General features: G+C 71.3%; 33 protein-coding genes and 1 other RNA gene (1 of these 34 cut by a window edge). 18 read left to right on the forward strand and 16 right to left on the reverse strand.

Annotation, left to right across the window (positions count from 1 at the left end; translation table 11 throughout):
• From ACZ7L1_RS10290 to ACZ7L1_RS10305, 4 genes are all read left to right on the forward strand, one after another.
• On the forward strand, positions 1–686 hold the 3' portion of the coding sequence (locus tag ACZ7L1_RS10290) for a carbohydrate ABC transporter permease (RefSeq protein WP_471435855.1). Its footprint begins 172 nt before the window's first position; the window shows 686 of its 858 coding nt (coding positions 173–858); its start codon lies off the left edge, out of view; its stop codon occupies positions 684–686.
• A 9-nt stretch (positions 687–695) separates the two neighbouring features.
• Positions 696–2,987, forward strand: coding sequence for an alpha-xylosidase (gene yicI / locus ACZ7L1_RS10295; protein ID WP_471435856.1), 2,292 nt, complete (start codon positions 696–698; stop codon positions 2,985–2,987).
• A 31-nt stretch (positions 2,988–3,018) separates the two neighbouring features.
• Entirely contained in the window at positions 3,019–4,029 is a 1,011-nt protein-coding gene (locus ACZ7L1_RS10300) for a LacI family DNA-binding transcriptional regulator (protein WP_471435858.1), read from the forward strand.
• 98 nt (positions 4,030–4,127) lie between these two features.
• Complete coding sequence (locus tag ACZ7L1_RS10305) at positions 4,128–7,028, forward strand: glycoside hydrolase family 3 protein (protein WP_471435859.1); 2,901 nt, start codon at positions 4,128–4,130, stop codon at positions 7,026–7,028.
• Positions 7,029–7,078: 50 nt separating this feature from the next.
• Here the strand turns inward: ACZ7L1_RS10305 and ACZ7L1_RS10310 are convergent, their stop codons facing one another.
• The 8 genes from ACZ7L1_RS10310 to ftsE form a co-directional block, all read right to left on the reverse strand.
• Positions 7,079–7,399: a GatB/YqeY domain-containing protein gene (locus tag ACZ7L1_RS10310; protein WP_471435921.1), complete on the reverse strand. Its 321-nt coding sequence runs from the start codon at positions 7,397–7,399 to the stop codon at positions 7,079–7,081.
• Positions 7,400–7,723: 324 nt separating this feature from the next.
• On the reverse strand, positions 7,724–8,704 hold the full coding sequence (locus ACZ7L1_RS10315) for an extracellular catalytic domain type 1 short-chain-length polyhydroxyalkanoate depolymerase (protein WP_471435861.1): 981 nt from the start codon (positions 8,702–8,704) through the stop codon (positions 7,724–7,726).
• Positions 8,705–8,881: 177 nt separating this feature from the next.
• Positions 8,882–10,114: a DUF6215 domain-containing protein gene (locus ACZ7L1_RS10320; RefSeq protein WP_471435862.1), complete on the reverse strand. Its 1,233-nt coding sequence runs from the start codon at positions 10,112–10,114 to the stop codon at positions 8,882–8,884.
• Positions 10,115–10,659: 545 nt separating this feature from the next.
• Positions 10,660–11,061, reverse strand: a transfer-messenger RNA (tmRNA) gene (gene ssrA / locus ACZ7L1_RS10325).
• Between the two features lie 201 nt (positions 11,062–11,262).
• On the reverse strand, positions 11,263–11,742 hold the full coding sequence (gene smpB / locus ACZ7L1_RS10330; RefSeq protein WP_471435863.1) for an SsrA-binding protein SmpB: 480 nt from the start codon (positions 11,740–11,742) through the stop codon (positions 11,263–11,265).
• A gap of 69 nt (positions 11,743–11,811) precedes the next feature.
• On the reverse strand, positions 11,812–12,972 hold the full coding sequence (locus ACZ7L1_RS10335; RefSeq protein ID WP_471435864.1) for a S41 family peptidase: 1,161 nt from the start codon (positions 12,970–12,972) through the stop codon (positions 11,812–11,814).
• 67 nt (positions 12,973–13,039) lie between these two features.
• Positions 13,040–13,957 carry a permease-like cell division protein FtsX gene (ftsX, locus tag ACZ7L1_RS10340; protein WP_471435865.1) on the reverse strand — a complete coding sequence of 306 codons (918 nt, stop codon included), beginning with the start codon at positions 13,955–13,957 and terminating at the stop codon, positions 13,040–13,042.
• 28 nt (positions 13,958–13,985) lie between these two features.
• On the reverse strand, positions 13,986–14,675 hold the full coding sequence (gene ftsE, locus ACZ7L1_RS10345; RefSeq protein WP_103841080.1) for a cell division ATP-binding protein FtsE: 690 nt from the start codon (positions 14,673–14,675) through the stop codon (positions 13,986–13,988).
• Between the two features lie 264 nt (positions 14,676–14,939).
• Between ftsE and ACZ7L1_RS10350 the strand changes: the two genes are divergently transcribed.
• Entirely contained in the window at positions 14,940–15,131 is a 192-nt protein-coding gene (locus tag ACZ7L1_RS10350; protein ID WP_471435866.1) for a hypothetical protein, read from the forward strand.
• 102 nt (positions 15,132–15,233) lie between these two features.
• Here the strand turns inward: ACZ7L1_RS10350 and ACZ7L1_RS10355 are convergent, their stop codons facing one another.
• From ACZ7L1_RS10355 to ACZ7L1_RS10370, 4 genes are all read right to left on the reverse strand, one after another.
• Positions 15,234–15,881, reverse strand: coding sequence for a hypothetical protein (locus ACZ7L1_RS10355; protein ID WP_471435867.1), 648 nt, complete (start codon positions 15,879–15,881; stop codon positions 15,234–15,236).
• Positions 15,882–16,227: 346 nt separating this feature from the next.
• On the reverse strand, positions 16,228–17,334 hold the full coding sequence (prfB, locus tag ACZ7L1_RS10360) for a peptide chain release factor 2 (protein ID WP_471435868.1): 1,107 nt from the start codon (positions 17,332–17,334) through the stop codon (positions 16,228–16,230).
• Positions 17,335–17,586: 252 nt separating this feature from the next.
• The gene (locus tag ACZ7L1_RS10365; protein WP_471435870.1) at positions 17,587–18,816 is read right to left on the reverse strand and encodes a serine/threonine-protein kinase; all 1,230 of its coding nucleotides are present in this window, start codon (positions 18,814–18,816) and stop codon (positions 17,587–17,589) included.
• A 160-nt stretch (positions 18,817–18,976) separates the two neighbouring features.
• Positions 18,977–20,647 carry a serine/threonine-protein kinase gene (locus ACZ7L1_RS10370; protein WP_471435872.1) on the reverse strand — a complete coding sequence of 557 codons (1,671 nt, stop codon included), beginning with the start codon at positions 20,645–20,647 and terminating at the stop codon, positions 18,977–18,979.
• Between the two features lie 557 nt (positions 20,648–21,204).
• Here ACZ7L1_RS10370 and ACZ7L1_RS10375 point away from each other — a divergent pair.
• From ACZ7L1_RS10375 to ACZ7L1_RS10405, 7 genes are all read left to right on the forward strand, one after another.
• Entirely contained in the window at positions 21,205–24,474 is a 3,270-nt protein-coding gene (locus tag ACZ7L1_RS10375; protein WP_471435923.1) for an FHA domain-containing protein, read from the forward strand.
• Positions 24,475–24,661: 187 nt separating this feature from the next.
• Complete coding sequence (locus tag ACZ7L1_RS10380) at positions 24,662–26,053, forward strand: ABC transporter substrate-binding protein (RefSeq protein ID WP_471435873.1); 1,392 nt, start codon at positions 24,662–24,664, stop codon at positions 26,051–26,053.
• A 7-nt stretch (positions 26,054–26,060) separates the two neighbouring features.
• Positions 26,061–27,404, forward strand: a complete 1,344-nt coding sequence (locus tag ACZ7L1_RS10385) for a carbohydrate ABC transporter permease (RefSeq protein WP_471435875.1) — start codon at positions 26,061–26,063, stop codon at positions 27,402–27,404.
• Positions 27,401–28,309 carry a carbohydrate ABC transporter permease gene (locus tag ACZ7L1_RS10390; RefSeq protein ID WP_471435876.1) on the forward strand — a complete coding sequence of 303 codons (909 nt, stop codon included), beginning with the start codon at positions 27,401–27,403 and terminating at the stop codon, positions 28,307–28,309. The genes ACZ7L1_RS10385 and ACZ7L1_RS10390 overlap by 4 nt, the downstream gene beginning before the upstream one ends.
• Positions 28,310–28,477: 168 nt before the next feature.
• Positions 28,478–30,733: a bifunctional glycosyltransferase/CDP-glycerol:glycerophosphate glycerophosphotransferase gene (locus tag ACZ7L1_RS10395; protein WP_471435878.1), complete on the forward strand. Its 2,256-nt coding sequence runs from the start codon at positions 28,478–28,480 to the stop codon at positions 30,731–30,733.
• A gap of 226 nt (positions 30,734–30,959) precedes the next feature.
• Positions 30,960–33,152: a bifunctional glycosyltransferase family 2 protein/CDP-glycerol:glycerophosphate glycerophosphotransferase gene (locus tag ACZ7L1_RS10400; protein WP_471435879.1), complete on the forward strand. Its 2,193-nt coding sequence runs from the start codon at positions 30,960–30,962 to the stop codon at positions 33,150–33,152.
• Between the two features lie 5 nt (positions 33,153–33,157).
• Positions 33,158–35,365: a bifunctional glycosyltransferase/CDP-glycerol:glycerophosphate glycerophosphotransferase gene (locus ACZ7L1_RS10405; RefSeq protein ID WP_471435881.1), complete on the forward strand. Its 2,208-nt coding sequence runs from the start codon at positions 33,158–33,160 to the stop codon at positions 35,363–35,365.
• Positions 35,366–35,437: 72 nt separating this feature from the next.
• On the opposite strand, the gene ACZ7L1_RS10410 is transcribed toward ACZ7L1_RS10405, so the two are convergent.
• Positions 35,438–35,851: an organic hydroperoxide resistance protein gene (locus ACZ7L1_RS10410; protein ID WP_471435883.1), complete on the reverse strand. Its 414-nt coding sequence runs from the start codon at positions 35,849–35,851 to the stop codon at positions 35,438–35,440.
• A 130-nt stretch (positions 35,852–35,981) separates the two neighbouring features.
• On the opposite strand from ACZ7L1_RS10410, the gene ACZ7L1_RS10415 reads away from it, so the two are divergent.
• Positions 35,982–36,482 (forward strand): MarR family winged helix-turn-helix transcriptional regulator, encoded by a 501-nt coding sequence (locus ACZ7L1_RS10415; protein WP_471435884.1) that lies wholly within the window; start codon positions 35,982–35,984, stop codon positions 36,480–36,482.
• Positions 36,483–36,548: 66 nt separating this feature from the next.
• Here the strand turns inward: ACZ7L1_RS10415 and ACZ7L1_RS10420 are convergent, their stop codons facing one another.
• Entirely contained in the window at positions 36,549–38,060 is a 1,512-nt protein-coding gene (locus tag ACZ7L1_RS10420; RefSeq protein WP_471435885.1) for a glycosyltransferase family 39 protein, read from the reverse strand.
• Positions 38,061–38,304: 244 nt separating this feature from the next.
• Between ACZ7L1_RS10420 and ACZ7L1_RS10425 the strand changes: the two genes are divergently transcribed.
• The 3 genes from ACZ7L1_RS10425 (at position 38,305) to galE (ending at position 42,219) form a co-directional block, all read left to right on the forward strand.
• The gene (locus tag ACZ7L1_RS10425; protein WP_471435924.1) at positions 38,305–39,498 is read left to right on the forward strand and encodes a glycosyltransferase 87 family protein; all 1,194 of its coding nucleotides are present in this window, start codon (positions 38,305–38,307) and stop codon (positions 39,496–39,498) included.
• A gap of 53 nt (positions 39,499–39,551) precedes the next feature.
• On the forward strand, positions 39,552–41,156 hold the full coding sequence (locus ACZ7L1_RS10430; RefSeq protein WP_471435926.1) for a glycosyltransferase family 2 protein: 1,605 nt from the start codon (positions 39,552–39,554) through the stop codon (positions 41,154–41,156).
• Positions 41,157–41,238: 82 nt separating this feature from the next.
• The gene (gene galE, locus ACZ7L1_RS10435) at positions 41,239–42,219 is read left to right on the forward strand and encodes a UDP-glucose 4-epimerase GalE (RefSeq protein WP_471435887.1); all 981 of its coding nucleotides are present in this window, start codon (positions 41,239–41,241) and stop codon (positions 42,217–42,219) included.
• Between the two features lie 303 nt (positions 42,220–42,522).
• On the opposite strand, the gene ACZ7L1_RS10440 is transcribed toward galE, so the two are convergent.
• Together ACZ7L1_RS10440 and ACZ7L1_RS10445 are read right to left on the reverse strand one after the other, a co-directional pair.
• Positions 42,523–45,318: an N-acetylmuramoyl-L-alanine amidase gene (locus ACZ7L1_RS10440; RefSeq protein WP_471435889.1), complete on the reverse strand. Its 2,796-nt coding sequence runs from the start codon at positions 45,316–45,318 to the stop codon at positions 42,523–42,525.
• A gap of 281 nt (positions 45,319–45,599) precedes the next feature.
• Positions 45,600–46,226 (reverse strand): TetR/AcrR family transcriptional regulator, encoded by a 627-nt coding sequence (locus ACZ7L1_RS10445; RefSeq protein WP_471435891.1) that lies wholly within the window; start codon positions 46,224–46,226, stop codon positions 45,600–45,602.
• A 255-nt stretch (positions 46,227–46,481) separates the two neighbouring features.
• Here ACZ7L1_RS10445 and ACZ7L1_RS10450 point away from each other — a divergent pair, with 255 nt between their 5' ends.
• Complete coding sequence (locus ACZ7L1_RS10450; protein ID WP_471435893.1) at positions 46,482–47,396, forward strand: ABC transporter permease; 915 nt, start codon at positions 46,482–46,484, stop codon at positions 47,394–47,396.
• Complete coding sequence (locus ACZ7L1_RS10455) at positions 47,389–48,246, forward strand: ABC transporter ATP-binding protein (RefSeq protein WP_471435895.1); 858 nt, start codon at positions 47,389–47,391, stop codon at positions 48,244–48,246. Before ACZ7L1_RS10450 ends, ACZ7L1_RS10455 begins: the two co-directional genes overlap by 8 nt.
• The last annotated feature ends 83 nt before the right edge of the window (positions 48,247–48,329 follow it).

A 48,329-nucleotide genomic window follows, 5' to 3' on the forward strand; every position in this document is an offset into this window, starting at 1 on the left:
TGCCGAAGGGCCTGTACCTGGACGGTCTGAAGGACTTCTGGCAGCGCGTCGACTACGGCCACAAGCTCCTCAACTCCGTCCTCATCAGCGGCTCGGTGGCCGTCCTTGCGGCGGTGCTGTCCGTGCTGAACGCGTACGCGATCGGCATCGGCCGCATCAAGGGGCGCACCTGGGTGCTGGCCTTCTTCGTGCTCGCCAACGTGCTGCCGCAGGAGGCGCTGGTCTACCCGCTCTACTACCTCAGCAAGCAGGCCGGCCTCTACGACACCCGGCTGAGCGTGATCATCGTCTTCACGGTGATCCAGGCCGCCTTCGGCACCTATCTGCTCTCCTCGGTCCTCGGGCAGTTCCCGCGCGAGATCATCGAGGCCGCCCGGATCGACGGGGCGAACAAGTGGCAGGTGCTGTGGCGGATCGTGGTCCCGGTCAGCCGGCCCACGATCGGGGTGCTGCTCGTCTTCTTCTTCATCTGGACGTGGAACGAGTTCCTGCTGCCCCTGGTCATGCTGATCTCCAACGACAACCAGACGGTGTCGGTGGCGCTCGGCGTCCTGCAGGGTCAGCGTCTCATGGACGCCACGATGACGAATGCCGCCGCTCTGCTGGGCGTGCTGCCCGCCATCGTCTTCTTCCTCGTCTTCCAGCGGACTCTCACCCGCGGCATCGCCGTGGGTGCCGTCAAGTAGGGGGCACGCTTGAAGTTCACCGACGGCTACTGGCTGCTGCGCGAAGGCGTCACCGCGGCCCACCCGGTGCAGGTCCTGGACGTGACCACGCCTGAGGGGGCCCTGGAGATCCATGCGCCGACCCAGCCCATCCGCCACCGCGGCGACCTGCTGAAGGGACCGGTCGTGACGATCAGCGCGCACGCGCCGATGCCGGACGTCATCGGCCTGACCTTCACGCACTTCGAGGGTGAGCAGCCCCGAGGGCCGAGGTTCGAGATCCAGCGGGACGACGTCCGGGGGTCTGGGGGATGTCCCCCAGAGAAACACAGCACTCCGCACGCCGAGTACGACGAGGAGACCGCCACCCTCACCGCGGGCGCCCTGTCCGTACGCGTCGCCCGCACCGGCCCCTGGCACGTCGACTTCCTCGCCCACGGCCGCACCCTCACCACCAGCGGCCCCAAGAACATGGGCATCATGCGCGACGCCTCCGGCGCCCACTACCTGCGCGAACAGCTGAGCCTCGGGGTCGGCACGTCGGTCTACGGCCTCGGTGAACGCTTCGGGCCGCTGGTGAAGAACGGCCAGGTCGTCGACATCTGGAACGCGGACGGCGGCACGGCCACCGAACAGGCCTACAAGAACGTCCCGTTCTTCCTGACCGACGCGGGCTACGGCGTGTTCGTCGACCACCCGGGCAAGGTGTCCTTCGAGGTCGGCTCGGAGGCGGTGTCGCGGGTCCAGTTCAGCGTGGAGAGCCAGCAGTTGACGTACTACGTCATCTACGGGCCCACCCCGAAGGACGTCCTGCGCAAGTACACCGCCCTCACCGGCCGCCCGGCCCTGCCGCCGGCCTGGTCGTTCGGCCTGTGGCTGTCGACCTCCTTCACCACCTCCTACGACGAGGCCACCGTCACCTCCTTCATCGACGGCATGAAGCAACGTGAACTGCCGCTTTCGGTCTTCCACTTCGACTGCTTCTGGATGCGCGAGTTCAACTGGTGCGACTTCCAGTGGGACCCGCGGGTCTTCCCCGACCCGGAGGGCATGCTGTCCCGCCTGAAGGAGCGCGGGCTGCGGGTGTGCGTGTGGATCAATCCCTACATCGCGCAGCGCTCGCCGCTGTTCGCCGAGGGCAAGGCCCTGGGCCATCTGCTGAAGAAGCCGGACGGCAGCGTGTGGCAGTGGGACCTGTGGCAGCCGGGCATGGCCCTGGTCGACTTCACCAGCCCGGACGCCCGTGACTGGTACGCCGCCAAGCTGGAGGCGCTGCTCGCCCAGGGCGTCGACTGCTTCAAGACCGACTTCGGGGAGCGCATCCCGGTCGACGTGGCCTATGCGGACGGCTCGGACCCGGAGCGGATGCACAACTACTACGCATACCTGTACAACCGCACCGTCTTCGAGGTGTTGCGCAAGCACCGCGGTGAACAGGAGGCCGTGGTCTTCGCCCGCTCGGCGACCGCGGGCAGCCAGAAGTTCCCCGTGCACTGGGGCGGCGACTGCGAGGCCACGTACGAGTCGATGGCCGAGTCGCTGCGCGGCGGGCTCAGCCTCGGTCTGTCGGGCTTCGGGTTCTGGAGCCATGACATCGGCGGCTTCGAGGGCACGCCGACCCCGGCGCTGTTCAAGCGGTGGCTGGCCTTCGGGCTGCTGTCCTCGCACAGCCGGCTGCACGGCAGTTCCTCCTACCGGGTGCCGTGGCTGTTCGACGAGGAGTCCGTGGACGTGCTGCGGCACTTCACCCGGCTCAAGCTGCGCCTGATGCCGTATCTGTACGAGGCCGCGCGCACCGCTCAGACCGAGGGCGTGCCGATGATGCGGGCGATGGTGCTGGAGTTCCCGGACGACCCCGGCTGCGCGCACCTGGAGCGGCAGTACATGCTCGGCCCGGACCTGCTGGTCGCGCCGGTCTTCAACGACGAGGGGGATGTCTCCTACTACGTGCCCGAGGGCACGTGGACCGACTACCTGACCGGGCGGACGGTGACCGGACCGCGCTGGGTGCGGGAGCGGCACGGGTTCTCCAGCGTTCCGCTGCTCGTCAGGCCGGGTGCGGTGATCCCGGTCGGCGCGGTGGACGACCGCCCCGACTATCCGTACGCCGACGGGGTCACCCTGCGCGCGTTCGGGCTGGAGCAGGGCGCGCAGGTGACGGTGCCGGTCGGGGACGTGACCTTCACCGTCGTCCGGGAGGGGAAGACGCTGCGCGCCTCCTGCAGTGATCCCCGGGCGCCCTGGGCCCTGGCGAGCGGGGAGCGGACCGCCCGTGCGGCGGCGGGCACCGGGTTCCTCTCGCTGGAGCTGGAGTCGGAGTGATGGTTCCTCCCCCCACAGGAGCTGGACTGACATGGTGAAGATCACGGACGTGGCCCGGCACGCGGGGGTCTCCCCCAGCACCGTCTCCTACGCCCTCAGCGGCAAGCGCCCCATCTCCGAGGAGACCCGGCTGCGCATCGAGGAGGCCATCCGCGAGCTGGGCTACCGCCCGCACGCCGGCGCCCGCGCGCTGGCCAGCAGCCGGTCCAACGTACTGGCGCTGGTGATGCCGCTGCGCTCCGGGATCAACGTCCCGGTGGTGATGCAGTTCGCGGTGTCGGTGGTGACGGCCGCGCGCCGGCACGACCACGACGTGCTGCTGCTCACCCAGGAGGAGGGCGAGGAGGGGCTGCGGCGCGTGGCGGACACCGCGCTGGTGGACGCGCTGATCGTGATGGACGTCCAGTTGCACGATCCGCGGCTGCCACTGCTGCGGGCCCTGGACCGGCCGTCCGTGCTGATCGGCTTCCCTGCCTCCGCGCAGGGGCTGACCTGCATCGACCTCGACTTCATGGCGGCGGGCGAACTGTGCGTGGAGCACCTGGCGGGGCTCGGGCACCGGGTGGTCGCCCTGGTCGGGTCGCCGCCGGAGGTGTACGTGCGGGGCACCGGGTTCGCACAGCGGGTGGTACAGGGGTTCACTGCGGCGGCCGACCGGCACCGGCTGGTGTCGTCGGTGCAGCCCTGCGAGGCCGCGCCGGCCGCCGCGCGCGGGGTCGCCGAGCGGCTGCTGCGCGAACAGCCCGCGCTGACGGGGGTGGTCGTGCACAACGAGGCGGTGCTCGAGCCGCTGATCGACGCCTTCGAGTCGCTCGGCCTGCGCGTACCCGGCGATCTGTCCGTCACCGCGATCTGCCCGGAGGAGCAGGCCGCCGGCGCCCGGGTGCCCATCACGTCCGTCGCCGTCCCGTCCGCCGAGGTGGGTGAGCGGGCGGTGGAGCTGCTGATGAAGAAGCTGGGCGGGTCGGCCGTTCCGGAGGCCACCCTGCTCCTCCCGCACCTCACGCTCCGCACGAGCACCGCACCGCGCTCCACGTCCTGAAGTCCGGAAGGCGCGAAGACGCGAAGCCCCGAAGCCTCGCAGCCCCGAAATTGACCGGATTCATCCCGTTGCAAGGCCCTGACCGAAGGAGCCGTGGCATGAAAGGCACGCGAGGAAGACGCAGAACGACCCTGGCCGTGGCGCTCGCCCTGATCGCGGGGCTCGGCGCCACCGTCCCCGCCCAGGCCGACGACCCCGCCCACTCCTTCCGCAACCCGAACCTCCCCGTCGAGAAGCGCGTGGACGACCTCCTCTCCCGCCTGACCCTCGACGAGAAGGTCTCCCTCCTCCACCAGTACGAACCCGCCATCCCCCGCCTCGGCATCCAGTCCTTCCGCACCGGCACCGAGGCCCTCCACGGCGTGGCCTGGCTCGGGAAGACCACGGTCTTCCCCCAGGCGATCGGGCTCGCCTCCACCTGGGACCCCTCGCTGATCCGCCAGGTCGGCTCGGCGGTCGGCGACGAGGCGCGCGGCTTCCAGCAGCAGCGCCCGGCCGGCTGGGGCCTCAACCTGTGGGCGCCCGTGGCCAACCTGCTGCGGGACCCGCGCTGGGGCCGCAACGAGGAGGGCTACTCCGAGGACCCGTACCTCACCGGCTCGATCTCCACGGCCTACGGCACGGGCCTGACGGGCGGCGACCCGGACCACCTGAAGACTGCACCCACGATCAAGCATTTCCTCGCCAACAACAACGAGGAGCACCGCGACACCACGTCCTCCGAACTGCGCCCGCGCGTACTGAAGGAGTACGACGAGCAGGCGTTCAAGCCCGCGATCGAGGCGGACGCGGCGACGGGCGTCATGTCCTCGTACAACCTCGTCAACGGCCGCCCCGACACGGTGAACCCGGCCCTGAACGACACCGTGCGCACGTGGACCTCGCAGGACCCGCTGAACGTCACGGACGCCTACGCGCCCGGCAACCTGGTCGGCAGCCAGAAGTACTACGGCACCCAGACCGAGGCGGACGCGGCGGCGCTGAAGGCCGGCATCGACAGCTTCACCGACAACGACACGAACTCAGGGCCGACGACGACCGCGATCAAGTCGGCGCTGTCGTCGGGCCTGTTGAAGGAGTCGGACGTCGACACCGCGGCACGCCATGTGCTGAGCATCCGGGTCCGGCTCGGCGAGTTCGACCCGGGCGGCGGCATGTACGGCTCGATCGACGCGTCCGTCATCGACAGCCCGGCACACCGAGCGCTGGCGCGCAAGGCGGCGACCGAGGCGGCGGTGCTGCTGAAGAACGACGGCGCGCTGCCGCTGAGGAAGTCGGGGAGCGCGGCAGTGGTCGGCCCGCTCGCCGACACCCTCTACACCGACTGGTACTCGGGCAGTCTGCCGTACGCGGTGACACCGAAGGACGGCATCGAGGCCAAGCTCGGCACGTCCGTGGCGGGCAGCGAGGGCGTGGACCGGATCGCGCTGAAGGACACGGCGACCGGCACATACGTGACCGCCGGTACGGGGGATGCGGGAGCGCCGCTGAAGGAGACGACCGAGAACGGCGCCGGCGCGCAGTTCGACGTGTACGACTGGGGCGCGGGAGTCGTCACCCTCCGCTCGGCCGCGAACGGAAAGTACGTCGGCTACAACTGGTCGAACTTCGTCAACGACCAGACTCAGCCGAACGGCTGGTACGTGCAGCAGCAGTTCAAGCTGGAGCGGCAGGACGACGGGACGTACCTGCTGCGGTACGCGGGCTACGAGACCGGCGAGTCGTGGTGGTCGAACCCGGTGTACCTGGGCCCCGTGGACGCCGACGGCACGCTCGGCCTGGTGGCCGAGGACAAGGCCGCGCACTACGCGAAGGACGTGGTCCGCAGCGGCGTCGACGACGCGGTCGCCGCGGTCAAGGGCAAGGACACGGCCGTGGTGGTGGTCGGCTCGATGCCGTCGATCAACGGGCGCGAGGCCCACGACCGTATGGACATGGGCCTGGCACCGTCACAGGAGGCGCTGGTCAGGGCGGTCCGCAAGGCCAACCCGAAGACGGTGGTCGTGGTCGAGAACAGCTACCCCACCACGCTGGGCGCCCTGCAGAAGGAGGTCCCGGCCCTGCTGTGGACGACGCACGCGGGCCAGGAGACGGGCAACGCGCTGGCCGACCTGCTGTACGGCGACGCCAACCCGGCGGGCCGCCTGACGCAGACGTGGTACCGCTCGGAGTCCGACCTCCCCTCGATCCTTGACTACGACATCATCAAGTCGAACCGGACGTACCTGTACTACAAGGGGCAGCCGCTCTACCCGTTCGGCTACGGGCTGTCGTACACGACGTTCCGCTACGGCGGGCTGGAGCGGGTCTCCGACGGCTACCAGGTGAAGGTCACCAACACGGGCCGCCGGGCCGGTGACGAGGTGGTCCAGCTGTACGTCCACCAGCGGGACTCCCGCGACAAGCAGCCGCTGAAGCAGCTGAAGGCGTACGCACGGGTGTCGCTGAAGCCGGGCGAGACGAAGACGGTCCGTCTGAAGCTGCGGGATTCGGACCTGGCGCACTGGGACGTCACGCGCTCGAAGTGGGTCGTGGAAACGGGGACGTACGACGTGACGGTCGGCGCGTCGTCGACGGACATCCGCGCGCGGGCGGCACTGAAGGTGCGCGGGGAGACGATCCCGCCCCGGGACCTCTCCGGGGTGACGCGGGCGGAGAACTTCGACGACTACAGCGCGATCAGCCTGGTGGACGAATCGAAGGCGAGCGGCACGGCGGTGTCGGCTCCCGCGGACGGGGCGTGGCTGGAGTTCGCGGACACGCGGCTGGGTTCGGGCGCGTCGACGGTCACGGCGCGGCTGGCGGGCTCGGCCGGAACCCTGGAGGTCCGGCTGGGCTCGCCCACGGGCAGGCTGGTGGGCACGGCGCGCTTCGACGGAACCTCGTCCCCGTACACCTACGACACGGTGACGGCCGCGCTGACCGGGGCGAGGGGCCGTGCGGACGTGTACCTGGTGCTGAGCAAGGGGCTTCGGCTTTCGACGTTCACGCTTCGCTGACGCACCGGACCGCGTACCGGCTCACCCGAGCCGGTACGCGGCGCAGCGGTTCACCCGGCACCCGGATCCTCGAGGAACCGAAGCAGCACAGCGGCCTCCGCTCTCAGCTGCGCGGCTCTGTCGGCATGCGCAGGAGCCGTCAACTGGTCCGCGGCCTCCAGTCGCTCAGTTGCCTCGGCCCGCACGATGTCCGCCACGCCTCGCTCGCTCAGCTCACGACGCTGTGCCTCCGCGACGCCGACGCCGACCGGCGACTCCTCAAGGGCTGTGCCGCGGAGCTCGGCTTCGCCCACCGGCACCGCCTCGGCATTGTCCAACGCGGCGAGCGTGGCGCGCAGGGCGCTCACCGCGACTTTGTCGCGGGCGCGCATCGCTTCCGGGAGGGCTTGTCGCATGCGAAGACGTAAGGTCATGCCGCTGACCGTATAGCCTGGCGCGGGCTCGACGCGACGACGCACGCGACGCGGGGTCCGGCCCTGCTGAGCTCGTTGAGCGCGGATCGGACGGCCTGTTGCCCGTACAAGGGCTGGAACCTGGCGATGGTCTTGGCGTCCATGGCCGCGTTCTCGGGCAGCCGGTCGAGGAGGCTCGCGAGGTAGGCCTCGCGGGCCGGGAGGTGATCGAAGTCCCCGGCTCGGGACGGCAACTGCTCGGGCGCGGATCCGCGAGCTGGACCGACAGGGTCTCGCACCGACTCAGCCGAGCCCCCAGGCACGCCCGAGCCGGTAGGCGGCGCACAGGTTCACGTCGAGGAAGTAGGAGCCGACCGCCCCGCACTGCTCGCTCCCGGTCCCGGGGTCGACGGGCTGGCCGTGCCCCATGCCGGTGATGCTGTACGTCTCCACGACGGCGTTCCCGGACGGGTCCCTGAAAACCTGGTGAGGATACCCGGCGACGGTGTCGCTGACGTCAGCCGTCTGGTCGGCGCCGTGCACATCGGTCCACTGCTTCATCAGATCGGTCATGTTGACGGGCTTGACGGTGTAGTCGGCCGTCCCCTGGAAGACCGTGAGCGTCGGCCAGGGTCCGCCGTACCCCGGGCGGGCGGCCCGCACCCGGTCGCCCCACTGCTTCGGGGTCTGGGTGGCCCCGACGTACATGCAGACGTACGGCGACCCGGCGGCCTGCGCGCAGCCGTACGGCAGCCCCGCGACGATCCCGCCCGCGGCGAACTTCTCCGGGTACGTCGCCATCATCACGGCGGTCATGCCGCCCCCGGCCGACAGCCCGGTCACGTACACGCGTCCCGGGTCCCCGGAGACGTCGGCGAGCTGCCGGTCGACCATCTGGGCGATCGACGCGGCCTCGCCCTGGCCGCGCTCGATGTCACCGCTCTGGAACCAGTCGAAGCAGTTCGAGGGGTTGTTGCCGCTCTGCTGCTGCGGCAGCACCACGGAGAACCCCCACCGGTCGGCGAGCTGGATCCACCCGCTTCCGGTGCCGTACCCGGCGGCGTCCTGGGTGCACCCGTGCAAGGCGACGACGACGGGCCGCCCGGCGGGAAGCCCACCGGGAACGTACCGGAACATGCGCAGCGCACCGGGGTTCGACCCGAACCCGGTGACCTCCACGAGGGAGGCCGCCGAGGCTGTGCCCGGCGTGAGGAAGGCGGCGAGGAGGGCGACCAGGAGGCTCGCCAGGACGAAGTAGCGACGTGCGGCTCTGGGGTGCGTCATGCCGGGGACCGTAGGGAGAGACACCTCCCCCCGATATGGGACGGGACACCACAACAAGCGCGCTGCTTGTGTGCGGGCCACGCCACTGCTCGGGCAGGAGCCGGATCCGCCGGTCGGCGAGAGTCGGCTTCCCCCCGGTATGACGGTCCACAGGCGCGCCTCCCTGCCGGCGGTCCGTCATCCGTTGGCGGCCCACCCCGGGATCGTCGGCAGCACCTTCTCGGCGACGCGGAGCAGTACCGCGTCGTCGGGCACCGCGCCGTCCGCGCGCCACAGGGCCACCTCGAAGGAGCCGCCGCTGTCGTTGGCGTCGCGGGCCACGGTGAGGACCCGGGCCGGGACGCCCGGACCGCTGCCGGTGTCGCTCCCGCCGAGGCGGAAATGGATGCTGATGGTGCGGTCCGAGTACAGGACGGCCGGTCGCCCGAGAACCGTCCGCGGCCTGGCGCCGTCGCCCAGGAGCACGGCCGTCCCGGCCACCGGAAGGCGGTCGTAGGTGGCCGACAGCGTCACCGTGTAGGTGCCGAACTCAACCTGAGCCGAGGGGTTGTCGATCTCCTTGCCACCGGCGAGTTCGACCGAGCCGTCGCTGCCGCTGGCGTTCTTCGCGGTCTCCCCGGGCGTGCCCAGCAGTTCGGCGAGGTCGGGACGGTTCACAGCCTTGCAGAGTTGCGCACCGGAGACATGCCGAGACGCGTTCCCCGGCGACTTGTCGCGCTCCGCGTCCGAACACGTAGCGGTCGTCGCAGCACTGCCCGAGGACGACGTCTGCCCGAACGTCCACAGAACGACACCGAGTACCGCTACCACCGCCACGGCCGCGACGGCCTGTCCCCAGGGGTTGGGGCCCTTCGTGGGCACCACGTGGTGCGGCTCGTCCTGCTCCGACGCCACGTCCCTCCCCTCTCTGCTTCCTTCGTTCACGGGCACTGGGGTCGGGCCACCGGACGCGGCGGTCCGCACGGCTCGGCGCAGGCGGAGCATGCCTCTGACCGTGCGGATCCGCCAAGCGGTGAAGGCGAGGAATACCACGCCGGTGAGAGTGGGGATCTTCCAACTGCCGGCGCCGTCGCGGGTCGCGGTGTGGTCGCCGGAGCCGTCGACGAGGGCGGGCAGGGTGCCGTCGGCGGGGCGGTTCTCGATGATTCCGTCGACGGCGACGCGGCTGATACTGACGGAGTGGTCAGTGGCCTCGAACGAGCCCTTGCAGGCCCAGCCTTCCTGCCACAGATCGGCCAGGCCGCCGGTCGCGGGCGTGCACTCGGACACCCTGACCGTGCCATGCACTCCCGTCGCCTCGGCGTAGGCCTGCCGAGCCCCCTGCACGGTCAGGAACAGCCCGAAGAGCAGCCCGACGACGGCGAGGGATATCTCGCGGGGAAGCGGCGGGAGAAGGCGGAGCAGGAACATCGGTCGATGAGTCCTTTTGAATGTCGGTGAGCCGAGTCAGGCAAGGGCGCGCATTTTTGATCTCAGCGATGTTTCGAGCAGTCTCGGGTACGCCGCCCACTGCTACAGGACGACGTCGAGGACGCGCAGCTGGGAAAGCCTGGTCCGGGCCGCAAGAGAAGCATCCTTCTTCGTGAAGCAGGCAGGCCGAGGCGTGCCCGCCGAAGCAGTGGACGTGGCGGCGGTTCCCCCGACCGCGGGCTGGAGTGCGCGCCGGCGGAGGGGTCGGGTCCACGGAGACGCGACGGTCACCATAGACATGCCAAGACGGACGAGGACAAGATCCGTGCGAGGCATGGCCAAAAGCCGACCACTCGGCCGAGCATGGCGAAACGGCACAGAACCTGTACGCCATCTGTGAAGATCGCGGGGCGCAACAGGGGTCCCGGCGCCGCTCGCAGTTGGCCGGAACGCGCCTCTGCTGTCCACGCACGGCAAAGGCCCCGCCGCTCGAAAGCGACGGGGCCTCGCCCACATGGGGTTCAGGAGGCCGGGGGGCCTCCTGATCGTGGAGATGGCGGGAATCGAACCCGCGTCCAACGGTGAAGAATCAGGGCTTCTCCGTGTGCAGTCCGCTGTGCTTTTCTCGGCCCCGGAGATCACGCGGACAAGTCTCCGACGGGCCCAGTCACTGTGTGGTTTCCCTCTTCACCCCGTGACCGGGATCAAGGTTTAGTTCCCTAGTTGATGCCAGGATCCGGGTCGGGAACAGCCCCAGGCTGACACTCCCTTTAGTAGGGCAGCTGCAGCTCGCTACCTAGATCAGGCAGCGAGGGCCAGCTGGCCCTGGGAGAGATCGCGCTTGGAATTGGCGATTATTTTTTTCGGCCTGTGGTTTACGAGATCATGGCCGCTTCCTCGACACGCTTCCCCTGCTTCGACAGCCGCTGTCGAAACCGATCATCCCCATGTTGATTTTTCAATCAGCGTCCCTCTCGAGGAGGGACCCGCACCGGCTACGCGGTGCGATGCCATCATACGGGATCAACGCATCCCGTCGCCATCGTATTCCCGGCGGTCATCCCGCCGTGGTACCGGGTTCAACACCACCGGGTGCCCGGTCCTTCCCGGCTCACGCCGGTGTTCCCGCTCGACGCCGGTGGCCCCGCTCACGCCCGCTGCCGGCGACGCACCGCGGAGATCGCCCGCTCCGCCTCGCGCCGGTCCTGCTTCTCGCGGAGCGTCTGCCGCTTGTCGTACTCCTTCTTGCCCTTCGCCAGCGCGATCTCGATCTTGGCCCGGCCGTCCTTGAAGTACAGGGACAGGGGCACGATCGTGTGACCCGTCTCCTGCGACTTGGACTCCAGCTTGGCGATCTCGTCGCGGTGCAGCAGCAGCTTCCGCTTGCGGCGGGCACTGTGGTTGGTCCAGGTGCCCTGGCTGTACTCCGGCACGTGCACGTTGTGCAGCCACGCCTCGTGCCCGTCGAGCTGCACGAAGCCGTCGACCAGCGATGCCCGCCCCTGGCGCAGCGACTTCACCTCGGTGCCCATGAGGACGAGCCCGGCCTCGTAGGTGTCGAGGATGTGGTAGTCGTGCCGCGCCTTCTTGTTCTGAGCGATCAGCTTGCGCCCTTTTTCCTTAGCCATAGTGCCGCCCATTTTCGCACTACAGGGGGGTGTGCGGGGAAGTCGATTACTTGGCGTCGCGGCGCGTCGCTACGAGGCGTCGCCCAGGCCGCCGAGCACCGTCTCGGCCCGCTGGAGCGCCCCGTCGTCGGCCTCCAGGTCGGGGGTGATGCCGCGGCCGTCGACGCCGCGGCCCGCGGGAGTGCGGTAGTGGCCGACGGTCAGCTCGGCGACGGAGCCGTCCGGAAGGCGGCTCGGCATCTGGATGGAGCCCTTGCCGAAGGTGCGGGTGCCCACCACCACCGCCCGGCCGCGGTCCTGGAGGGCACCGGTGAGCAGTTCGGCCGCGCTCATGGTGCCGCCGTCGACGAGCGCGACCAGGGGTCTGGTGGTGTCGCCGCCGGGCTCGGCGTGCAGGACACGCTGGTCACCGTCGACGTCGTAGGTGCCCACCAGCCCGCCGTCGAGGAAGGCGGACGCGGCGGTGACGGCCTCGGCGACGAATCCTCCGGAGTTGCCGCGCAGGTCGAGCACGATCCCGCCGCCCTTGGGCGCCCGGTCGACGGCTTCCCGTACGCGGTCCCCGGAGCCCTTGGTGAACGCGGTGACCTTGATCAGCATGATGCCCCGGGCGAGCCGGCGCACGGTCACCGAGTCCGTGGACAGCCGGGCCCGGCGCAGCACCTCGCTCCAGGTGTGCGTGCCACGCTGCAGTCCGAGCCGCACGCGGGAGCCGGCCCCCGCGTCGTCGGCGTCGCCCCGCAGCAGGGAGACGACCTCGGTGACGGGCCTGCCGGTGACGTCCTCCCCGTCGACGCCGCACAGCAGGTCGCCCTTGCGGATCCCGGCGCGGGCCGCGGGCGAGCCGGGCTGCACCCGGGTCACCTCGATCCGCCCGTCGCTCTCCCGCCGGGCCGACAGCCCCACGCCGGTGTACTGGCCGTCGAGGGCCTCCTCCAACTCCTCGTACTCGCCCTGGGAGTAGACGGCGCTCCACCGGTCGCCGCTGCGGCTGACCGCGCGCTCGGCGGCCTCCATCGGGGACTTGCCGTCGGCCATCGCCCGCTCGGCGGCCTCGGTGACGTCGTCGTGGCCGGCCGGGACCACCGACTCCGTGGAGGGCTGTTTCGCGTCGCCTCCGCCGAACGAGCCGGTCGCGGCGCCGGCGACGAGGACGCTCGCGAAGACCAACGTCAGGGCCGCCCCGTGGCGGATGCGACGGGGCTGACAGAACAGGTCACGGCCTGACATGCCGGTGAGTCTAGGACAACGCAAGGGGGCGTACGGGCGGTTGCCCGTACGCCCCCATTGGCATGCGTCACACCTTCAGGTACTTGCGCAACGCAAAGAACGCCGCCAGCGCGGGCATCAGCAGGCTCGTGGCGAGTATCAGCGGCAGCTTGGTCAGGACGGCGTCCCAGCCGATGAAGTTGATCAGGTTGAGCTTGTGGGACAGGTCGAGGCCGTGGTCGATGATGAAGTACCGCGCGATCAACAGGAATGCGCAGGCGACCGTGCCGCCGATGAGTCCGGCGACAGCGGCCTCCGCGATGAACGGGGCCTGGATGTAGAAGCCGGAGGCGCCGACCAGACGCATGATGCCGGTCTCACGACGACGGCTGAACGCGGAGACGCGCACCGTGTTGACGATCAGCATCAGCGCGACGACCAGCATCATCGCCATGACCGCGCGGGCGGCCCAGTTCATGCCGTTGAGCAGCCCGAAGAGGTTGTCCAGGATGCCCTTCTGGTCCTGCACCGACTGCACGCCGTCGCGGCCGTTGAAGGCGGACGCGATGACCTGGTACTGCTCCGGGTTCTTCAGCTTGATGCGGTACGACTCCTGCATCTGGTCCGGGGTGAGCGAACTGGCCAGCGGCGAGTCGCCGAACTGCTCCTTGTAGTGCTTGTAGGCCTCGTCCTGGGACTCGTAGGTGACCTTCTCGACGACCGACATCTTCTTCAGGTCGGAGAGGATCTGGTCCTTCTGCTCCTGGGTGACCGCGCCCTTGGAGCAGTTGGGGTCGGACTCCGCGTCGCTCTTGTTGCACAGGAAGATCGAGACGTTGACCTTGTCGTACCAGTAGCCCTTCATCTGGTTGACCTGATCGCTCATCAGCAGCGACCCGCCGAACAGGGCCAGCGAGAGGGCCACCGAGACGATCACCGCGAAGGTCATCGTCAGATTGCGGCGGAGACCGACACCGATCTCCGACAGTACGAACTGCGCGCGCATGGCGTCTGCTCAAGCCTTTCCGTGGAACTCAGTGCTGGTAGCCGTAGACGCCGCGCGCCTGGTCGCGGACGAGGCGGCCCTTCTCCAGCTCGATGACGCGCTTGCGCATCTGGTCCACGATGTTCTGGTCGTGGGTCGCCATCACCACGGTCGTGCCCGTCCGGTTGATCCGGTCGAGCAGCTTCATGATGCCGACGGAGGTCTGCGGGTCGAGGTTGCCGGTGGGCTCGTCGGCGATCAGCAGCTTGGGCCGGTTGACGAAGGCCCGCGCGATGGCCACGCGCTGCTGCTCACCGCCGGAGAGCTCGCCGGGCATCCGGTCCTCCTTGCCGCCGAGCCCGACGAGGTCGAGCACCTGGGGCACGGACTTGCGGATCTCGCCCCGCGACTTGCCGATGACCTCCTGCGCGAAGGCCACGTTCTCGGCGACCGTCTTGTTGGGCAGGAGCCGGAAGTCCTGGAAGACCGTCCCCAGCTGGCGGCGCATCTGCGGCACCTTCCAGTTGGAGAGGCGGGCGAGGTCCTTGCCCAGGACGTGCACCTGCCCGGTGCTGCACCGCTCCTCGCGGAGGATCAGCCGCAGGAAGGTGGACTTCCCGGAGCCGGAGGACCCCACGAGGAAGACGAACTCGCCCTTCTCCACCTCCAGGGAGACATCCCTGAGTGCGGGGCGGGTCTGCTTGGGGTAGACCTTGGAGACGTTGTCGAATCGGATCACGGATGCACCACGGGCCGTCGGGGGTAGGTGAGCGTGACCATACGCGAACCGGGCACAGGAGCGCAGTCGCCGGTCGTGGTTACGGGGGAGTTGCACGTTTTGTCATAGCCCCACGGGGTACGGAGGGGCACTGTGACGCCCTCCACGGCCGTGGGACTGGCGGAGCCCGCGCAGCGGCTCGCGGAACCTGGCACAGTGGATTGGGAACTGTTGCGTTCCCGGAAACGTTGTGTACGTGTAAGCGGCACGAGGAGGGCGAGGCGCATGACGTACGACCGATTGGTGTGCGCGAACTGCGCGGCGCCCGTGAACGAGGGCCGCTGTCCCGTGTGCCGCGCCAGCCGGGAGCGCCTTCAGCAGGAGAACCCCTGGTCAGGGCTGACGCCGGCGGCGCTGATCGCCCTGGTGGCCGTGCTGATCGCGGCGGTGGCGCTGCTGGCGCACCAGACGGCGTAGCGGAGCGGGAAAGACGGGTGTACGGGAAGGGCCCGGGGCGATGCGCCCCGGGCCCTTCTCACATTGCTCTCACGCCTGCGGGTGAGGCTGTGCGCCCCTCGCTCAGGCGGCGGCCCCGCCGCGACCGTTGATCAGGCGCGGCATCACACGGAAGCCGATACCGCCGGCGATCATCGTGGCGGCGCCGACCAGCAGGAACGCGGTCTGGCCGGCACCCGTCTCGGCCAGCTGCTTGCCGCTGCCCTGGGCGGAGGTGTCGGTGGTGCCGCTGTCGGAGCCCGTGTCGGTCAGGACCGAGGAGCCCTTGCCCTGCTGGACGGGGCTGTTGCCGCCGCCGTCGGGGTTGGTGTTGTTGCCGCCACCGTTGTTGCCGTTGCCGTTCCCGTTGCCGCCGCCGTGGCCGGTGGAGGGGGGTGCCTCCGTGGGCTCGGTGGGGTCGCCGGTGGGCTGGGGCGGCTCTTCGGTGGGCGGGGTCACCGGCGGAGTCACGGGCGGAGTCACGGGCGGGGTCACGGGCGGGGTGACCGGCGGCGTCTCCGTCGGGATGCCGGTCTCGCTGGGCGGAGGAGTGGTCGGGTCGTCTTCGCCGGTACCCACGCCGACACCGACACCCACACCGTTCTCGCCGGCGCTCGCGCCGATCTTGATGTCGAGCGCCGAGGCGGCACCCGCGGCGGTCAGCGACGCACCGGCGGCGATCACCGCACCGGCTGCTATCCGCGCCACCCGGATCCGCGTCTTCTTGGTCATCAGGCTGCTACCCCCAGTAGCTGATCGTCATTGGAGCAGCGTCCGGGGCGACGGCACTCGAGGGCAGCTGTGCTTTTGAGCAAGTCCCCCGGTTCACATGCGCCCCAGAGATACGCATGCCGCGCTTTACCCTTCCGAGTTTTCACAGCAACGTCAAGGTCGTTGCGCGCGCGATGTCCGATAACGCGTCTTTTACGGGAGAAGCGGGACTGTGAGTGTGATGTAAAACCCAGACATCGGGAGACAGACAAGGCAACTGCCCCTGGGCGAGGTGCAGTTGCCTTGTCGACAAAACGCTGTTTTTGCGGCCGGTTTTTCCGGCGGCGTCGGGCCGAGCGCGCCCGGTTTACTTCTCCTGCTGCTTGCGCCAGCGAATTCCGGCTTCGATGAAGCCGTCGATCTCGCCGTTGAAGACGGCCTCGGGGTTGCCGACCTCGTACTCGGTGCGCAGGTCCTTGACCATCTGGTACGGGTGCAGGACGTACGAACGCATCTGGTTGCCCCAGGAGTTGCCGCCGTCGCCCTTGAGGGCGTCCATCTTGGCCTGCTCCTCCTGGCGTCGCCGCTCCAGGAGCTTGGCCTGCAGGACGTTCATGGCGGTGGCCCGGTTCTGGATCTGGGACCGCTCGTTCTGGCAGGTGACGACGATGCCGGTGGGCAGGTGCGTGATGCGGACCGCGGAGTCCGTCGTGTTCACGCCCTGGCCGCCGGGCCCGGAGGAACGGAAGACGTCGACCCGGATCTCGGACTCGTCGATCTCGACGTGGTCGGACTGCTCCACCACGGGGAGGACCTCGACGCCGGCGAAGGAGGTCTGGCGACGCCCCTGGTTGTCGTAGGGCGAGATACGGACGAGCCGGTGGGTGCCCTGCTCGACGGAGAGGGTGCCGTAGGCGTACGGCGCCTGGACGGCGAGGGTCGTGGACTTGATGCCCGCCTCTTCGGCGTACGACGTCTCGTAGACCTCCGTCTTGTAGCCGTGCCGCTCGGCCCAGCGCAGGTACATGCGCTGGAGCTTCTCGGCGAAGTCGGCGGCGTCGACGCCGCCGGCCTCGGCACGGATGTTGACGAGCGCCTCACGGGCGTCGTACTCGCCGCTGAGGAGCGTCCGCACCTCCATCTCGTCCAGCGCCTTCTTGACCGCGACGAGCTCGGCCTCGGCCTCGACACGGGTGTCCGGGTCGTCCTCGGCCTCGGCGAGCTCGAAGAGCACACCGAGGTCGTCGATCCGGCCGCGCAGGGCCTCGGCCTTTCGCACCTCGGCCTGGAGGTGGGAGAGCCTGCTGGTGATTTTCTGCGCCTCGTCCGGGTTGTCCCAGAGGGACGGCGCGGCCGCCTGCTCCTCGAGCACGGCGATGTCTGCCCTCATCTTGTCGAGGTCCAGAACGGCCTCGATCGACTCCATGGTCGAGGAGAGGGACTTGAGCTCTTCGGATACATCGACGACTGCCACGCATCCAGCGTAACGGCTCCGCCAAGCACGCCATGCCGGGTGACCGCACGGTTACCGGGCGCCCAAGGCCGCGGGGTACGGCCCCTGGGGGCTCCACCCCGGACCCGATCGGCCTGACGGCCGGGGTCCGGGGCCCCAGACGGCCGGCGACGCAGTCACACCGTGGTGGCATCGGCAGATGCGCGGGTGCGGGCCGTCCGTGGCCCCCCGCGCCCCTTAAGGGGCGCAGCCACCGCCCCTCCGGTCCCCGGCTCAGGGCGACGCCGGAGCCGAGTTCCCCGAGGTCGGCGGCGGAGCCCCGGTGTCGTCACCCGAGGTCGCCCACCACGCGCCCACCCCGATCGCCGCCGCCAGTACCGCGGCCGCCACACCCAGCGTGATCCGGCGGCGCCGGGCCGCCGCGCGGTGGCGGGCCGAGCCCGGGCGGGGGGCGCCCGGGGTGCGAGGGGCGCGGGCCGTGCCGCGGGCGCCGCCCGCAAGTTCGTCCGGGCCCGGCACCCGCATCGAGGTGTGGGTGTCCCGGTTCGAGTCCGGTTTCGCCCCCGGTACCAGGGGCACCGCTCCTCGCCGCGCCCGTGTCACCACCGGCTCCCCGGGCGTCTCGTACGGCTCCTCCACCGGCTCCGCGTCCGGTTCGTCCACGTCCAGCGGCGGCATGCCCGCCAGCAGCGGCAGCTGCTCCCGCAGCCGCGTCGCCAGCTCCGACGCCCGCAGTCGTGACGCCGGCGCCTTCGCCAGGCACTGCACGATCAGCTGCCACAACTCGTCCGGGATGCCGGGCAGGGGGACGACCGTCTCCGTGACATGGCGGCGCAGGACCGCGCCCGGGTGGCCGCCGCCGAACGGCGTGAAGCCCGCGAGGAGCTCGTACAGCACCGTGGCCAGCGCGTAGATGTCCACCGCCGCCCTCGGCGGCAGGCCCTCCACTATCTCCGGCGCCAGATAGTCCGGGGTGCCGATGATCTTCGTGGCCTTGCTCCGCCGCGGCGAGTCGATCAGCTTCGCCACGCCGAAGTCCGTCAGCAGTGCCGGGTGCGCCCCGCCGGGGCCCAGCGGCCCCTGCATGTCGAGCAGGATGTTCTCCGGCTTCACGTCGCGGTGCACGATGCCCGCCGCGTGCGCCGCCGCCAGCCCCTCCGCCACGTCGGCCACGATCGCGACCGCCGCCTCGGGCGCGAGGCGCCGCTCCCGGTCCAGACGGGTGCGCAGATCCGTGCCGCGGACCAGGTCCATGACGAGGGCCAGATCGTTGCCGTCGACCACCAGGTCCCGTACGGACACGACGTGCGGATGGTCCAGCCCCAGCAGCGCCGTGCGCTCCTGGACGAAGCGGCCCACGAGCTCCTGGTCGGACGCGAGGTCCTCCCGCAGCAGCTTGATGGCGACGGGCCCGTCAGGCCCCTCGCCCAGCCACACCGTGCCGGCGCTCCCCCGCCCCAGGATCTGGTTGGCGGTGTACCGGCTGCCGATCTTCCGTGCCAAGTCTGCTCCTACTGGGGACGCGTGTTGCCGACCCTGCGCCGGACCCCGATCGACAAAACTACGCGTCCGAAGCGGCAACCTTCACCGCGGAGCGGGAAATCACCCGTCGGATGTCGACAAATCCCCAAGCTCGGTGTGCACGAAGGCCATCCGGAGCCCGCTACTTGTTGCCCAGCTGCCCGATCCAGTCGGCCGCGGTGGAGAACCAGTCGCTCAACTGCTGCCAGTACGACTTGGTCGTCCCGATCCAGTCCTGCAGCGGGCTGAACTCCCACACCAGCCACCCGGCGACGAACAGGATGACGATCGTGAACAGGCACCCCTTGAGGCAGCCGAGCCCCGGGATCTTCATCGGGTTCGCGCTGCGCTGCCGCGGCGGCCGGGGCTCACGCGCCGGACGGGGCGCCGGCTGCTGGGGCTGCTGGGGCGCGGGCGCGTACCGCTGCGGCTGGTGCTGCGGGGCGGGCGCGTACTGCTGCCGCTGGGGCGCGTACTGCTGGGGCTGCCCCTGCGGACGGCCGTACCCCGGCCCGGGCTGCTGCCGCTGCGGAGGGCCTTGCTGCGGACGCTGCTGGGGGCGCGCCACCTGCCGCTGCGGGCGGCGGCGCAGCGGGTCCTCGCTGGGGTCGAGGTACGCCTGGACCTGCGTCTGCTCGTTACGGTCACGGGCCGCGCGCAGCTGGCTCTGCCAGGGGTGCGGCTCCTCCCGACCGGGCTGCCCGCCGGGCCCGTGCGGCGGCATGGGCGGCATCACGGCCGTCGGGTCGGCGGCCCCGCCCGTGGGCAGGACGGCGGTGGGGTCGGCGGAGCCGGGCGGGGTGTGCGGCAGAACGCTGGTCGCCGCGTTCGGGTCGTACGAGGACGCCGGGCCCTGCGGCAGTACCTGGGTGGGGTCGGCGGAGCCGGGGACGGTCGCCGGGGCCGGGTCGGGGCCGAGCAGGGCGGCCACGCCCTCGGCGGCGGCGATCTGCGCGGAGTTCGCGTGCACGCCGACGCCCTCGGCGACCACCCGCAGTGCCCGGGCCAGGTTCTCGGCGCTCGGCCGGCCCTCCGGGTTCTTGCGCAGGCAGCGCTCTATCACCGTCCACAGCGGGTCGGGCACCGTGGACGGGCGGCGCGGTTCGGCGCTCAGGTGCTGGTGGAGCACTTCGAGGGCCGAACCGCCGGAGAACGGCGGACGCCCGGTGACCAGCTCGTACAGCAGAATGCCGGCGCCGTAGATGTCCACGGCCGAGGTCTGCGGGCGGCCCTCGGCCGATTCCGGGGCGACGTAGGCGGGCGTGCCCACGAACTCGCTCGTGCGCGTGAGGCCGGGCGAGTCGGCGAGCCGGGCGATGCCGAAGTCGGTCAGCATCGGGTGCATCTGGCCGTCGTGCTGCGCGAGCAGGACGTTCGCGGGCTTCAGGTCGCGGTGGACGACGCCGTCGGCGTGGCTCGCGGCCAGCGCGTCGGCGATCTGGGCGGTGAGCAGGGCGGCGGCGACCGGGGTGAAGGGGCCGTTCTCGCGCAGGTAGCGGTGCAGGTCGGGACCGTCGACGAGGTCCATGACCAGGGCCAGCAGATCGCCCTCGACCACCAGATCGCGGACCCGCACGATGTTCGGGTGGGTCAGCCGGAGCAGGACGGACCGCTCCCGCAGGAACCGCATGACGACATCGGGGTCGCTCGCCAGCTCCTCCTTGAGGACCTTGATCGCCACGGTCTCGCCGGGCCGGCCCGCGACGGCCGCCTCGGCGCCCGCGGTCTCGCGCTGGCGGGCTCGCCAGACGGTGCCCGTGGCGCCGCGTCCCAGCGGCTCCTCAAGGAGGTACTTGCTCCCTACCGGCCGCACGTCATGCGCTCCCTGTTGCTTGCTTCTCCGGTCGTCCACCGCGCTACCGGTGTCCCGCCCACTGTAGTGCCGAGGTACCTGGCACCGAGCTGTCGACGGCCTGTGGGTCACGTGCCCCGCATGGATGAGGTACGTATTCGGCTCCCGCACCTGTTCGATGACAAGACGCTCGCTTCGGTTCAGTTGGTTGCCCGATCCGGGCGTGACCGATCTCAAGCGGGCACCGGCCGGGCACTGGTCAGGCACTTTTACGGGCAGAGCCGACCAATCAAGATCATTTGACGGTGGAGGGCGGGCGCGCTGTCAGTGGCAGGTGCGAGGATGCATTCCGTACTGGCCGATGTGCTCGTGTGCGGTGGGGGAGTCCGCGGTGGGGGACCGTGGCACGGCTCCTTCCCCGTTCCCGGGCGCCCGCACGCGCGGGAGCCGAAGGGGCGCGTCGGTGTCGAGGGGCGAGCGCGCGGGGCCCGGCGGACCGGGCGCGGTCGTGGTCCCGGCACCGGCTCGTGCGCCCCGTGGGCGACCGCGGACGCAGACAGAAGGGACCGCTGACGGCGATGCAGATCCGGCTGACCGTCGTAGCCCCACCGGCCCCGCCCACGGAGTCACGGGCCCGCGCCGCGGGCTGTGACGTGCTGGTCACCGCGCCCGCCGGGACGGCGCTGGCCGCGGTGGTGTCGGGCCTGGCCTCGGCGGTCGGCGGGGAGGGGGGCCCCTCGCAGCCCGAGCGAGGCCGGGAACCCGGGACAGGCTCGGTGGTGCTGTACGCGGGCACGGAGCGGCTCGACCCGCAGCGCTGCACGCTGGGCGAGCCGCCGCTGCTGGACGGCGCGGTGCTGACCCTGGGCGCGCCCGCGGAGCCGGGCCCCGAGCCGGACGAGGGCGCGGCCCAGCTGCACGTGGTCGCGGGCCCGGACGCGGGCGGCGTCCATCTGCTGCACGGCGGGGTGATCCGGATCGGCCGTTCCGCCGACGCCGACGTGCCGCTGGACGACCCGGACGTCTCCCGGCTGCACTGCGCGGTCACGGTCACCGCGGACGGCCGCGTCTCGGTCGCCGACCTCGGCTCCACGAACGGCACGGTGCTGGACGGCCACCAGGTGACCGACCGCCCGTTGCGCTTCACTCCGGGCGCGCTGCTGCGGCTCGGCGAATCGGCCCTGCGCCTGGTCCCGCCCGGGCAGGCGCGGTCCGTGGGGACGGCTCCGGACGGGGAGGGGCACGTACGGGTGCGGCAGGCGGACGGCCCGGGAGAGCCCACGGATGCGGCGCGGGGTGCGGCCGTGGGGTACGCGCACGCCGAGAGCACCGCCGCCGGGGACGGCCGCACCGGCGGCACCCCTCCGGAGGGACACGGCTCGGGTTCCGCTTTCCGGGACGGGCGCCCCTCCCCCGACAGCGACACGCACCACGGCTTCGGCGTCACCGGGTGGGGCGCGTCCGGCGGGGTGATTCCCGGAGCGCAGGAGCACGATCCCGCGGAACCGCCCCTTCCGGCGCATGCCGTACCGGGGCAGGGAGCGGCGGCCGAGAGCACGCGCAAGGGCACCCCGCTGCGCGGCACGGACGTTCCGCCCGGGCTGCGCAGGCGCGGCGGGCTCACGGCATGGGCACGGCGGCTGACCGGGGGCCGCGGCGAGCAGAGCGGCACCGGACGGGACGGGTGCGAGAAGCGCGGGGACGCCTCCGCGCCGCCGGTGGCCCGGGCGCCCGAGAAGTGGCCGGACCCGGCGGCGCTGCTGCTCACCGCGCTGGGCCCGGGCCCGCGGCTGTGGGAGCGCGGCCCGGGGCACCCGGAGGCGCTCACCGTGCGGCTGGGCACGGCGGACCGGGCGGCACCGGACGGTGCGGGACTGCTGCCGGCGGTGCCGGTGACCGCGGGGCTGCGCGAGGTGGGCGCGCTGGGGCTCGCGGGGCCGCGCGCCCGGCTGGCCGGGCTGACGCGCGCGGTGGTGGCACAGCTGGCCGCGCTGCACTCCCCCGACCTCCTGGAGCTGGTCCTGATCAGCGCCGACCGCGCGCGCCCGCTGCAGGAGCGCACCGCCGACTGGTCCTGGCTCGGCTGGCTCCCCCACCTCCGTCCGGCCCACGGCCAGGACTGCCGCCTGCTGCTGGCCTACGACCGCGAACAGGCGACGGCCCGCACCCAGGAGCTGCTGCGCCGTCTGGAGGACCAGCTGGCGGACCAGGACGGCCCGCCGCCCGCCCCACCGGAGGACCCTTCGCCTCGGGGGGCCACCCACCGCCCCTCCTGGGCGCGGGACGACGCCCACGCGGGGCCGTACTCCGTGCTGGTCGTGGACGGTGACCCCGGCGGCGCCGATGTGCGGGCGGCCGTGGCGCGGCTGGCCCGGGAGGGGACGCGGGCCGGGATCCATGTCGTCTGTCTGGCCGAGGCTCCGGCCGCCTCCCCCGCGTCGCCGGTGGCAAAGACGTACGAGGCGGCGTGCGCGGCCTCGCCGGTGTTCCGGGAGTGCGGGGCCGTCGCGCTGCTGAGCGGTGACGTGGCCACGGCGCTGCGGCTGCTGCGGGTCGCGCCGGGGCAGGGCGCGGACGCCGGGCGCGCACCCGTGGGGCACGGCACGGTCGCCGCCGTGGACGCGGTGTCGGCGGCGTGGGCGGAGCGGTTCGCCCGGGCGCTCGCCCCGCTGCGGACGGACGGCGGCGGTGAGCGGCACGCGCGTGTGTCGGCCCCGTTGCCCCAGACGGCGCGGCTGCTGGACGAGTTGGGGCTGGCCCGGGCCACCCCGGCGTCGCTGATGGCCCGCTGGGCGGACGCGGCGGACGACACCGCGTCACCGGGCGGGCGCGCCTGGGCGGTGCTCGGCGCCGGTCCACGCGGTCCGGTGAGCGTGGACCTCGCCGCCGAGGGACCGCATCTGCTGGTCGAGGGGCCGCCCGGCAGCGGTCGTACGGAACTGCTGCGCGCCCTCGCCGCCTCGCTCGCGTCGGCCGAGCGCCCGGACCGGCTGAGCATCGCACTTGTCGACGGCCGCGACTGCGCGGCGCACGGCAGCGCGGGTGGGGACGGTCTGCGGGTCTGCACGGACCTGCCGCACGTCACGACGTATCTGGCGACCAACGATCCGGTGCGCATGCGGGAGTTCGCGCAGTCGCTGAGCGCCGAGCTGAAGCGGCGGGCGGAACTGCTCGGACGGCTCGGTTTCGCCGAGTGGCACACACGGCAGGAGGTGTCGAGGCGGATCGGACCGCAACGGTCGGGAGGTACGGAGCCGGGGGACCTCGAGAGCCCGCCGAGTGTCACGCTGCGGCTGCGGCCGGCGGCGGCACGGCAGCGGGCGGAGGCGGGTCCGCCGTTGCCGCGGCTGGTGGTGCTGGTCGACGACCTGGACGCGCTGCTGTCCCCGGCGCTCGGCTCCCCGGGCCGCCCGGCGGCCGGGTCGGTCGTACGGGCGCTGGAGGCGGTGGCCCGGGACGGGGAACGGCTGGGTGTGCACCTGGTGGCCGCGTCGGGACCCGGTGGGCGGACGGCTCAGTGGGAGCCTGCCCGGGCGGCCTCGCTGCGGATCGGCCTGGAGGCGGTGACCGCGGGCACGGACGAACCGGGGCCGGGACGCGGGCGGTTGACGCGGGCGGACGGCAGGGGGACACCGTTCCAGGGCGGGCGGATCACGGGACGGATTCCCCGGACGGCGACCGTGCGGCCGACGGTCGTACCGCTGGAGTGGCACCGCATGGGAGATCCGCCGGCACGGCGTCCCGTCCGGGAACTGGGCAACGGGCCGACGGACCTGGCGTTGCTGGCGAGCGCGCTGGAGCGGGCGGCACGGTCGGTGTCGGCGGTGGAGGTGCCTTCGCTTTTGTGACGCCGCCTCCTCCGGCCCCGCCGACTGCCGAGCAGCACCGACAGCTCGCCTGACCGTACGTCACGACGCGATCACAATCGGCCGGTTGACGGTGCAGGCGCTCTTGCCGCCCCGAACCTCCCCGCGTAGACCAGAGCGCACGGACAGCAGCTCGAACGTTCGACGAGGGACGGAGAACGGGGCAGTGATGCGCAGCACGAGCAGCACCATCCGGACACTCAGGGCCGCCAGGACCGCGGCCGCCGTCATCGCGGGAGCACTGGCGCTCACGCTCACCGCGTGCGGCGGAAGCGACGACGACAAGGGCAACAGCGACAAGAGCAGCGGAAGCACACAGACCGGTGGCGCGAGCCTCACCCTCCCGAAGCTGGCCGGGCAGCATCTGGAGGTCGCCGCCGTCTGGACCGGCGGTGAGCAGAAGAACTTCAAGACGGTGCTCGCCGAGTTCGAGAAGCGCACCGGCGCCAAGGTCACCTTCGTGCCCGCCCAGGACCCGATCATCAACTTCCTCGGGTCGAAGATCGCCGGTGGTCAGCCGCCGGACGTCGCACTGCTCCCCCAGCCCGGCGCCATCAGGCAGGCCGTCGACAGGAAGTGGGCCAAGCCGCTCGGCGCCGAGGCGCAGGCGGAGCTCGCCAAGAACTACTCGCAGGGCTGGCAGGACATCGGCAAGGTCGACGGCAAGCAGTACGGCGTGTACTACAAGGCCGCCAACAAGTCCCTGATCTGGTACAACGCAAAGGTCTTCGAGGGGGCGAACGGCAAGGAGCCCAAGACCTGGCAGGAGCTGCTGACAGCGGCGCAGAACATCTACGACTCCGGTGTCACCCCGTTCTCCGTCGGCGGCGCGGACGGCTGGACCCTCACCGACTGGTTCGAGAACGTCTATCTCTCACAGGCAGGCCCGGAGAAGTACGACCAGCTCGCGCAGCACAAGATCAAGTGGACGGACCCGTCCGTCAAGCGGGCCCTGACCACGCTCGCCCAGATCTGGGGCAAGAAGGACTACATCGCGGGCGGCCCGAACGGCGCCCTTCAGACCGAGTTCCCGGCCTCGGTCACCCAGACCTTCACCGGTGGCGACCAGCCGAAGGCCGGCATGGTCTTCGAGGGCGACTTCGCGCAGGTCAACATCGGCGAGACCAAGGCGAAGATCGGCACGGACGCGAAGGTGTTCCCGTTCCCGGCCGTGGGCGCCCAGCCTCCCGTGGTCACCGGCGGTGACGCGGCCGTCATCCTCAAGGACTCCAAGGCGGCTCAGGCGCTGGTCACCTTCCTGGCCTCGCCGGACGCGGCGGCCATCCAGGCGAAGCTCGGCGGCTACCTCTCGCCGAACAAGAACGTCCCGGAGTCCGCGTACCCGAACGCCGTGCAGCAGAAGATGGCCAAGGCGCTGCTCGCGGCCGGTGACAGCTTCCGCTTCGACATGTCGGACCAGGCCCCGCAGGCGTTCGGCGGCACGCCCGGCAAGGGCGAGTGGAAGGACCTCCAGGACTTCCTGAAGAACCCGACGGACGTCGCGGGGACGCAGGCGAAGCTGGAGAAGGACGCGGCGGCGGCGTACGGGAGCGGGAGCTGATCCGCCGATGACATCGGCCACGGCGGCAGGGGCCCCGTCGGCCCCTGCCGCACCCAAGAGCCGCAAGAGCGTGACCGGCACCCGCAGGACCGTGGCAGCGCTGTTCCTGCTGCCCGCACTGGTGCTGCTCGGCGCGCTCGTGGTCTACCCGATCGGGTACTCGGTGATCCGCAGCTTCCTCGACCGCTCCGGTCACTCCTTCGCGGGATTCGACAACTACAGAGCCCTGTTCACGGACGACGGCATCCGCACCGCGCTGAAGAACAACATCATCTGGGTGGTGTTCGCGCCGACGGTGTCGACCGCGCTGGGGCTGGTCTTCGCGGTGCTCACCGAACGGGTGCGCTGGGGGACGGCGTTCAAGCTGGTCGTCTTCATGCCGATGGCGATCTCGATGCTCGCGGCAGGGATCATCTTCCGGCTGGTGTACGACCAGGACCCGGACAAGGGCGTCGCGAACGCGGTGTGGGTGGGCATCCACGACACCTTCGCCCCGTCGTCGGCGTTCCCGAAGGCGCATCCCGGCCGCCAGTCGCCCCTGGAACCGGACCAGGGCGGCTTCATCACGAGGACGACCGTGCACACGGGCGAGTCCGTCGCGCTGCCGCTGGTCGGTGTCGCGCCCGACCAGATGCCGAAGAGCGCGAAGCGGGCGGTGCGGGCCGCAGCCGAGCCGGGGAAGATCACCGGCACGGCCTGGCAGGACTTCACACGCGGCAGGGGCGTGGGGAAGCTCGGCGCGGTGGACCCCTCCGAGCAGGGCTACGCGGGCATGCGGATCGAGGCGGTGAAGAACGGCAGGGTCGTCGCCTCCACCAAGGCGGCCGGCGACGGCACGTTCATGCTGCCCGCAGCCGCGGACGGAGCTCGACTGCGCCTCCCCGCGAGCAACTTCAAGGAGCCGTACAACGGCGTCGACTGGCTCGGCCCGGCGCTCGTCACCCCGGCGGTCATCGGGGCGTACGTGTGGATGTGGGCCGGTTTCGCGATGGTGCTGATCGCGGCGGGGCTCGCGGGCGTGCCGCGGGAACTGCTGGAGGCGGCGCGCGTGGACGGCGCGAACGAGTGGCAGGTGTTCCGCCGGGTCACCGTGCCGCTGCTGGCGCCGGTGCTGGCGGTGGTCACCGTCACGCTGATGATCAACGTGCTGAAGATCTTCGACCTGGTCTTCATCATCCCGCCGGGCTCCTCGCAGGACGACGCCGACGTCCTCGCCCTGGAGCTGTACCGCAAGGGCTTCTCCGAGGACCAGCCGGGCGTCGCGAGCGCGATCGCGGTGTTCCTTCTGCTGCTCGTCATCCCGGTGATGCTGTTCAACATCCGCAGGCTGAGGCGGGAGGTACGACGATGACCACGCAGGTCGGACGTCTGACCAAGGCGGCCCCGGTCACCGTCGCCAAGGCCAGGCGGTCCCTCGGGGCGCGGATGGCGGAGGGCGTAGGCGGGGGACTGCTGCGCGTCTTCCTCATCCTCGTCGGGCTGTTCTGGCTGGTGCCGACGATCGGTCTGCTCCTCGCCTCGCTGCGCAAGCCGGAAGACATGAACGCCTCCGGCTGGTGGACCGTCTTCAGCAAGCCCTCGCAGCTGACGTTCGACAGCTACCAGAAGCTGCTGGAGAACAGCGACATCACCAACTCCCTGCTGAACACGGTCCTGATCACCGTCCCCGCGACGATCCTGGTCGTCGTCATCGGCTCCCTCGCGGGCTACGCCTTCGCCTGGATGGAGTTCCCGGGCCGTGACTGGTGGTTCCTGGGCGTGGTCGGCCTGCTGGTGGTGCCCGTGCAGGTGGCGCTGATCCCGATCGCCGAACTGTTCGGGAAGATCGGCCTGTTCGGCACGGTGCTCGGCGTGATCCTCTTCCACACCGGTTTCGGCCTGCCCTTCGCGGTGTTCCTGCTGCGGAACTTCTTCGCGGAGATCCCCCGGGAACTGCTGGAGGCGGCTCGTCTCGACGGCGCGGGCGAGCTGCGGCTGTTCGCCCGGGTCGTGATGCCGCTCGGCGGCCCGGCGATCGCGAGCCTCGGCATCTTCCAGTTCCTGTGGGTGTGGAACGACATGCTGGTCGCGCTGGTGTTCACCAAGTCGGGCACGCAACCGATCACGGTCGCGTTGCAGACCCAGGTCCGCCAGTTCGGCAACAACATCGACGTTCTGGCACCCGGCGCGTTCATCTCGATGGTGATCCCGCTGGCCGTGTTCTTCGCCTTCCAGCGGCAGTTCGTGTCCGGCGTCATGGCGGGCGCCGTGAAGTAGGGCGATCCGTACGGCGGTTCGTCGGGGTGGACCGGCAGCACGGTCCACCCTTCGCCGTTCACCGGGGGTTTCCCACGGCGGTCCCCCACATGCCGCACTCCGCGTAACCAAACCACTCCATCGGACGTTTTCGGGCAGGTTGTCCGCGCCGATCCCCATGGATGCTCTTTGCCCAGGTTCAGTGTCATCGTCCCCGCGTACAAGGTTCAGGCGTACCTGGAGGAATGCCTCACATCCGTGCTGGAGCAGTCGTTCTCCGACGTCGAGGTGATCGCCGTCGACGACAGCTCGCCCGACGCCTGCGGGGCGATCATCGACGAGTTCGCCGCCCGTGACACCCGCGTCCGCCCCCTGCACCTGCCCCGCAACGTGGGCCCCGGGCCCGCTCGCAACGCGGGCCTGAAGGAGGCGAGGGGCGACTACCTGCTCTTCCTGGACGGCGACGACACCCTGACCCCGCACGCACTGAGAGACATCGCCGACCGGCTGAAGGAGACCTCCGACCCGGACGTCCTGGTCTTCGACCACGCACGCACGTACTGGACCGGGAAGACCGTCCGCAACCAGCTCGCCGGCCTGCTCACCGAACAGGGCCCGGCCCCCTTCCGTCTGGACGACCGCCCCGGCGTGCTGTCGCTTCCGACGGTGGCCTGGAACAAGGCGTACCGCCGGGAGTTCGTGGAGCGGGAGGGCTTCGCCTTCCCGCCGGGCTCCTACGAGGACACGCCGTGGACGTACCCGGTGCTGCTGACCGCCGAGACGATCGCCACCCTCGACCGGGTCTGCGTCCACTGGCGCCGGCGCCGCCGGGGCGGCACCCTCGGCACCACCGGCCGCGGGCGCTTCGACGTCTTCGACCAGTACGACCGGGTCTTCGCGCACCTCGACGCGCACCCGGAGCTGGCCCGCTGGCGGCCGGTGCTGTTCCACCGCATGGCCGACCACCTGGCCGCGATCCTCGCCCGGCGCAGCCGGCTGCCGGGCACCTGCCGCGCCGAGTTCCTGCGCCTGGCCCGCGCCCACTACCGCCGCCACCGCGTCCCGGGCGCCCCCTTCCGGCTGCGCCACCTGCTGATCCGCTTCGGCAGCCACCGCACCCACCGCCTGCTGTCCCTGGCCTCCCGTCTCGCACGCGCGGCCCGGCGCACGGTCGCCGGGTCGAGCCGCCGCCTGGCCGCCACAGCCCTCCAGGCGCACTACCGCATCCAGCTCCGCCTGCCCCTGCGCGCCGACCGGGCCGTCTTCACCCGTGACGAGGGCGGCCGCTACGGCTGCAACCCGGCCGCCCTGGAGTCGGCGTTCCGCAACCTGGTCCCACAGATCCGCACCGCCTGGATCGCCCGCCCCGAGCACCACCACACCGTCCCGGTGGCCACCCGCCGGCTGCGGCCCGGCTCGGCCGCGTACTGGACGGCGCTGGCCCGGTCCAAGTACCTGGTCCACAACGCCGACTTCGACCCCCGTATGGTCAAGCGCCCGGGCCAGATCCTCGTCCAGACCCGGCAGGGCACCCCGCTCAAGCGCATGGGCCTGGACCTCCAGGACCGTCCGGCCGCCGCGCGCGACACGGACTTCGCGCGGATGTTGCGCACCGCCGACACCTGGGACTACGTCGTCTCCGGCAACCGCCACTCCACCCTCGTCTGGGAGCGTGTGTTCCCGTCCGGCTTCACCACGCTGGAGTACGGGCAGCCCCGCAACGACGTCTTCGCCCGGGCCGCATCCGCGGACGTGGCCCGGCTGCGGCAGACGTTCGGCATCCCCGAGGACTCGGTGGCGATCCTGTACGCGCCGACGTACCGCGACTACCGCCGCGGCCACCGCCCCGGTCTCGACCTGGAGCGCCTGCTGCGCCGGCTGGGGCCACGGTTCGTGCTGCTCACCCGGGCGCACCCCGCCTGCGCCGGGCCGCTGGCGCGGACGGTGGAGGGGCGGGTCATCGACGTCACCGGTCATCCGAGTGTGGAGTCGGTGTGCCTGGCCTCGGACGCCCTGGTCACCGACTTCTCCGCGCTGATGTTCGACTACGCCAACCTTGACCGGCCGATCATCGTGTACGCGGACGACTGGGAGGCGTACGAGGCGGCCCGCGGCACCTACTTCGACGTCCGTGCCTTCCCGCCGGGTCCGGTCGCCCACGACGAGGACGACCTGATCGACATCTTCGCGACCGGCCACTGGTGCGGCTCACGCTCGGAGCAGCGGCGGGCCGCGTTCCGCAAGCGGTTCTGCCCCTACGACGACGGACGCGCCGCCGAACGGATCGTGCGCCGGGTGGTGCTCGGGGAGAACGCCTGGCAGCCGGCGGTCGTGCCGCTGTCACACCGCCGCCCGGTCCCGTCCGCCGCCGCGGGGCTGCCGGTCCCGCCGCTCGCCTCGGTCCGGGTGCCCGGCCCGGGCCTGCCGGTCACCGAACGCCTCTGATCCCCTGACCCCGGAGTCCTCCATGCCGCGCAGGCCCGTCCCGACCCTCCCTCCGGTTCCCGGCTCCTCCCCCACTCTCGACTTCGCTCGGGCGGGGGGACCCCCACGATCAGGGGGGACCCCCGTCATCGCCTGGCGCCCCGCCGGACGGCCGGGGCGCTGACGCTCGCGTACACCCGACGCACCGGCCCCGCCGCAGGAACCGGAGCCCGAGAGAAAGAGCAGAATGGCCCGCTTCAGCATCATCGTCCCCGCCTCCGGAGTCGCGGGCCGTCTGTCCCAGGCGCTGGACTCGGTCCTCGCCCAGTCCTTCGGCGACTTCGAGCTGATCCCGGTCTGCGACGCACCCGACTCACCCGCGGGGGCGGTCGCCGCCGCGTACGCCGAGCGGCACAGCAGGGTGGCCCCGCTCACCTCGCCGCCCTCCGGCGGCCCGGGTGTGGCCCGCACGGCCGGGATGTGGGCGGCTACGGGGACGTATCTGCTGTTCCTGGACAGCGACGACGTCCTGGTGCCCGGCGCGCTGTCGGCGATCGACGCGCGTCTGAGGACGACCCGCGACGTGGACGTCCTCTACTTCGCCCACGAGCGGGCGCACTGGTGGGACCCCGAGACCTCCGCGCCGCCGCTCGGCCGGGCGCCGGACGGGGCGTTCGCCCCCGGGCAGGCGCCGGAGCTGACGGGGGTGGCCGTGCCCGTGTGGAGTGCCGCCTACCGGCGGGCCTTCGTCACCGGGCACCGGCTCGCCTTTCCCGCCGGCCACTTCACCGACATCGGCTGGGGCGGACTGGTCACCCTCGCCGCCGAGCGCCTCGCGGTGCTGCGCACGGTGTGCGTCCGGCATCTGGTGCGCCGGCAGGGCATCCGGCCGCACACCACTGGTGAGCACCAGTTCGATCTGCTGGACCAGGTGGAGCGGGTGCTCGTACGGGCCGCCGAACTCGGTCTGCCCGCCGACCGGGCGCGACCGCTGTTCGAGCAGCTGTTCTCCGCGGTGCTGCGGACGGCCGCGCATCCGGAGGCGCTGCCCGCGCACCGCCGCCGGGCGTTCTTCCGGCAGGCCGGCCGCCTCCACCGACGCCACCGCCCGACCGGGTTCCGGCCGCCGGCGGGGAGCCTCGGCGTGCAGCACCGGCTGCTCGCGTCCGGCGCCTACGGCGCGTTCCGGACGCTGCGGGCCGCCAACCAGAGCGTGGCGAAGGCCACCAGGAAGGCGCCCCTGCCGCACCGGCCGCGCACCCGCGCCCGCTACACACTCCAGCTGCGCCGCCCGCTCGATCCGAACCTCGCCGTGTACTGCGCCTACTGGGGCCGCGGCTACGCCTGCAACCCGGCCGCGATCCACGCCAAGGCCCGCCAACTCGCCCCGCACATCCGTTCGGTATTCCTCGTCGAGCCGGACGCGGTGGGCAGCGTGCCGAAGGACGTCGAGTACGCGGTGATCGGCAGCCGCGCCTACTGGGACGTGCTGGCCCGCGCCAAGTACCTGATCAACAACGCGAACTTCGCCGACGACGTGGTCAAGCGCCCCGGCAGCGTGCACCTGCAGACCCAGCACGGCACCCCGCTGAAGAAGATGGGCGTCGACCAGTCGTCCCACCCCGTGGTCGCGGCGTCCACCGGCAGCTTCGCCAAGCTGCTCGCGCGCATGGACCGCTGGGACTACAACCTCTCCTCCAACCGGCACTCCACCGAGATGTGGGAGCGCGCGTTCCCGGGCGCGTACGAGACGCTGGAGTACGGCTATCCGCGCAACGACGTCTACTACACGGCGACCGCCGACGACGTCGCCCGCGTCCGCCGTGAACTCGGCGTCCCCGAGGGAAAGACAGCCGTCCTCTACGCGCCGACGCACCGCGATCACAGCACCGGCTTCGACACGGCGCTCGACCTGGAGGCGTTCTGCGACGAGATCGGGGACGACTTCGTGGTGCTGCTGCGCGCCCACTACTTCTACGACCGGGGTGCGGCCCGGGCCTCCGGCCGCGTCATCGACGTCACCCGGCACCGCTCCTCGGAGGACGTCTGCCTGGCCGCCGACGCACTGGTCACCGACTACTCGTCGATCATGTTCGACTACGCCAACCTGGACCGCCCGATCGTCGTGTACGCCGACGACTGGGATGTCTACCGGGAGATCAGGGGCGTCTACTTCGACCTGATTCAGGCGCCACCGGGCCGGGTGGTGCGCACCCCGGAGGAGCTGGCGGCCGTCTTCCGCGACGGCTCCTTCGCGGACGCGGAGGCCAGGGCCGTGCGGGCCGCCTTCCGGCAGCGTTTCTGCCAGTTCGACGACGGGCGTGCCGCCGAACGCGTCGTGCGCCGGGTGCTGCTGGGCGAGCCGCCCGCGTCGATCCCGCCCGTGATCCCGCTCGCCGAGCGCATCCCGGCCCCGGCCCCTGCCCTGGTGAGGAGCTGACCGCCGTGCCCCGCTTCAGCATCATCGTGCCCGTCTTCAAGGTGCAGGGCTTCCTGCGCGAGTGCCTGGACTCGGTCCTCGCGCAGTCGTACACCGACTTCGAGGTGATCGCCGTCGACGACCGCTCCCCCGACGGCTGCGGGGCGATCCTCGACGAGTACGCCGCCCGCGATCCGCGCGTGCGGGTGCTGCACCTGCCGGAGAACGTCGGACTCGGCCGGGCCCGAAACGCCGGACTGCCGCACGCCGGCGGGGACTTCCTGCTGTTCCTCGACAGCGACGACACGCTGACCCCGGGCGCGCTGCGCGCGATCGCCGACCGGCTGGAGGAGACCGGGGACCCGGACGTGCTGGTCTTCGACTACGCCCGCACCTACTGGTGGGGCGGCACCCGCCGCAACGTGCTGGCCCGGATCCTCGCCGAGAGCGGCGAGGGCACCTTCACCGCGGCCGAGCGGCCCGAAATCCTGGAACTGCTGATGGTGGTGTGGAACAAGGCGTACCGCCGGGACTACGTCACCGAGCACGGCTTCGCCTTCCCGCCGGGCTACTACGAGGACACGCCCTGGACGTTCCCCGCCCTGCTCAGCGCGCGGCGGATCGCGACCCTCGACCGGATCTGCGTCAGCTACCGGCAGCGCCGCCAGGGCAACATCCTGTCCACCACCAGCCGCAAGCACTTCGACGTCCACGACCAGTACCAGCGGGTCTTCGCGTACGTCGACGCCCATCCGGAGCTGACCTCCTGGCGGCCGTACCTGCGCCGCAAGATGGGCGAGCACTGTCTGGACATCCTCGCCAAGCCGGACCGCCTGCCCGCCTGCGACAAGGGAGAGTTCTTCCGCCGTACGGCCGAACTGTTCCGCGCCCACGGCAGAGGGGAACCGGCCCCGCCGGAGCTGCGCGTGCTGGAGGGAAGCTACGCCGGCTACCTGCTCGGGCGGCGGGCCGCCACCGTCGGCGGCGCGCTCGGCCGGCGCCGACGGCAGGCGCGCGCGGTCGTGGCGGGGCGGGTCAAGCGCGGCTGGTCCTGGGCGCACGAGCGGCGGCCCCTGGATCCGAACCTGGCCGTCTACTCGGCGTTCTCGCACCGCGGCGTCCTCGGCGACCCGGCCGCGATCCACCGCGCGGCACGCGACCTCGCCCCGCACATCCGCGGCGTGTGGGTGGTGCGCGCGGACCAGGTGGAGCACCTGCCGCCGGACATCGAGTACGTGCTCCCGGGCTCCCTCGGCCATCTGCGGGTCAGCGCGCGGGCCACGTACTTCGTCAACAACGTGAACTGGCCCAGCACCCTGGACAAGCGCCCGGGAAGCGTCCACATCCAGACCCACCGGGGCACCCCGCTGAAGTACATGGGAGCCGACCTGCGGGACAAGCCGGGTGCCCGGCTGGGGCTCGACGTGCCGCAGATGCTGTGGCGCGCCGACCGCTGGGACTACAGTCTGGTCGCCAATCGCCACTCCGAACTGGTGTGGGACCGCGCCTACCCCTGCGACTTCACCTCGGTGCGCAGCGGCAGCCCCCGCAACGACGTCCTCGTGGACGCCAAGCCCGGCGACGGGGCCGCCTTCCGGTTCCGGCACGGCATCCCGGAGGACCACACGGTGGTGCTGTACGCGCCGACCCGCCGCGACTACGTCCGCGGTGGTCATATCGAGCGCTTCGACCTGGCCCGGTTCGCCGAGGACCTGGGCGAGGGCCACACCCTCGTCGTACGGCTGCACCCCTCACTGGCGGACGGGCCGGCGCGCGGGACAGGCCTGACCGAGCTGCACCGGCGGGGCGTGCTGGTCGACGCCACCGACGAGCCGCACGTCGAGGAGGTGATGCTCGCTTCGGACGCCCTGGTCACCGACTACTCGGCCCTGATGTTCGACTACGCCAACCTGGACCGGCCGATCGTCGTGCACGCCGACGACTGGGGTGCGTTCCGGGCGAGCCGGGGCGCCTACTTCGACATCACGGAGGAGGCGCCGGGGCATGTCTCGCGCTCGTACCGGGAGCTGGCGTGGCTGTTCGCCTCCGGGTGCTGGCGGGACGAGGACTCGGCGCGGTTGCGCGCGGGGTTCCGGGCGCGGTTCTGCGCGTTCGACGACGGGCGGGCGGCCGAGCGTGTGGTGCGCACACTGATGCTGGGCGAGCCGGACATCCAGGCGTCGGTGCCGGCACCGGCGGTGGGCGACAGCCAGGCGCTGACGACGTCGCCGTGAACGCCCGCGGCCTCGTACGCCGGGAGAGTGCGTACGAGGCCGTGAACCGGGCGGTCGTCAGTCGGGCGGGTACTACTCGATGACGAGCTCGACCGAGATGTTGCCGCGCGTGGCGTTGGAGTAGGGGCAGACCTGGTGGGCCTGCTCGACCAGCTTGCGGCCGGTCTCCTGGTCCACGGTGTCCGGCAGCTCGACGCGCAGGGTGACCGCGAGCGCGAAGCCCTCGCCCTGCTTGCCGATGCCGACCTCGGCGGTCACGGCGGCGTCGCTGACGTCCGCCTTGGCCGCCCGGCCGACGAGACCGAGCGCGCTGCCGAAGCAGGCCGCGTAACCGGCGGCGAACAGCTGCTCGGGGTTGGTGCCCTCGCCGTTGCCGCCCAGCTCCACCGGCGGGGCCAGCTTGAGGTCGATCTTGCCGTCGGAGGAGACGGCGCGGCCCTCACGGCCGTGGGTGGCGGTGGCGACAGCGGTGTAGAGCGCGTCCATGGAAAACCATCCCTCTCGAAGTCACACGGCGGCCGGTCCGTTGCTGACCCGGGGCCGCCTTACGCAGACAAGTAGAGCACACGATTCAGTTGTGCACAACTAAATGACGGGCAGGAGCTACCCTGTCTGCATGACGACCACCCGGACCCCCCGTACGGAGGCGACCTCCGCGGCCGAGGAATACCTGCGCCTGGACCGCCAGATCTGCTTCTCGCTGCACGCCGCCTCGCGCGCCTTCAACGGCGTCTACCGCGTCGCCCTGAAGGACCTGGGGCTCACCTACCCGCAGTACCTGGTGATGCTGGTGCTGTGGGAACACGGGGAGCTGCCGGTGAAGAAGCTCGGCGAGCATCTGCGACTGGACTCCGGGACGCTCTCCCCCCTGCTGAAGCGGCTGGAGGCGGCGGGCCTGGTGCGGCGGGAGCGCAGCACGCGGGACGAGCGGTCCGTGCACATCCACCTCACGGACGAGGGCACGGCACTGAAGGAACGCGCGCTGCTGGTGCCGCGCCGGATCGCCGCCGCGACGGGCTTGGAGCTGACGGAGATCACCGAACTGCGCGACCGCCTCGACCAGCTGACCCGCACCCTGGACGCGGCGGCACTGGACGAGACCCCTGGCTGCGCGTAGGGCCTCGCGTTCGTATCACGCCGGTTCGGGGGGATCCCTGGTCCTGCATGATCCCGACGAAAGACCCTAGTGCCCCGGCGGCACCTGGCGGCGTACGTAGAGTCGAAGTGTGAGGTGGGGGCGCACGTACTCCTCGCGGGTGACGAAGTCGCGCTTCACGACCGCGAGTTTGGCGCGGTCCGTGGCGTTCCAGGGAGTCCACGAGGGGTCCAGCGCGTACCGCTCGGTGACCACCCAGACGTACCTGAGCCCCTCCAGCCGCCGCCGCAGTTCCCCGGGGCCGACCTCCCGTCCGTACAGCGTCCCGCTCTCGGCGGCCGACGCGCCCAGCGCCACATCCCGGACACCCAGGAACCCGGCCGGATAGGCGAGCGCCGACCGCCGCTCCAGCGAGGGCAGGAACAACACGGGATCCCCGGACCGCACCCGCCGCGCCACGGCCGCGGAGACGGCCGCGAGATCGTCGGGCCGGTGCGCGGCCCGACGATCGGCCCGGAGCAGGGGCAACTGCACGAGGAAGACACAACAGACGGCCACGACCCCCAGCAGGGCAACACCGTTGCCATACAGCCGACGGTCGGTGTGCGCCCACCCACCGAGCCGCAGCCTCCGCACCAGCCCGGCCACCCGCTCCGCCCCGGCCGCCGCCAGCAACGGCACCCCGGCCAGCGAATACAGTACATACCGGTCGTAGTACAACGGCCGGAACTGCGACACCCCCATCAGTACCGCCGGCGGAATCACCAGCAGCGGCCCCGCCACTCCCGCGAGGGAAACCCGCCGCGGCAACGGCGCCAGAGCCCCCATCAACGCCAGCCCCAGACACGGCACGAGCACCCGGGGCGACGGCCCGAAGAACCGCCCCACCAGCCCCCGTACGCTGCGCGCGTCCGGCGCCGTCAGCCACGCCACCTGCTCCGCCTGCCCCCGGGACACCAGCACCAGCGGCAACAGCACCACCACGGCGGCCCCGGCCGCACTCCCCCACCGAAGCCACACCCGCCCCGGCACCCGCGCCAACGCCAACGTGCAGGCGTGCGCCGACAGCATCAGCGCCGCGAACTCGTGCAGTACGCAGGTGACGGCGACGACCACCCCGTACGGCCACCACCTCCCGCCCTCCACGGCCCGCACGAGCAGCAGGGTCGCCCCCGCCACCCCGGCCGCGACCAGTGCGTAGGAGCGCCCTTCCTGCGCGTAGTGCCCGGCCATCGGCGTGACCGCGTAGAGCAGCCCCGCCCACAGCCCCACGCGCGGCCGCCCGAGGCGCACTCCCAGCGCGGCGACCAGACCCGCCGCCGCGGCCGCCCCGCACACCGAGGGCAGCCGCAGCAGCACCTCGCCGGGGTGGAGGGCCAGGACCGGGTGCATCAGCAGGTAGTACAGGCCGTGCACCGCGTCCACGCTCCGCAGCAGATGCCAGATCTGCGGCAGTGAGCGGCGCGCCACCTGGAACGTGGCCGCCTCGTCACGCCACATGCCGTCACGGTCCAGCCCCCACAGCCCGAGCGTGAACATGACCACAACGGGCACGAGGACAGCGATGCGCTCCTCGCGCCTCATCGGTGACCGGCTCATGCCCGCATTCAACATGTACGGGTTTTGTGTGATTAAACAACTTTTGCCCTGAGTTGACGCTGTATCCACCACATGCGCCATGCAGACGGCCTACCATCCGGGCTTGATGAGTGCCTTGAAGACTGCCCTGGAACGCCCGGCGACCAGACCGGCACCCCTTTTCCCGCCGCCCTCCTGGAAGAGGGTGCGCCGGACGGATCGGTTGCTTCTGCTCGCCGTCGGCTGGCTCGCCACCCGTGCCCTGATGCTCTGGCTTCTCGCCCACGACCAGTACCCGCTGCTCGGCCGGGGCGGGGTCGCGAAGGAGGTCTGGAAGCTCTACTTCCACTGGTACGGCATCCTCCGGCACGGAGCCTTCCCCTCCGGAGACCACCTGTGGCAGTACCCACCGGGCGCCGGCGCGGTGCTCCTGTCGCCCGCGCTGCTGCCGGGGCTGACCTACTTTCAGGCGTTCGTGGTCATCACGCTGTTCACGGACGCCTTGGTCACGCTCGCCCTCGCGTACGCGGGCACCCGCCGGGGCCGCTCGCTGCGCGGCGCGGCGCTGTGGATCGCCGGTCTGCCGCTGCTGCTGCACATCCCGCTCGTCCGGTACGACGTCCAGGTCACCGCCTTCGCCGTCGTCTCGCTGCTCATGGTGGGGCGCTCCGCGCGCCTGGGTGGCGCGTTCGCGGCCCTCGGCGCCCTGGTGAAGGTATGGCCGGCGCTGGCGCTCATCGGCACGCCGCGAGGCCGCGGCACCCGCCAGGCGTGGACGACGGCGGCCGTCACCGCGGTGACACTGCTCGCCGTGGTCGCGGTCCTGTTCCGCAACCCGTTCGACTTCCTGCGCCAGCAGGGCGGCCGGGGCGTGCAGATCGAGTCGTTGGGCGGCACGGTGCTGATGCTGGCGCGCCGGGCCGGCTGGTCGGGCACCACCCGCTACCAGTACGGCGCCGTGGAGTTCGTCGGCCCGCATGTGCGCGCGGTCGCCGAATGCTCGCTCGCGCTGACCGCGGTCGCCTTCGCGCTGCTGCTGCTGTGGCGGCTGCGTGCCCGCCGCTGGACGCCGGCGACCCCGTACGACGCGGCGCTGACGGCCGTGCTGCTGTTCACGGTGACGAGCCGGGTGATCAGCCCCCAGTACATGATCTGGCTGGTCGGGCTCGCCGCCGTCTGTCTGACCACACGGCACACCACTCAGCGCCCGGTGGCCTGGCTCATCCTGGCGGCGACCGCGATCAGCGCCGTGGTGTACCCCGCCTTCTACGGGGAGGTGATCAGCTCCACCTGGAGGGGCTGTCTGCTCATGCTGACCCGCAACGGACTGCTGACCACCGCGGCGGTCATGTCGTTCGTCCGCCTGTGGCGCTCCGGGCGCGCGGTGCCGCAGCGAGAGAACTCGGAAGCCCCCGCAGGGAAGGACCGGGTCCCCGCCCTCTCCCCCACAGGGGGTTAAGGGCCACTTAACAGATCATTACCGGCTGCCCGTATTCTCGGCTCGTGGAAGCCATGGGTCACCCTCACGATGCACAGGTCAGCGTCGTCGTCATCGGATACGACGACGCCGCCCATGTGACAGACGCGATCCGTTCGGCCCTCGCGCAGGGCGGGGTCGTCCGCGAAGTGATCGCGGTCGACGACTGCTCGTCGGACGGCAGCGCCGAGCTGCTGCATGCCCTGGCGGCCGAGGAGCCTCGCGTCAGGGTGATCAGCCGGACCACCAACAGCGGCGGCTGCGGCACCCCGCGCAACGACGGGATCGAGGCGGCGACCGCCCCGTACGTCATGTTCCTGGACAGCGACGACGTGCTGCCGCCGGGCGCGGTGGACGCGCTGCTCATGGCGGCCGTCGCACACGGCACCCAGCTCGCCGCCGGCCTGTGTGTGCGCCGCGAGCTGCCCTCGGGCCGCGAGGTGCCCTGGCAGCCGGAGCTGTACGAGCGGGCCGCGGTGGTCTCCCACCCCTCCCGGCGCCCCCGCATGGCCCACGACACGCTCTGCGTCAACAAGCTGTACCGCACCGACTTCCTGCGTGAGCACGGCATCCGCTTCCCCGACGGCCGCTTCCATTACGAGGACTTCGTCTTCAGCGCGCGCGTGCTGGCCGCAGGCCCGAGCATCGCCGTGATCCCCGACACCGTGTACGTCTGGCACGTGCGCCGCTCCGCCCAGCGCCTGTCCATCTCCCTCGCCCGCGCCGACATCGAGAACTGGAAGGCGCGCATGGAGGCGACCCGGCAGTCGCATGAGATCCTGCTGGGCGCCGGCGAGAAACAGCTGGCGCGGGCGGCCCGCACCACCTTCCTGGACCGGGGCTTGCGCATGTACACGCGGGAGCTGCCGTTGCGCGACGAGGAGTACCGCAAGGAGTGGTGGCGGCTCACGCGCGCGTACCTCGAGGAATTCGAGGCGGCCGACTTCGCGCAGGCGTCCGTGCCGGGGCGAGTCGTCGCGCAGGTGGTGCTCGCCTCCGAACGGCCGCGCGACCTGTCCCGGCTCAAGGAGCTGGCGGCCCGCCCGGCGCGGCTGATCCCTCCGTACGCGAGGACGGAGGACGGCAGTCCCGTCTGGTCAGACGACCTGCCGCAGGTCCGGCTCGAGCACCTGCTGCACCGCCCCATGGAGCACCTGCCGGTCAGCGTCAACGCGGAACTGCGCCCCGGTGCGCGTGCCGGCCGGCTGCGGCTGCGCCTGCACGAGCTGTACGGGCGGGTGGAGAACGCGCGTCCGGCCCGGGTGGACGTGGAGTTCGTGCTCCGGGAGGACGAGAAGCGGGTGGGGCTGTCCACCACGGCCGAGCTGCGGAAGGACCCGGACTCCGCCGGCTGGACGGCCGAGACACCGGTGGACCTGGCGGCGCTCGGCGCGGGAACCTGGGACCTGAAGCTGACACTCCGCTTCGATGACGGAACGAGCCGTGAAACCGCGCCGCACGCCGTCGCGGGCGCCGGCCTGCTGCGCCGCCAGGCGGTGCCGAGCCTGAGGCACGGCGTGCTGCTGGTGCAGCCGTACGCTACGCACTCGGGAGCGCTGGCGCTGAGGGTCGCGTCGGGAGTGCGAGGTGTGACATCGGTCGCGCGGCGCAGGCTCCGTCGCCTGATTCACTTGAGGTGAAGGACGGCAGGTGAACTCCACCTGCTTCACTGAAGTGGCAGCAAGAACACGACAGGCCAACGAGCAAGGAGACGGCCGCATCATGACCTGGCTGATCACCGGCGGTGCCGGTTACATCGGAGCGCACGTCGTCCGTGCGATGACCGAGGCGGGCGAGCGCGCCGTGGTGTACGACGACCTGTCCACGGGCATCGCCGAGCGCGTGCCCGCCCAGGTGCCGCTGGTGGAGGGCTCCACCCTGGACGGCGACCTGCTGCGCCGCACGCTGGCGGAGCACTCGGTGACGGGGGTCGTGCACCTGGCGGCGAAGAAGCAGGTGGGCGAGTCGGTGGAGCTGCCGCTGCACTACTACCGGGAGAACGTGGAGGGCCTGCGCGTCCTGCTGGAGGCGGTGACGGAGTCCCAGGTTCCGTCCTTCGTGTTCTCCTCGTCCGCCGCCGTGTACGGCATGCCGGACGTGGACCTGGTCACGGAGGAGACGCCGTGCGTCCCGATGTCTCCGTACGGCGAGACCAAACTGGCCGGCGAGTGGCTGGTCCGGGCGGCGGGAAGGGCGACCGGCCTGTCCACCGCGTCCCTGCGCTACTTCAACGTGGCGGGCGCGGCGAGCCCCGAGCTGGCGGACGTCGGCGTCTTCAACCTGATCCCGATGGTGTTCGAGAAGCTGACCGAGAACGCGGCACCGCGCATCTTCGGCGACGACTACGCCACACCCGACGGCACCTGCATCCGCGACTACATCCATGTGGCCGACCTGGCGGAGGCCCACGTCGCGGCCGCCCGCGCGCTCCAGGCCTCCCCCGGCACGGACCTCACCCTCAACATCGGCCGCGGTGAGGGCGTGTCGGTCCGCGAGATGATCGACCGCATCAACGCGATCACCGGTTACGACACCGCGCCGACGGTCACCCCGCGCCGCCCCGGCGACCCGGCCCGCGTCGTCGCCTCGGCCGACCGTATCGCCCGGGAACTGGGCTGGACGGCGAAGCGCGACGTGGAGGACATGATCACCTCGGCGTGGGAGGGCTGGGTGCGCAGGCATCCGGAAGCGGCGCGGCGGTAGGACGCCCGGGCCTCGCGAGGCGGCGCGGCGGTAGGACGCCCCGGCCTCGCGAGGCGGCGCGGCGGTAGGACGCCCAGGCCGTCGCGCTCCGCAGGAGTTCGCGGAGTTCCGGGGAGGTGGCGCCGGTCAGTTCCTCGGACACCGTCCAAGACAGCGGACCGCCAGGGAGTACGCACACGACGAACTCCCGTACGGACGCCGGGCCGGCCCGCTCGAGCCGGGCGCCGCACGACCGACCCCCGTACGCTCTGGCGGCGAACCGCACAGTTCGGACGGGGGTCGGCGGGCCGGTGGTACTACCGGTCAGATGATGGGGTCGTAGATGCCCCACCCCGTGGCGATGCTGCTCCGCGAACCGTACGGCGACGTCGGGCTGCCGGTGCCCGGGTAGAGGTACACGTTCCCGGAGGAGTCCCGGGCGACGAGGTCCGGCTGGCCGTCGCCGTTCACGTCACCGGGGCCGACCATGGTGTAGCCGCCCCAGCCCCAGCCCGCCTTGATGCGCGGCCCGAAGGGCGACGTCGTGCTGCCCGTGCCGGGATAGACGAACAGGTTCCCGGAGGAGTCCCGGGCGACCAGGTCCGCCTTCCCGTCACCCGTGAGGTCGCCGCCATTGACCATGGTGTAGCCGCCCCAGCCCCAGCCGGCCTTGATGCGCGGCCCGAAGGGCGACGTCGTGCTGCCCGTGCCGGGATAGACGTACAGGTTCCCGGAGGAGTCCCGGGCGAGCAGGTCCGCCTTCCCGTCACCGGTCAGGTCCCCCATGCCGAGCATGGTGTAGCCGCCCCACCCGAAGCCGGCCTTCACCCGCGCCTTGAAGGGAGCCGACGGTTTGCCACTGCCCTGGTAGTACCAGAGGTTTCCGGAGCCGTCGCGAGCGACCATGTCACCCGTGCCGTCGGCGTGGAAGACCGACATCGGCGTCATGGCGTTGTAGCCGCCCCAGCCATAGCCGATCTTGTACCGCGACAGGAACGGCGACGACGCCACCCCCGTGCCCTGGTACTGCCACAGGTTGCCCGACGAGTCGCGGGCGAGGATGTTCTGCCGTGTCGAGGCGGCCGGCCCCGGCACCGCGGAGACCACCTTCACATCCGCCGAACTGACGTACGCCAGACGGTGGTTGTAGCGGATCGGGTAGTAGGTGGTGGTGCCGCTGACCACCGTTCGGTCGTACTGGGCGCTGCCGTCGAACGTCGTCGAACGGTAGTAGTCCGACGTCTCCTTCGCGATGGCGACGTACGACTGCCCCGATGGGATCGAGTACTTGGTGAGCGGCGTCACCGGCTGCGGGGTGAGGCCGCTCGGGTACGCGCTCGCCTCCGGGTAGGCGCGGCCGTAGACCGGGATGGAGCCGACCCCGTCGCGGGCTGTGACCAGCGTGACCGCCGAGGTGCCGGAGACCGGAACGGTGTACGAGCCGTTCGGGTTGTAGAACCACGCCTTGGCGCCGCCGTACCAGATCGCCGTCCAGTCGTCCTGCTGGTCGGCCACCACGAAGTCCTGACCGGCGACCGCCTTGTCGCTCCAGTCGGATGCGGCGGTCGTCCCGGAGGAGAAGTACGGATTCGTGATCAGCGACGCGCTGTTCGACGGCGAGGTGCGCAGGTACACGAAGTCGGCGGGCTGCGCCGACTGACCGCTGACGGGCGGTTCGTACGACGAGTCGAACGGCGGCGCGATGCGCACCACCTCGCCGGCGACGAGCGGCGAGCCGGCCGGGTTGCTGTTCGGCGTGCCGAGCAGGGACATGTAGTGGTTCCAGTCCCAGTACGTGCCCGGGTCCCAGTGCATGCCGGAAACGTACGCGTCCAGCGGGCCCGTGATGTCGTCGTGGCCGATGATGTGTTCGCGGTCGAGCGGGATGTTGTACCGGCCCGCGAGGTACTTCACCAGCGCGGCGGACGACTCGTACTCCGACTCGGTGTACCAGCTCCCGCCCTGGAGCGCGAAGCCCTCGTGCTCGATGCCGATGGCGTGCTGGTTCATGTACCAGTTGCCCGCGTGCCAGGCGACGTCCTTGTTGGCCACCATCTGCGTGACCAGCCCGTCCGAGGAGCGGATCAGGTAGTGGGCGCTGGCCCCGGCGGTCGGGTCCTGGAACTGGCTGAGCGCCGAGGAGTACTGGCCCTCGGTGTCGTGGATGACGATGTAGTTGATCGCGTCGCCGTCCGAGGGCCGGTTGGCGATGTCGTAGTTCCCGTACTGCGTCTTGTCGGTGGAACTGGTCTGCTGGTACGCGGCGGGTGCGTAGTTGCACGTCAGGCCGGACGGGCACTCCGGGGCCGGGGTGGTGGTCGCCGTGGCCGCCGTCGCGGTGGTGTAGCTCGCGTTCGTCGCGGTGGCGTAGCCGGAGTGCGTGCTGCCGGTGGTCGAGTAGGCGGCCGTGCTCGCCCGCGGCTTCAGCCCGGGCTGCGCCTCGAGCGTCACCTGCTGGCCGTCGGCGGTCACACGGCTGATCCCCGAACGCATGTGGGCGTAGACGCGCTGCGCGAACTGTGCCGCGCCCCGGCTGTCCGGCGACTGGCTGTAACGTTCCACCGCCGCGTACCACTGCTCCGGGTCGGCCGGCAGCCCGCCGGTCGCCGCGCGCTCGTACTCGGCCAGCAGCGCCGCACCTCCGCGCACGCTCTGTCCCATGTCCGTGCGCAGTGACGTCGTCGACGTACCGACGAGCTTGGCCGCCCGGTCCAGCGTGTGCAGTGCGGGCGCGTCGGTCTGCACGGCGCCCACGTCAGCCAGCACGCGCTTCGACGGGTGGAAGGGCCGCCGGCCGTCCTCCCCGCGCAGGTTCAGCTCCCGCACGCGGTCGCTCTCCGACGGCTTGGGCACGTCCGTCGAGGCCACCTGCGTGAGGCCCATCACGTTGTAGTTGCCGGTCATGCTCGGCCGGCCCGCGTGGGTGTCCCAGCGGCTCTGCTGGTACGCCACCGCCATCAGCACGCTCTGCGGCACGTGGAACTCCCGTGCCGCCGAGGCGAACTCATCCTGCAGGGCAGTGGGGGCGACCGCCGTCGACGGCGAGCCACCCGGCTGGCCGGCCTGCGCCACGGCCGCGATTCCCGCCGCGACCAAGGCGAGCACGCCCCCAGCAGCCATTCCCACTCGCACCCTCGACCGGCGGTGCCTTCGCTGCTTGCGATTCAAAAGACCGTCACATCCTGTTCTGGCCATGCCTCGGCCAACCATGGGGGGCGGCACCCGGACGTTAGCAGGGGCGACGGCCGTGCACACACTTGGTATGCCGAACAGGGATCATTTCACGGTCCGGGCGCCCGTCCGCTCGTCCTCTCCGCCGCCTCCCGGGCCGCGTTCGCCGAGCGGCTGGAGGGTTGATGGGCGGACGGCCGCTGTCCGTGGGGCGATGGGCACAGCCGGGCTCACAAGGCCCTGAGGGCTCCCGCCGCGGCCCGGGCCAACCCCGCCAGATACCCCTTCGGCAGCTTCGGCCCCCGGACCACCACCGCGCGCCAGTACAGCGGGCCCGAGATCAGGTCCAGGGCCAGGTCCGTGTCGATCGTTGCACTGATCTCGCCGCGCGCGGCCGCCGCCGAGACGATGCCGCTCGCCACCCTCTCCTGGCCCTCGCGCAGCGCCTTCTGCATGGCCTCGGCGATGTCGGGGTTGCGGGCCGCCTCCGCCTGGAGGTCGGGGATGATCTGGCCGGCCACCGGGTGCCGCAGGGCTCGGGACGTGACCTCGTACAGGAGGCGCAGATCGCCCTCCAGCGAACCGGTGTCGGGCGCCGGCAGGCCCTGGACGGCGATCGCCGACACCAGGTCCAGGACCAGGTGCAGTTTCGAGCGCCACCGGCGGTACACCGCCGTCTTGCCGACACCGGCCCGGCGCGCGATGCCCTCGATGGACATCCGGGCGTAGCCGACGGCCGCCAGTTCCTCGAAGACCGCCGCGCGAATGGCTTCCGTCACGTCCTCGCGGAGGACGGCCGCACCCGCGGGCGCCCTGCGCCCCCGCTTCACCTGGGGAGCGTCGGCGTTCGTCGTCATGCGGACCAGCATAGGGCGTGACGACGAAACGGTTGCGTTCCGACGTCGAATCGGCTTACTCTCGCGTTGCGACGATACGGTCCCGTTCCGACGTAAAGGACAGTAGTCCAAACCCCCAAGAGCAGTACAAGAGCCCTGGAGCCGAGCAAGGCCTCGACAGGAAACGTGAGAAACGCAGGGCAGCGGTACCAGCGGGGACAACGCGGAACACTCGGTACCGGTTGCGCAACCGACCCCCGAGCGAAAGCAGCGGATGTGAGCCAGGTTCTCCACACACCGCCCCCCACGGCCAGCGACGCGGCCGAGACCCCGGCGCAGCTCGCCGCCCGGTACGGCCTCGCGGTCAGCGGTGCCCGCCCCTCCCTGCCGGAGTACGTCCGCCAGCTGTGGGCGCGCCGGCACTTCATCACGGCCTTCGCCACCGCCAAGCTCACCGCGCAGTACAGCGAGGCGAAGCTCGGCCAGATCTGGCAGGTGATGACGCCCCTGCTGAACGCGGCGGTGTACTACTTCATCTTCGGTGTGCTGATCGGTACCAGCAAGGGCGTGCCGGACTACATCCCGTTCCTGGTGACGGGTGTGTTCGTGTGGACGTTCACGCAGAGCTCGATCATGGCGGGCACCCGCGCGATCTCCGGCAACCTCGGCCTGGTGCGCGCCCTGCACTTCCCACGGGCCGCGCTGCCGATCTCGTTCGCGCTGCAGCAGCTCCAGCAGCTGCTGTTCTCGATGGCCGCGCTCGTGATCATCCTGCTCTGTTTCGGCATCCCGGTGAGCGCCTCCTGGCTGCTGATCGCGCCCGTGCTGACCCTGCAGTTCGTGTTCAACGCCGGCGTCTCGATGATCCTGGCCCGGATGGGCGCCAAGACGCCGGACATCGCGCAGCTGATGCCGTTCGTCCTGCGCACCTGGATGTACGTCTCCGGCGTCATGTTCAGCATCGACAAGACGCTGAAGCACACTGGCCTGCCCTACCTGGCCAAGGTGATCCTGAAGTCGAACCCCGCGGCCGTCTACATCGACCTGATGCGGTTCGCCCTGATCGACAGCTTCAAGGCCCACCAGCTCCCGCACCACGTGTGGGCGTACGCGACGGGCTGGGCGCTGCTCGCGGGCGTCGGGGGCTTCATCTACTTCTGGAAGGCTGAGGAGAAGTACGGCCGTGGCTGAACCTGTGACCGACAAGCTGATCCCGACCGTCATCTGCGACGGCGTCGACATCGTCTACCGCGTCCACGGGACGGGGGCCGGCCGTGGCTCCGCGACCGCCGCGCTCAACCGCATCCTGCACCGCAAGCAGGCGGAGAAGGCGGCGGGCGTCCGCCGGGTGCACGCCGTGAAGAACGTGTCCTTCACCGCGTACAAGGGCGAGGCCATCGGCCTGATCGGGACCAACGGCTCCGGGAAGTCCACGCTGCTCAAGGCCATCGCCGGCCTGCTCCCGGTGGAGAACGGCAAGATCTACACAAATGGCCAGCCCTCCCTCCTCGGGGTCAACGCGGCCCTGATGAACGACCTGACGGGCGAGCGCAACGTCTACCTCGGCGCTCTCGCCATGGGCATGTCCCGCGAACAGATCAGGGAGCGCTACCAGGACATCGTCGACTTCTCCGGCATCAACGAGAAGGGCGACTTCATCACGCTGCCCATGCGGACGTACTCGTCGGGTATGGCCGCCCGTCTGCGCTTCTCGATCGCCGCCGCCAAGGACCACGACGTGCTGCTGATCGACGAGGCCCTCGCCACCGGCGACCGCGCCTTCCAGCGGCGGTCCGAGGAACGCATCCGGGAACTGCGCGAGCACGCCGGCACCGTCTTCCTGGTGAGCCACAACAACAAGTCGATCCGCGACACCTGCGAGCGGGTGCTGTGGCTGGAGCGCGGTGTGCTGCGCATGGACGGTCCGACCGAGGAGGTCCTCGCGGAGTACGAGGCGTTCACCGGCGGGGCCGACAAGGCCAAGGGCGCGAGCGCCGCGGGGCCGGGGAGCGCGAAGAAGGAATCCGCGGGAGCCAAGTAGCCCGTACTACGAGAGTGGCCGAGGCGGGGTGGTGGGGGGGGTGTTTCCGCAACCCCCCACCTCCGCGGCCCAGCACCTTCTCC

The sequence above is a fragment of the Streptomyces sp. NPDC107546 genome (assembly GCF_055639175.1).

Bases quoted from the DNA above. Each gene is read 5' to 3' on its own strand.
- ACZ7L1_RS10300 (WP_471435858.1), top strand. From the start codon at position 3,019: ATGGTGAAGATCACGGACGTGGCCCGGCACGCGGGGGTCTCCCCCAGC.
- ACZ7L1_RS10305 (WP_471435859.1), top strand. From the start codon at position 4,128: ATGAAAGGCACGCGAGGAAGACGCAGAACGACCCTGGCCGTGGCGCTC.
- ACZ7L1_RS10310 (WP_471435921.1), bottom strand. From the start codon at position 7,399: ATGCGCGCCCGCGACAAAGTCGCGGTGAGCGCCCTGCGCGCCACGCTC.
- ACZ7L1_RS10315 (WP_471435861.1), bottom strand. From the start codon at position 8,704: ATGACGCACCCCAGAGCCGCACGTCGCTACTTCGTCCTGGCGAGCCTC.
- ACZ7L1_RS10320 (WP_471435862.1), bottom strand. From the start codon at position 10,114: ATGTTCCTGCTCCGCCTTCTCCCGCCGCTTCCCCGCGAGATATCCCTC.
- smpB (WP_471435863.1), bottom strand. From the start codon at position 11,742: ATGGCTAAGGAAAAAGGGCGCAAGCTGATCGCTCAGAACAAGAAGGCG.
- ACZ7L1_RS10335 (WP_471435864.1), bottom strand. From the start codon at position 12,972: ATGTCAGGCCGTGACCTGTTCTGTCAGCCCCGTCGCATCCGCCACGGG.
- ftsX (WP_471435865.1), bottom strand. From the start codon at position 13,957: ATGCGCGCGCAGTTCGTACTGTCGGAGATCGGTGTCGGTCTCCGCCGC.
- ACZ7L1_RS10350 (WP_471435866.1), top strand. From the start codon at position 14,940: ATGACGTACGACCGATTGGTGTGCGCGAACTGCGCGGCGCCCGTGAAC.
- ACZ7L1_RS10355 (WP_471435867.1), bottom strand. From the start codon at position 15,881: ATGACCAAGAAGACGCGGATCCGGGTGGCGCGGATAGCAGCCGGTGCG.
- ACZ7L1_RS10375 (WP_471435923.1), top strand. From the start codon at position 21,205: ATGCAGATCCGGCTGACCGTCGTAGCCCCACCGGCCCCGCCCACGGAG.
- ACZ7L1_RS10380 (WP_471435873.1), top strand. From the start codon at position 24,662: ATGCGCAGCACGAGCAGCACCATCCGGACACTCAGGGCCGCCAGGACC.
- ACZ7L1_RS10385 (WP_471435875.1), top strand. From the start codon at position 26,061: ATGACATCGGCCACGGCGGCAGGGGCCCCGTCGGCCCCTGCCGCACCC.
- ACZ7L1_RS10390 (WP_471435876.1), top strand. From the start codon at position 27,401: ATGACCACGCAGGTCGGACGTCTGACCAAGGCGGCCCCGGTCACCGTC.
- ACZ7L1_RS10400 (WP_471435879.1), top strand. From the start codon at position 30,960: ATGGCCCGCTTCAGCATCATCGTCCCCGCCTCCGGAGTCGCGGGCCGT.
- ACZ7L1_RS10410 (WP_471435883.1), bottom strand. From the start codon at position 35,851: ATGGACGCGCTCTACACCGCTGTCGCCACCGCCACCCACGGCCGTGAG.
- ACZ7L1_RS10415 (WP_471435884.1), top strand. From the start codon at position 35,982: ATGACGACCACCCGGACCCCCCGTACGGAGGCGACCTCCGCGGCCGAG.
- ACZ7L1_RS10420 (WP_471435885.1), bottom strand. From the start codon at position 38,060: ATGAGCCGGTCACCGATGAGGCGCGAGGAGCGCATCGCTGTCCTCGTG.
- ACZ7L1_RS10425 (WP_471435924.1), top strand. From the start codon at position 38,305: ATGCTCTGGCTTCTCGCCCACGACCAGTACCCGCTGCTCGGCCGGGGC.
- ACZ7L1_RS10430 (WP_471435926.1), top strand. From the start codon at position 39,552: ATGGGTCACCCTCACGATGCACAGGTCAGCGTCGTCGTCATCGGATAC.
- galE (WP_471435887.1), top strand. From the start codon at position 41,239: ATGACCTGGCTGATCACCGGCGGTGCCGGTTACATCGGAGCGCACGTC.
- ACZ7L1_RS10440 (WP_471435889.1), bottom strand. From the start codon at position 45,318: ATGGCTGCTGGGGGCGTGCTCGCCTTGGTCGCGGCGGGAATCGCGGCC.
- ACZ7L1_RS10445 (WP_471435891.1), bottom strand. From the start codon at position 46,226: ATGACGACGAACGCCGACGCTCCCCAGGTGAAGCGGGGGCGCAGGGCG.